Here is a 57,671-nt window from a genome sequence, read left to right on the forward strand (position 1 = left end):
GAGCGCGCCAGGGAGTGGAGTTCTTCCCGCCATTCCGGGTCATTCGTGTCAATCCGCACGTGTCGCTGTCGAGGCCATTCATCGGGCGTTTCGTGATGGTTCAGACTCCGCTCCAGGAGTTCGGGGCCGGCGTCCGAGGCGCCGCTCCCGCTGGATGCACGGCGTTCGAGACGTTCACGCACGACATCTTCAGGGCAGACAATCTCCACCAGGATGACCTCGACGCCTTCCTTGCGACCCCAGGTCTGGAGAGTCGAACGGGTCGCGCGTCGGGCGAAGCTGGCGTCGAGAATTGCCGTTCTTCCCGAATCTACGACTGGCTTCGCCCTCTCCAGAAGCCCTTCGTAGACCCGTTCCCGCGCCTCAGGTGTGTACAGGCCTTTGTTCCAGGCTGCCGAAGCTCGATCGCTTGCCTTCAACCCCGCTTCGTGTTTGCGCACGTGATCCGAGGCGATGGGAACGCCCGGCAGGCTCTCGGCCAGTTCCTCGGCCACGGCGCTCTTTCCAGTTCCGATCGTTCCGCACAGCGCCACGACGCTGCCCTTTGGACGCGACTCGAGCGCGCTCTTCGCGAGTGCAACGTGCGCGCTGACGCTCGCGTGCGCTCCTGCCCTTTGTTCAGCCGGAAGCCGGGGATCGGCTCCGGCCAGCGAAGCGACCTTGGCACGCACGGCGGCGCGGTAGCTGATGAAGTAATCGATGACGCCGTACAGACCGAAGTCGTCGCTCTGGGCTGCGTACTTGCGGGCAAAGCGATGCGCCAGCCCGGGCCTTCCACGATAGCGCAGATCCATCAGCAGAAAGGCGACGTCGGCCGCCGCATCGATTCTGCGCAGTTCGCTACTGAATTCCAGACAGTCGATGACGATCGGCCGGTCTTCCCGCTCGAACCACAGGTGTTGGAGATGCAGATCTCCGTGCCCATCGACGACACGCCCTTCGACGCGTCTTTGCTCCAGTCGCTCCCAGTGAACGGATTCGAAGCTACGCGTCAGCTGGCGACAGCTCTCGATTTCGTCGAGCAATTCCTCCGAGCTGTTTGCGGCGAGCGCGTCGAAGTTGTCGCTCACGGGTTCGACGATGTGCTTCTTCCACTCGCTCGCGCTGAAGGGGGCTGGCCGACCCAGGCCGTGCTCCGCGTGGAAACCGGCGAGGCGTTCGGCCACCAGATCGAGCATCTCGGCGCGAAACTCGCCCCCCTCGAGCAGAGACAGGGCATCCCGCCCCTGAGCCAGTCTTCGCATGACGACCACGTGTTCCAGATCGGCATCGAAGTCCGCAACGGCCGAAACTGCACCGAGCTCGAAGAGACCGGCCACTCGCTGGATCGGCGCAATCCCCAGATACACGTCGGGGGCGAGCCTGCGATTCAGGTCGACCTCGTTCCGACAGTCGGTGTTGCGAGCGTGTGTGCTTCCAAAGTCAACGAAACCGAAGCTCACCGCCTTGCGCAGCTTGTAGACTCGCTCGGGCGTCAAGAAAACATGCGAGAGGTGAGTCTGGACGTGCTCCACGCCCCGCTCGGCACTGCGATCGTGCGGGTATGCGCGCACCTGTGTCAGTGCTTCCACCAGTTCCGCTTCGTAGTCCTGCATTGCGGAACTCCTCCTCGAGAGTGGCGCTACTTCTCTGGCGGACCCGTTGTCAGCACCGGGCATTCGGCTTCGCGCACGACCCGCTCCGCGACGCTGCCGAGCAGGAAGCGCGACAATCCTCCGCGCCCGTGCGTGCCGATTGCGATCAGATCGGCGTTATTCGTCTTGGCGACATCGACGATCAAGCGCTCGGGAACGCCGGGTTCGAGGACGAAATCGGAAGTCAGTCCGGCGTCTTGAAGCTCGAGCACCATCGGTTCGAGGCGTTCCGCAACCGGTGCCAGCGAAGGCCTCGGCAGCGGGGTACCCTGTTCCTTGAACAGCGCTTCGACGTCGGGCGGAATGTAGTGCGCGTGCACCAGGATCAATCTTGCCGGACCCATCTTGGACGCAAACTGCCGGGCGAGTGCGAGTGCCCTGCTCGCGGGATCCGAGAAGTCCATGGCCACGACGATAGTCGCGAAGGTTTCTTCGGGACCGCAGTCGCGGCGGACCGTCAGGACGGGACAGTGGGCCGTGCGAACCGTTCGCTCGGCGACGCTACCCAGGAAGACGTGCTCCAAGCCTTTGGCGCCGCGACTTCCCATTACGATCAGGTCCACAGAGTGGCGCTTTGCTGCAGCGGAGATCGCGACCAGTGGGGATTCGTCGACGGCTTCCGCAGAGGATGTGATCCCGTGCTTGCTCAGTCCATCCTGCAGTTCTTCCAGTCCCTGCACACTCATCTCGTGCAGCTGATCCTGATAGGGCGCCGGAATCGGCGCCACCACTTCCAGCGGCAGTTGGTAGGCGTGGAGCAGGTGGACCTTTGCTTCCATCTTCCGAGCGATCGACGTGGCCATGGCCAGCGCCTTGTCGCTCGGTTTCGAAAAGTCCGTGGGTACCAGGATTGTCTTGATGTCGCTCAAAGACGACCTCCTTTCCCGTTCGTTTCCGGGGGAGTTCGAGCTTCCCCGGGCCATCGAACCAGAAGTGCCCCGTGCGAGGGAAAATCGCGTACAGCAGAATTATCGGAGGTGAACTGCACGCCTATTGAACTAGCAAGTGAGGTGCCAGTCCCGCGAGGCATTAGAGGCACAAGAACTCACAATCTGAGCCAATACGCCACGAATGGGGCGAAAAGCTACGATCTGGGCGAATTAGCGACCACTGCCACGAAGTCCGATTCTGTGAGGATGCCGACGAGCTTGCCGTCCTCCACGACGGGCAGGCAGCCTATCTTTCGTTCGAGCATCAGCTTGGCGGCCGCGCGTGCGTCGTGATCGGGCGACACGGTCTCGACACCCGTGCTCATGACCTCTTTGACCGGGAGGGTTTTGAGTACCTGTCGGAGTTGACGATCGCCAAAGCCCATGGCTTTGAAGAGCGCGCCTCCGAAAAGATCGCGCTGGCTGACCACACCGACGACACGCCCGGACTCGTCGATGACGGGCATGTGACGGATGCGCCCGAGGCGCATCACGTCATCGGCGAGACTCAGTTCGTCATTGCGGCCCAGGGTGGTGACCTCCGAGGACATCAGATCTCTGACTTTCACTCTCGTTCCTCCCCATCTTCTGGCCACACGAGCAGTACTGCGTCGAGTCCTGCCCGAACCACGTGGTCGACCACACGACCAGGCGAGTCACTTTGATTTCGCTCCACACCCATCACAGTAAGATGCGCGTCGATCTCGCTGGCAACGGCCTGGATCACGTCTTCCGGAATGCCAGAACGTACCACGGTCTCTACCGGAATCGTCGGGTCGATGGCGGCTGCCACGGCTCGCATACGCGGAGCGGCGTTTTCCGCGTGCAGCTCTACGTGCCTTCGGTCGGAGATGTAGCCACGCGGCGGCAGAGCGTGCAACAAAATGAGTTCGCCGCGCAGGTCGTGGGCGATCCCCACGGCTAGTTTGAGCGCCGGTGTCTCGAGGTCGGGCAGTTCCATGGCGACCAAGATGCGCTTGACCTCACCCGCGGCTGGGCTGCGGTTGACCAGCAATAGCGGACAGCCGGGTTCGCGCAACATGCGTTCGGAGACGCTGCCCAGGAGGAGCCGGCGAAACCCGCGCAGTCCAGTGGCGCCCAGCACCAGCAGATCGGCTCCGATCTGCTCCCGGAAAGCGACCATCTGAGCGACGGGGTCACCCGTGCGCACATGAGTCTTCAAATCGGGCCCCCCGAGTTCCCGAGCGCGTGCGCACAACTGTTCGACGCTGCGTGTGCGTGGCCCTCTGTAACTCGCCGCGTAGTCCAGGATGCGATCGAGGGGCTTGTAGCCGGTCAGCACGTGAACCGGGTCCTGAGCGACGTGCAAGAGGTGCAGGTCCGATCCCTCGCGATAGGCAAATGCGCGCGCCACGGCGTGCGCTGCATCAGCGCTAGCCGAAAAGTCGCTACCGAGCAGGATGCGCTTCGGGGGCCAGTCCACTCGCGTTGTCCCTTTCTTGAAAAGGATGCATGAAAGAGAACTGCAACCAGCGTGCCTTGCTGCAAACCCGCTTCGAGTGCTCTGGTGTACTGGCGTGTGGCGCGATGCCCCGGCTCACTTCTGCGTTCACCGAGGCTCCGGTCTCAGGCGTTCGGCGTCGAAGAACTCGGTGTCGAAGGATTCGGTGTCTCGTGCTCGCCCCTTCGGTACAGCGTGCGCCGGTTGATGCCGAGTGCACGCGCCGCGCGTACCTTGTTTCCGCCCGAGTGCTTGAGCACCCGCTCGATGTACAGGTCGCCGAGCTGGCGCAGTGTGAGACCCCGCTCGAGTGCTTCGTCCAGAAGCGCGACTTCGGAGTCGACGGGTTCGATTTCCTTTTCGGCCTCGGGGCTTGGGAAATCCTCGGCAACCAACTCCCGATCCGGCGAAAGTACGAGCGCGCGCTCGATCGCGTTCTCCAGTTCGCGCGCATTGCCTTCCCAGCGCATTCGCTTCAGGCGTTCCTGCGCGTCGGGTGAAAGGGTTCGTGTTTCGGATCCGGAATGCTTGCGCAGGAACGCATCTGCCAACACGGGAATGTCTTCGGGTCGTTCCCGCAGCGGTGGGATGTGGATCGGAATCACATTCAATCGGTAGAAGAGATCCTGGCGAAACTCACCCGCTTCGATCTTTGCTGCCAGATCCGAGTTCGTGGCGGTGATCAAGCGTACGTCGACCTTGATCGAGCGCGTGCCGCCGACGGGTCGAACCAGGCCGTCCTGCACCACGCGCAGGAGCTTGCCCTGCAGGCCGAAAGGCATGTCGCCGATCTCGTCCAGGAAGAGCGTGCCTCCATGGGCCTCTTCGAACAGGCCTTTCTTGGAGGTGTGCGCACCGGTGAAGGCTCCGCGCACATGACCGAAGAGTTCGCTCTCCAGTAGACCTTCCGGCATCGCGGTGCAATTGATGGGGACGAAGGGATGGCCCGTGCGTGCACCTGCGAAGTGGAGCGTGCGCGCGACCACATCCTTTCCGGTGCCGCTCTCGCCGGTGATCAACACGTTCGTGCGACTTCCCGAGACCTTGCGGATCAGTGCGAAGATCTCGCGCATCGAAGGACTGGCACCGATCAGATCGCCGAACTTCGTGCTGCGGTCGATCGCCCTGCGCAATCTGCGGTTTTCTTCCTCGAGTGCCCGGTGCTCGAAAGCGCGGTCGAGGCTGGCCACGATCGCATCGCGCTTGAACGGCTTGGTCACATAGTCGAAGGCGCCCGCGCGCATGGCGCTTACCGCCGAATCGATGCTCCCGAAAGCAGTCATCAGGATGACCGGAGTCTCCGGCCGCAACCGGCGGAGCTCGGAGGTGAGTTCGATGCCGTCCTTGCCAGGCATGCGGATGTCGGAGATCACCAGACCGTATTCCGTCTCGCGTGCGGTTTCGATGGCGGCGTCCGCCGAGCCCACCGCAGAGGCCAGGATCCCCTGTTCCTCTAGCAGAGATACGAGCATCTCTCGCATCGCAGCATCATCATCGACCACGAGAACTGAGCGCTGTGCCATAGGCCCTCCTCTATAGCAGGGACCGTGCCCGCCAGGGGCGCCGTTCTGCCCGTGGGGGCTCAGTCCGAGCTATGACATTATATCCCAATGGGCCATTATGGCGCATTTTGCTGGGAACGCAGTCGCAACCGGAACTCCGTACCCCGCCCCACCTCGCTCTGCACGCTCAATTCACCGCCGTGCTCTTCGGCGATCCCGCGGGCGACCATCAGGCCCAGGCCGCTGCCCGCTCCGGCGGCTTTGGAGGTGTAGAAGGGCTCGAAGACGCGCTCGAGTTCTGCGGGGCGGATTCCCCGCCCGGTGTCCGAAACCACGATTTCGACTTCCCGGGATCCGATGCGCTCCGCGCCCACCTGCAGCGTGCCGCCATCGGGCATCGCGTCGGCCGCGTTGAGGAACAGATTCAAGAAGAGCTGCTGCAACTTCTGGAAATCGGCTTCGATCGTGACCTCGTCCGGCAGACGGGTCTCTATCTGAATGCCCCGTTTTTGCAGTTTCTCGGCGACGAAAGAAAGGCAGTCCTGGATGGTCGAGCTGAGATCGATCTGTGTGAATTCAGTGGGTCGCGGACGCGCGATGTCGAGCAAGGTGTGGATGATCCGCGAGATGCGATCGATCTGTTCGCGAATCGTTTTCAGCCGCCAGTGGCCGCGATCGTCGCTGACTGAAGACTCCAGCATCTCCGCGTGTCCCTGGATCACGCCCATGGGCGTTCCGATCTCGTGCGCGAGTCCCGCGACCAGCGCACCGATGGAAGCCAGTCGTTCGGCCGCGCGTGCGCGTTCGGCCGTCTCGCGCAGTTCTCCACCCTGTTTGTCGTAGGAGCGTTCGAGTTCCCGGCTGGTTGCGGCCAGTTCGCGCGCCAGAAACTCCAACTGCTCCTCGCGGCGCGTGATGTAGGTTTCCATCGCGAGTTGAGAATCGAGCATCTGAAGCTTGTTCAGGGCGTTGAGGCTGAGGATCAGCTGATCGGGCTGGCCGCGGTATAGATCGGCGATCAGCGGAAGCAGAATTGACACGTACACACCGTAAGCGCCCAGATACCAGCGAGGCTCGAGGCCGACGCGCTCGTGGGCGGCACCGATCTTGCGCCGACTCTCGATGTACTGCTCATCGATACGGCCCGAGGCCAGGCTCAAGAGATACTCTCGCTGCGTAGTGAGCAGGCGGTCCCGAACTTCGGGATTCGACAGCAGGTTTCGAGTCGGCTCGAATCCGAGCAGATGTCGGTAGAAGGCCGAGACCAGCTCGTCGGCGTGTTCCTCTAACACGGGGCGCAGCTTCACCAGAGCGGACCGATCCTCGTCCGTCCACTGCAGGTAATCGAGACGCGTTTGCAGATCGTCTTCTACAGCCACTCGGTCAATTATTGACTCCGAGGAGGCTGCGTCAACCGCGGGTCGAATTCAGAGCGGTGAGGCCGCGGGGCTATTGCACGAAGCGAAGCAGGTCGAAGCTCGAAATGATCCCGAGAATTTCGCTTTCCTCGACGACCAGAACCCGGTGCAGATGCCCGTCGATCATGAGCTGGGCGATATCGCGCACGCTCGTATTGGGTTCTACCGAGATGATGTCACGGGTCATCACGTCCTCGACCGTCAGCGTCTGGAGCCAGGGCTCCTGTCCTTCGGAAACCTGCGAGATTGCGCTCACGATATCGCTCTTGGTCGCGATTCCAACCGCCCGCCCATCGGATCCGGTCACGGGCGCGCCGCTGATTTCTTCTCGTGTCAGCAACTCCTCGAAATCCTTGAGCCCAAGCTCAGGGCTGACGCAGATGATGCTCTTCTCCATGACATCGGCGGCCTTCATTTCCGATCTCCATTAGTTTGCGGGTTTACGGGAGAAGAAAGAGCAAGCTCCATGCCCGGTGGAACGTCGTTTGAGACTGTTCCTATATGCGCACCCGGGGCAGGATGTCGCTTTTTCGCTTCCCAATGGGAAGTCCTGGCGCAGTCGAAGCCACTGCTCGCCCGGCGAGCGGTCCTCAGCGGATTCCCGGCCGTCAACCGTTCGGAGTGTCAGCCGTTCCGATCGTCAACCGTCCAGAACGTCGGCGGCGACCCGCTCCTCGAGGTAGGGCGTGTCCCACCAGCTGAGCTGCAACTGCTTGGCGCGTCGGAAGAACAACTGACAGTCGTACTCGATGGTGAAAGCGACACCGCCCCAGATCTGCGCGCACGCCCGCGTCGTTTCTCGATAGGCTTCGCAGCAGAAGAGCTTGGCCATGGGAGCGAGCCGCGAGATCGAGCGACCCTGCGCGCGATTCCACGCCGCTTCGTGCACCAGCACGCGCCCTCCTTCGATGGCAGTCGAAGCGTCGGCCATGTAGTGGGCCAGCGCCTGAAAAGCGCCCAGCGGTTTGTCGAATTGCACGCGTTCCTTCGCGTAGGCCACCGTTTCGAGCAGCGTGCGGTCGGCTCCGCCGATCGCCTGGGCGGCCAGCAGGATGATGCCGTCGTGCATGATCTTGTCGAAGCTCGTCCAGCCCGAGCCCGCTGCGCCAATACGGGCGCTGGAGGGAACCCGGACCTCGTTGAAATCGACCCGGTACTGACAGTCCGAGCCCTGTGAAAGCTGGTGCGTCAGTTTCACGCCGTCCGAATTCGGGTCGACCAGGTACAGATCGACACCGGCGTCGCCACGCGCCAACACGATCATGCGATCGGCCGAACTCGCGAAGTGAACATGGCGCTTGACTCCTGAAAGTACGACGCCGTCGCCGTCGCTCTTCGCCTGCATCGCCACGCCGACCTGGCTATAGCCGCGATCCGGCTCCAGCCAGGCGAGTGTGAGGATGGCATCGCCGCTGGCGATCGTGCCCAGCCACTCTTCTCGTTGCGCGTCGCTACCGGCTTCGAGCAGGAGGCCGGCGCCGATGACGCAGCTCACGAAGTGGGGAGTGGAGGCGAGTGCACGCCCCAATTCTTCATAGACCAGCGCGGCTTCGAGCAGGGTCTGCCCACCGCCGCCGTAACTCTCGGGGATCAACAATCCGTTGAGCCCGAGTTCGCTCATCTGTTTCCAGAGCGCGTCGGGGTAGCCCTTGGGATCGTCTTCCATCTCGCGCACGACGTCGATCGAGGAGTGCTCGTTGAGCATTCCTCGAGTCATGTCGACAATCATCTGCTGCTCTTCGCTGAAGTCGATATCCATTGTGGGATCCCGCTAGAAGTTCTTCGGCAAGCCGAGGTGGCGCCGGGCGATGATGTTCTTCTGGATTTCCGAAGAACCGCCACCGACGGTTTCGTTCATGGTGGCGCGATAGGCGCCTTCGAAACGCCCGGCCAACGGTGCGTCATCCTGGCCTTCGCGCATCTGCCCGGCGGCTCCGGTGATGTCGAGTGCGTCCTTGCAGACGCGTTGTGAGAGCGTCGTGGTAAACAGCTTGTACTGCGAAGACTCCACCGACGGTGGCTTGCCGTTCACAGCCTTCGCCGCGCAGAGGAAGCGCGTGCTCAGACACCTCGCCAGTGCCGTGTCCGTTGCGATATGCGCGATCAATCGGCGCACGTTCGGATCTTCGCGCAGCGGTTTGTCGTCGCGCCGGGCGGTCTTGACCCAGTCGATCAGAACGCGCGATCGCTCGCTGATCGGAGACAGTGTGAACAAGGTGAAGCGCTCGAGGTCGAGGGCCTCGGCGATGTACTGGAAGCCGCGACCGCGCGTACCTACCAGATAGTCGTCGGGTACGAACACGTCCTTGAAAAAGACTTGATTGGTTGTGTCCTTGCCGATCGTCGGCAGGCTCTGCACCTCGAGCCCCTCGTGATCCATCGGAATCAGGAACAGGCTCAGTCCGTCGTGCTTGGCCTTGTCGGGATCGGTGCGCGCACCCACCCAGTACCAGTCCGCGAAATGCGCGGAGGTGGTCCACATCTTCTGGCCGTTCAGGTTCCAGCCGCCGTCGACCTTGTCGGCCTTCAGTTGCATGTTCGCCGCATCGGAACCGGCCTGTGGCTCGCTATAACCCACGGCGAACTCGACCTCGGCGGCCAGGATCTTCGGCAGGAATTCCTTCTTCAGTTTCTCACTGCCGTGTCGGATCAGCGTCTTGCCGATGATGCCCACGCCCTTGCCTATCTGGGGGGCGGCGTGTCGCGCCAGCGCTTCGTTCAAGATGAACTCGTACACGCCTTCGATGCCCTGTCCGCCGTATTCCTTTGGCCAGCTCATGCCCAGCCAGCCCTTCTTGGCGAGCTTCTTCATGAACGCACGGCGCTCCGGAGTGTCGGCGAGCTGAGTGAAATTCTCGCGCGTGGGGTCCATGACAACCGGATCGTGGTTGTCGACCAGCCATTGCTCGACCTCTTCGGCGAATTTCTGCTCTTCCGGGGAGAAATCGAAGTCCACGGGTGTCCTCCTGGATGGGAAGCCAATCATATACGATACGGACCGTATTGAAAACCGGGGTTGTGGTCCGAAGAATGTGCCCGATGCCCGTGAAGCCGGATCGAGGATTTCAGGCAACTCTGCGGGGCGCATTTCGGCCATCCCGCCGCTGCTCGGGGGCCTCGACGGAGCCAAGCACATTCTCCGGACCACAACTCTTAGTTTGGGGTGTAGACGTACTCGTCTTCGGGCGTGTCGTACTGGCCCAGGTGCTTGTCCACGTTCACCGGCACCTCCGCACGCGAGGGCCAGCCCGGAGCGCTCTGCTCTGCATTGTGGACGGCGAGTGCCGCTCGCAGGTCTGCCACGCGCTGCGGCTCGCGATCGGCCAGGTTGTTCTGCTCGGTCGGGTCTTCCAGTGTGTTGAACAACCAGGTCTTGCCGGGGCGTTCGTTTACCTGGAGCTTCCAGCCATCGACCAGGGCGATCTGGGAGTGGCCGGCGCGCCAGAACAGGCGCTCGTGGGGCGAGCCGCGGCGCTCGCCGGCGGCGTAGGGCACCAGGTCCACGCCGTCGATCTTGCGATCCTTCGGCAATGGCACGCCCGCGGCCGCGGCCGCGGTGGCGTAGATGTCGAAACCGTGTACCGGCGCGTCGACGCTCTTTCCCGCGGGAAGGCGACCGGGCCACTTGATGAAGTAGGGCACGTGGATGCCGCCTTCGAAGAAGGTGATCTTCCAGCCGCGGTAGGGCTTGTTGACCTCCGGAAGTCCGATGTAATGCGCGCCTCCGTTATCGGAGGTGAAGAACACAAGCGTGTCGTCTTCCAGGCCGTTCGCCTTCAGGGCATCGAGTACGCGGCCCACGCCGCGATCCAATGCGCGGATCATCGCGGCGTAGACGCGCAGTCGGTGATCTTCGATGTGTGAGAGCGCATCGTAGTCGGCGCGCGTCGCCTGAAGCGGTGAGTGCGGAGCCCAGTGCGCCAGGTACAGAAAGAAGGGACGGTCCTTGTTCGCCTCGATCGCCTTGACGGCCTCGTCGGTGTAGTAGTCCGTCAGGTAGCCGCCGGGTTTGAATGCGGGTCCTTCATTGAACGTTGCGGCGTGTTGCATGGCAGCCCATAGAAACTTGTCGATCCCATCGAAGTCCTGCTTGGAGTTGACGACGTTTGCGTCGTCTTCGGGCAGGTACAATCCGCTCGCCATCAGCAAGCTCTCGTCGAAGCCCTGGTCGGTGGCCGCCATGCCGTGCTCGCGTCCTACGTGCCACTTGCCGATGTGCAAGGTCTGGTAGTCGGCCTGCTTCAGTAGTTCGGCCAGCGTGATCTCCGAGGCCGGCATTCCCATTTCCTCAAAACCGAGTTCGGTGCCCGAGTTTTCGGGTATGTATGGTTTGCGCAGGCGACCCGGTTGGTTGCCCGAGACTATTCCGACGACGCGAATCATTCCGGGAGGAGTAGGTGTGAACTCGAAGCCAAAACGGGTTCCGTAGCGTCCGGAAAGAATGGCCGCCCGGGACGGCGCGCAGGTGCTGTGGGCGGAATAGCCGCGTGTGAAGCTCACGCCATCGCGCGCGATCGAGTCGATGTTAGGAGTTGGAACCGTTCCCTCCGCAACGCCGCCTCCGGCGAAGCTGAGATCGTTGAAGCCCAGATCGTCTGCCAGAATCACCACGATGTTAGGCGGACGCTCGCCCGATGCGCGCCCCGCGGGATCCGGCCCACTCTGCCAGGTGACCTCTTGATGCGGTCCGACCGAGGTGCGCAGCTTGACCAGGAATCCGATACCCGAGAGCGCGATCGGCTCCCGGAAGAGCCAGCCCAGGGCCGCCAGTAACAGCAGCGCGAGCGCCGCTCGCTTCGCAATCCGTCCCATTTTTCACCGACCTCCGAGCCCCACTCGGCTCCGTGATATGACACGATGATTGTCAGAATGTCATAGGCTGGGATGCGGGCACAAGTGCAGGCAGCCGCTCGAACTGTCCTGATAAACTGACAGAATCCAAGTCGGAGGATATGACCATGAGCGCTCCCGCCATCGCGACCGGACCCCATACAGAGATCGATTCGATTCCCCAGTGCGTGGCCCGTCTGCGTCGGGCTTTTGACTCCGGTCGGACGCGCCCACTGGCCTGGCGAGAGGCTCAGCTCAAAGCGCTGATCGCGCTGTGCAAGGAGCACAAGCAGGAATTCCTGGAGGCGTTGCGCGCCGATTTCGGCAAACCGCCATTCGAGGCCCTGCTGGCCGACGTATCCCAAGGTGCGATCGAGGCGCGCTCCGCACTCAAGAACCTGAAAAAGTGGACCCGGCCCCAGCGCGTGGGAACGCTGCCCTTGATAGGCAAGGCTCGAATCCTGCGCGATCCCCTGGGCGTGGTATTGATCATCTCGCCCTGGAATTACCCGGTCGGTCTGCTGTTCGCGCCGCTGGTCGGGGCGATCGCCGCGGGCAACGCAGTCGTGCTCAAGCCCTCGGAGGTCACTCCGAATGTTTCGGCGCTGCTCGCGAAGCTCGTTCCCCGGTATTTCGACGAGGAGGCGATCACGCTGGTGGAAGGCGGCGTCGCAGAGACGACTGCGGTGCTCGAGCAGCGCTTCGACCACATTCTGTACACGGGCAACGGTCGGGTCGCGCGGGTGATCCTGGAGGCCGCCGCCAAGAACCTGACTCCCGTCACGCTGGAACTCGGCGGCAAGAGTCCCTGCATCGTGGCCGAGGACGCCAACATCGAGATCGCGGCCACCCGGATCGCCTGGGGCAAGTTCATCAACTCCGGTCAGACCTGCATCGCGCCCGACTACGTGCTGGTGCACGAAAACCGCGAGCAGGAACTGGTCGATGCTCTGGGCGCGGCGATTGAACGCTTCTACGGCTCCTCTCCGCAGGATTCACCGGACTACGCGCGCATCGTCAACCACCGACACCACGAGCGCGTGGCCACTTTGATCAAGGACGGGACGCCGGCTTTCGGAGGCGAGACCGATGCCGAGGACAAGTTCATTGCGCCCACGGTGTTGCGCGGTGTCTCGAGCGATTCCCGCATCATGCGGGAGGAAATCTTCGGCCCCGTGCTCCCGGTGCTGACGGTCAAGAGTGTGGACGAGGCGATCGACTTCGTGAATGAGCGCGAAAAACCGCTTGCGCTGTACGTGTTTAGCGAGAGTTCGGCCGTCGAAGACAAGGTGCTCGCCGAAACCAGTTCAGGGGGCGCCACGGTCAACGGAACGATCGTGCACCTGATGGATCCGAGGCTGCCTTTCGGCGGCGTCGGTTCCAGCGGGACGGGTGCCTATCACGGGAAGTGGTCGTTCGAGACTTTCAGCCATCGAAAATCCGTCATGAGCCGGGGCACGCGCTTCGATCTGAGCGTCATGTACCCGCCGTACAAGGGCTTTTTTCGCCGGCTCCTGCAGCGCAGTATGTAGGCACCTCGGGCTTCGCTTCGCGGGCCGATTCGCCGCAAAGCCGCGTCTTGCACTCCGGAGCGTTTCCGGTGGCAGGGTTCCCGAGTCCGAGGTCTGCAAGTTCCTGAAATGAGTTGGGAATTCTGATCGAGGCGCGGGATTTGGCCCTCGGGCTGATTTTCCTCCCACCCCAACCGGGTTACTGCCTGTTGAAGCACACATTTTGCGCTTCCCTTTCCGCCTCCTGATGTAGTAAGGTGAGACCCACGGATCGGATTCCGCCACTGCCTAGGTGCGAATCCGGTTCTCTTGCGGCTCTTGGGAGGGATGTTTTGAGGTTTTTTCAGGGAGTAGTATCTGCGCTGGCACTCATCGCCAGCTTGGGAATCTGCGGAAACGCAGCTGCCGCGACCACGAACTACGTGTTTAGTTCGGGAACCGCGGACGTCACTGCGACGACTGGGGCGGCGACCATCGCTTCGCAGAGTCTGAATTTTAACGGCGCCTCGGCGATCTTCGACGTGACCGCCGGCGTGGGAACGCTGATCGACTTCGAGTTCACTTTGGCGCCCTCGCAGGTGCTGACGTTCGAGCCGGGAGAAACCTATGGCGGGCTCAGCGCGGTGACGATCACCAACGCGAGCTTGATTCCGTGCGACACGGGTACTTCGGCGGTCTGCACTTCCGATTTCGCGCAGTCGTTCTCGTTTCTCTCGGGACCCGACACGTACACCGTCTTCACGGGTCCGGTCGAGGTCGATTCGACCTACAATGGCGGCGTCGACTTGAACTTCGAGAACGCGACTCTCAACGGCACGGTCAATGTTCCGTTGGGCGCTTTCAATTTCACGGGGGTGTCCCTTGGCATTCTCGACAAAGCGGGGTTTCCGGGCGAAGCAAACGACCTGGTCATCAGCGCAAACATCAACTGGACCGGGACCGTGCTTCCCGAGCCCGGGAGCGCCAGCCTGATAGGGCTGGGCTTTGCAGCCTGCCTCGCTCTTCGAGGCCGGCGCGCACTTTCCGACGCACGTAACTAGAAAATAGTCGAACCGAAAGGTAGGGCGATGAAGCAGGGGGCCTTGATTTGGGCGGCAATGCTGACGTTTGTGCTGTCAGCGGCAACTAATGTGCAAGCAACCACGGATCTTCACTTTGGCCTTGTAGGTGGCGGTATCTCTGCGCCGTCGAGCAACGGCGGATGTGAGGCCGGCGCCAGCCTTTGCCTCGATACAGATCAGGTCTTCGAACTCGATCCGGGTGTTGCGCCCGCGACCGGCTACGTCGAGTACACCGGCGTCGGCGTTGGTGTCACGGGTCTGGTCGATATCGATGTGGCATCGCTCGGCTTCTCCTTGATTGCCGGCAAGAGCGCCGCCGGCGGTGCCGAAGCCATTCTGTTCACGAATCTGAACTACACCGGTTCGATTACGAGCTTCGCAACCGGCGACCCGACCGTCAGCTTTAGCTCAGCCGCCATGGGTTCGGGCGCGGGCGGAATCACGGGCAATTACACGGCCCTCGATGGCGGCGGCGGTACGGTCGATTCGGGCACGATCAACGCGACACCCGTCCTGACCAGCTTGAATTGCACGATTTCTTCCGGCTTCGGCCAGTGCCCGATGTTGTACGACGTGTTCACGATTTCGATCGCGGGCACGGACTACGATTTCCTTCACGCCATAAATCCGATCGTCGATCCTCCGCTTCCAGAGCCGAGCGCCGCACTCCTCCTGGTGCTGGTACTCGCCGGGGGCGCGATTGCACGGCGCAGCAGATAAGAGAGGCCGCAGTTGAGATTTCGGATTCCGCACCTTCTCCTGAGCCCACTTTTCGTCCTGGGTTTTTCAGCTTCGACAGCGCAAGCCGCCGGGACGTATCCCGACTTCACCGTACTCGGCGGCGGGTTGAGAACGCCGTCGACCAACGGAGCCTGCGTCTCCGGTACCAGCCTGTGCCTTACGAACGAGGTCCTCGACCTCAACGGCGAAGGTGAGGCCACCGGTGTGGTGACGGTCCCCGCCGAGGGAAATACCTTCGCATCCTTCGTCTTCGACGTGGCCAGCGTCAGCTTCACGGGTAGCTCCGGAAACGTCGCCGAGGTCTTGTTCACGAATATGAACTACAGCGGCGCCGCACCGGTTTTCGCAAGCGGTGACCCGTTGGTGAGCTTCACGGCGACGCCGGTCGGTGTGGGTGGCGCGACCGTCACCGGAAACTACTCCGTACTGGACTCGGGCGGCGGCTCCCTCGGGGGCGGTGCGTTGAATCTGCCGGCCGTTCCGGTCATGGTCGACTGTCTGATCAACTCGGGATTTGGACAGTGCAGCGCGAATCTCTTCGCGTTCACCCTCAGTCTCGATGGCGTCGATCACGACTTCATCCACGCGTTGAACGTGACCGTCGATCCGCCGTTGCCAGAACCGCGCGCGGGACTGCTCGCGCTACTGGTCATGACTGGCTTCGCACTGCGTCGCGCCCGCCGCTGAAGGCACGCCACTACCGATAATTCGGCGACCGGCGTTACACTTCCGGCGTGATCGATAACGCCTTCCGCGGCATTCTGCCTCGTTTTGCGCGCCCTCTTACGCGTCTGTACGCGAAGCTGAACCTCACGCCCAATGGCGTCAGTGTGATCGCGTTCGCCTTGGGTTGTCTCGCGGCTCTGTGCGTCGCACAGGGTTGGGCTCTGGCCGCCGTGGCGCTGTGGTGGGTCGGTCGTCTGGCAGACGGAACCGACGGGATCTACGCGCGCGAAACGGGCCAGGCCAGTTCCTTCGGAGCGTACTTCGACATCGTTCTCGACATGGCGGCCTACGGCATCATGATCGTCGGTTTCGCCTTTCTTCACCCCGAATTGCAGACGAATTGGTTGTTGATCCAGTTCCTGTACGTGCTTTGCATTGCCAGTGCGCTCGCGCTGGGCATGCAGGAAGCGGCCCTGGATCTACAACCCCGCGACGATCGCGGTCTGCGCCTGGGGGCCGGTCTGGCCGAAGGCGGAGAAACGGGAATTGCCTACACCGCTTTCTTGTTTTTCCCACAACACGTGGAGGCTCTCAGTCAGTTCTGGATCCTCGTACTTTCGATCACCGTGATCGCCCGAACCCTGCTCGCCCGACGCCAGCTCGCTTCCTAGATCAGCAGCCAGCATCCGAAAGGCGCTTGCTCGCTGGAACGCGTAGCATCCGCCGACCGTCGAGCACAGTCTGAGCTTCGTCGACCACACCGGTCGATCCATTTAGGAACGGGACCTCGAGGGCGAGTACCTGCTCATCTTCTTCGGCTACACCCACTGCCCGGACGTCTGCCCGACGGGACTTCAGGTGATGAGCACCGCGATTCGCCGCCTCGGACCACTGGCGGAGCGCATCCGGCCGGTCTTCATCAGCCTCGATCCCGCCCGGGATACTCCCGAAGTCTTGAGGCGGAGATTCAAGCGGCGACGAGAGCCTGCGATATGATCTTCATTCGAGGTGCGCCCGACGAGAGTGGGAGTTATGCCATCAGCCAAGAGGACGATCTCTACCTGGTTGGACCCGACGGGGCAGCGGTCGCGATTCTCGATGACAGAGCGGGTATGGACGGACCTGTTGCCCAGATCCAGAAACACATGAGCGCTCCAGCGGTGGATGCCGGGCAGTCGGAGGGACAGCCATGAGCGGGTCTTGCAGGACCGGGATCTTGTCGGCTTTCGTCGCGATCACACTGATTTCATCGCTGGCCTGTGTTTCTCCTCAGGCCGGGATCCTGGTTGCGAAGGCCTGGTCGCGCGAGACGGTAGGCAGCGGCGGTGCGGGTATCGTCTATCTGACGATCGAAAATCGGGGCACGCATACCGAGCGAATTGTGTCTCTGTCGACGCCGGTCGCCGCTCAGGCTTCGGTGCACGAGACGGTTCACAGCGGCGGAATGGTGGAAATGAACTCCCGTCCGGACCTGGAGATTCCACCGGGGTCGCACGTTTCGTTTGAGCCGGGTGGGTTGCACGTCATGCTCATGGGACTTCACGCTCCACTCGCACGCGGCAGTCGCTTTCCGCTCACGATCCAGTTCGAACGAGCGGGTTCGATCCAGGTTGAGGTTCAAACAGGGAGTATCGGAGCTGCGGGCCATCCCGATGCGTCCGACGCGAACGATCGCTAAACACTACTCCGTAATCGGCTGACCCAGTATCCACAGATTGATGCACGTGTAGGCGACCATCAGCACGAGCATTGGGGCCTGGCTCCACAGAGCGCTGCGCCGGTCCGGAAACGCGCGAAGCGCGAGAACGTGCGACAGGTAACCGGCGATGTCGAAGCGCGCGACTTCGGGCTCGGCGAAGGGACCGCGCTCAGCCCTTTTCAGTCGACCCTACTACGCGTCCGTGGAGCGGGGAGTAGTAGCGATAGTGTCCCGGCATATGGGATGAGACTGCGCCGATCACGGCCACCAGGGTCAATAGCCAGACGCGATAGTCCCACGCGAAGTGAGCGGCTACGACCAGTGCGATCTTGGTGATCGTGGCCAAGCCACGCATCTGCACCAGAGACAGCGGCTCGCGCAACACATCGAGGAGGACGAGTGCAGCGCCGCTGACGATCGTGGTCAGAAGCGCGGGTAGGAGCCGATCGGCCGTGACACCGTAGAGATGCCCGCCGTACAGAGACGCAAACCCGAGCAGGTGGAGGGTCCTGAGTGTGATCCGGATCAGACGTGACGAGCGAATGGCGATCTCCTGGCTTCATTTGATTATCAGCCTCAGCGATCGTCAGTGCCAACCTCGTGGATTGTCGCGGATCTCCTTGCGCTTGGCCTGTAGCGCCTGCGAGAGCTCCTCGGCCACTTCGGGATGCTTGCGCCGCAGGTCGTGGGCTTCGATGTCGACGTCTAGCCGGGAAAGATGAGGGCGATTGCGACCGACGTCATTCGTATTGAGCAGGTACTTGTAGCGATGATCTCGAACCGCTTCGGGTTCGGGGGCCCAGATCGAGAAGTAGAACAGATGGTCGTGAGGGCTGGCTGCGTTCGCGGTCATGACCTGTGTCAAGTCTCGACCGTCGATCGCCCGATCCTCGGGCATGGGAAGTCCGGCGAGTCCCAGAAGCGTGGGGAAGAGGTCGATGTTCATACCCATAGCGTCGCTCTGGATGTTCTCGGGAATCCGGCCGGGCCAGCGTACGATCATCGGTACGCGCTGGCCGCCTTCGTAGACCTGCGTCTTGCGACCGCGTAAACCTCCCGGGCTGCCCAGATAGTCAGCGCCATTATCGCTGGTGATGATTACGAGTGTGTTCTCGTCGAGGTTCAGTCGTTCGAGCGCGTCGAGTACCGCACCCGTGCTGCGGTCTAGATCCTCGACCACGTCGCCGTAAAGTCCTCCCGCCGATTCACCCGCGTGCTCCGGCGATGCGTAATGGGGTACGTGCGGGAAGTTATGAGACAGATACAGGAAGAAGGGCCGATCGGTGTTGCGTTCCAGGAAGTCGATCGCTTCATGCGTGTAGTCCTGAGTCAGATGCGTCTGATCGATTCCGCCCGCACCCAAGGGCCTTTCTTCATCGCGCTCGCCCGTGAAATTGAATCCCCGGGCATCTTCGCGCTCAATCTCGTCGTTGCGAAACAGATGCAACGGCCACATATCATTGCTCCACAACACGCCGTACCACGAGTCGAAGCCGAAGTCGGTGGGGCGATGGCCCGGACGTCCGCCCAGATGCCACTTGCCGATCATGCCCGTCGAGTACCCGGCGGCACGCAGCGCCTCCGGGATCATGATTTCATCGCGCGCCAGTTGATTTTCCTGTCCGAGGAAGCGGCGCCCGATTCCGACCGCGCTCTCGTCCGGGAAGTACACGACGCGAATATCGCGCCGTCCCGGATAGCGACCCGAAAGAAGTCCCATGCGCGACGGCGTGCAGACCGGAGAACTGGAGTAGAAGTGATTCATGCGCAGGCCTTCGGACGCGACCTGATCGATGCGAGGCGTGCGGATCAGCGCATTGCCTTGAATCGAAAGATCCCCCCAGCCCAGATCGTCAAAAAGGATCACGATGAAGTTGGGCACGGTCTTCGGATCCACCTTGGGGAGCGATTCCAGGTAGCTCAGTTTCTGCTCGTAGTGTTCCAGCGCCGGTGGCGAATAGAAGAATACGACCTGGACCAGGCGCGCGATGATCGCGACGCTACCCAGGATCAACACGAGTGCGAGCGGATAACCCAATCCCAGGGCGATGCTTCGCAGGATCTTCATGTCTTGTCTCCCCCGATCCGACGTCAGTCGGTTCCGGCTGAACTTTCGATGCCCCGGCGAACCCAGTTTTCGAGTTGCTCCTGGCGCCCGGATACTGGCTCGGGATCTTCTTCGGAATCGGATACCCGCTTCCAGAGATCATCGAGACTCAACTCGCCTTTGCGAATGCCACGACCCAGGTCGCCCTGCCAGCCTGCATAACGTGCTTCGAGGTTGCTCTGTAGTTGACCGTCTTGAAGGAGAGTATCGGCGGCCGCAAACGCGCGCGCGAGCGTGTCGATTCCGCCGATGTGAGCGTGGAAGAGATCATTCCGGTGCAGGCTTTGACGGCGTAGTTTTGCATCGAAGTTGAAACCACCCGTGCTGAACCCGCCCCCGCGCAGGACTTCGTAGAGCACTAACGTCATTTCTTCGACGCTATTCGGGAACTGATCGGTGTCCCAGCCATTCTGTGGATCACCTCGGTTCGCATCGATGCTGCCGAAGATCCCGTAGGCCAGAGCCTGAGCGATTTCGTGCTGGAAACTGTGGCCAGCCAGAGTTGCGTGGTTCGCTTCGATGTTCACCCGGATCTCGTTCTCGAGTCCGTACTTCTGCAGGAATGCGAACACATGCGCCACGTCTCGATCGTACTGGTGCTTCGTGGGTTCATGCGGTTTCGGCTCGATCAAAAGAGTGCCTTCAAAGCCGATCCGATGTTTGTGTTCGACGACCAACTGCATGAAGCGACCCAGCTGATCGGACTCGCGGACCAGGTCCGTGTTGAGCAGAGTTTCGTAACCTTCGCGCCCTCCCCAGAGCACGTAGTTTTCGCCTCCCAGACGCAAGGTCGCTTCCAGTACGTGTTTGACCTGTGCTGCAGCAAACGCGAAGACCTCGGGGTCGGGGTTGGTCGCGGCCCCCGCGGCGTAGCGTGGATGGCCAAACAAGTTCGCCGTGCCCCAGAGCAGCCGCACGCCAGTGCGTTCCATGTGTTGCGCCATGCGATCGACCATATGATCCAGGTGCGTGCAGCTCTCGCGAAACGTCCCGCCTTCGGGAGCGATATCCCGATCGTGAAAACAGAAGAACGGAACGCCCAGCTTCTCGAAGAACTCGAACGCGACATCGGTTCTGTGCTCCGCCTGGAGCAGAGCGTCACCGTCGCTGGCGAGCCAGGGCCGATCGAAAGTCCCGGCGCCAAAAACATCGCTACCCGGCCAGCCAAACCCGTGCCAGTAGCACGCCGAGATCCGCAGATGATCCACGAGCCGTTTGCCGTGCACGACTCGTTCGGCGTCGTAGTGCCGAAAGGCCAGATCGCTTCGTGAATCTGGACCCTCGTACGCGATTTTGCCGACGTCCGGAAAGAACTCCTCACTCATGTCTGACCCTCTCGTGCCTCGCTGGCCATGGGATTCTACGACAGATTGGAGATTCCCTGGAAAACCGACCGAGTTCGTGCTCAGAATCCGGCTTCGGATCCCTGGCGTAAATGCGCAAGCATGTCTCACTCCGCGCTCTGCAACGTCGCTACTTCAGCAGCGTTGGCGGTGCAGGTTTGACCAACCGCTTGCAATTGACTGAACTCTCTTCCGGGTCGAAACCGACCCGGAGGAAATCTCCGGAAATGAGCCAACCCCGAGCCGGCACGAAGTCGATGATCTTCATCCTGATCACGGTCTTCGTGGATACGCTCGGCTTCGGTGTGATCATTCCGGTGGTTCCGGATCTGATTCAGGACCTGACGGGCGAGGGGATTGGAGCGGCCGCGCGGTACGGCGGTTGGCTGATGTTCGTTTTCGCCCTCATGCAGTTCGTGTTTGCTCCAGTGCTGGGCAATCTCTCGGACCGTTTCGGTCGCCGACCGGTCCTGCTCCTATCGCTTCTGGCTCTGGGCGCGAATTACCTGCTGATGGGTTTCGCACCGACGATCGGCTGGCTGTTCGCGGGACGAATCCTGGCCGGGGGCTTCGCCGCGACCCACGCCACGGCCAATGCCTACGTGGTCGACATCAGTGAACGAGACAAGCGGGCCAAGAATTTCGGCCTGATCGGTGCGATCTGGGGCATAGGCTTCACTCTCGGCCCTGTGGTCGGGGGTCTGCTCGGAGAGTTCGGTCCACGAGTTCCATTCTTTGCTGCGGCGGGGCTCGCTCTGCTCAACACACTGTACGGCCTGTTCGTCTTGCCCGAGACGCTCGCGCCGGAGCAGCGCCGACCTTTCTCACTGGCGCGCGCCAATGTATTCGGTGCCGCGCGACAACTGCGCCGCTACGGCGGGATAACCGCGCTATTTGCATCGTTCATGCTCTACGCACTTGCCCACGACTCACTACCCGCAACCTGGTCGTATTGCGGTATCGAGAAGTTCGGCTGGACGCCCGCCGACATCGGCTATTCCCTGGGAGTGGTCGGCCTTGCCGTCATGTTCGTGCAGGCGGGACTGATCGGTCCGATCGTCGCGCGCTTCGGCGAGCGCCGCACCGCATTTTTCGGCTTCGCATCCATGGCCATCGGCTATATGGGTTTCGCCTATGCTCCTACGACTTCGATGCTCTACGTGTTCGTTATTCCGTTCGCGTTGGGGGGAGTGGCCATGCCCGCCTTGCGCAGCATCATGACCAGCAGGGTTCCAGAGGATGCGCAAGGCGAACTGGCCGGTGCGATCTCGGGCATCATGAGCATCATGGCAATACCCGCGCCGATCTTCATGACCCAGCTCTTCGACATCTTTACCGCCGAGACGGCAGTCTTCTACTTTCCCGGCGCGAGCTTTCTTGCGGCGGGCTTGTTGATGCTGGGTGCCGCGGCAATTGTGTCCGGTGTCTTGCGCGGGAGCGACGAAGCGCCCAATGGAACGAGCGAAGCACCGCACACGACCTGACCCGATCTGCGGTTTCTGGCACAATGGCTGTCAGTATTTCCCGACCGGCTAGGCCGTTCGGAAAGGAGGCCAGATTGTCACTCCCCATCAAGATCCTCGGTGCCCCGGGTTCGCCGTACAGTCGCAAGCTGCGTTCGGTGTTGCGCTACCGTCGCATTCCCCACGTCTGGATTCAGCGCGGCTCGAAGCACCAGGGCCACGTTCCAAAGACTCCGGTTTCTCTCATTCCCATCCTGGTGTTTCCGGGTTCGGACGGTTCGTACAGTGAAGCCGCAATCGATACCACGCCGTTGATTCGGCGTCTCGAAGGTGAGTACAAGGAGCGCTCGGTCATCCCGCCAGACCCCGCACTCGCGTTCATCGATGCGCTGATCGAGGACTACGCCGATGAGTGGCTCACGAAGTGCATGTTTCACTACCGCTGGGCCTTCTCGCAGGATGTGGAGTACGCCAGTCGCGTACTGCCGTACTGGCATAGATTCGATCTGAACGACGAAGAGATTCGGCCGATGGCGAAGCAGTTCGCAGACCGCCAGGTCGAGCGACTCTGGGTCGTCGGTTCGAACGAGACGACCGGCCCGGTCATCGAGCAGAGTTACAAGCGCCTGTTGAAGCTCCTGTCCGAGCGACTCGAAGAGTCGGCCTTCGTGCTCGGCGACCGCCCGTCTTCGTGCGATTTCGGACTCTTCGGCCAGTTGACCCAGTTGATCCAGGTCGACCCCACACCGCTGGCGGTCGCGCGCGCGAAATTCCACCGCGTCGTGGCCTGGCTCGATCTCGTAGAGGATCTCTCAGGCCTGGAAGCGGATGAATCGGACTGGACGTCTCGCGATGCAATCAGCGATCGGCTACGCGCGCTCCTCGGCGAGTTGGGTCGCGTCTACACCCCGTTCCTTCTGGCGAACGCCAGGGCACTCGAGACGGGCGCCGAAAAGGTCGAATGTGAGATCGACGGACGTCCCTGGATACAGAAACCCTTCCCTTATCAGGGGAAGTGTCTCGTCGAGTTGCGCAAGCACTACGCCGGACTCCAGACCAGCGACCGGGCCATCGTCGACAAGATCCTGGCAGGAACCGGCTGCGAGCCGCTGATCAGCTAGCACACTACTGTTTTGAAACTTCGATGCTCTGCGAATCCCGCGGCATCGAGATCATTGTACCGTCGACACCTAGCGTGATGTCTCCACTGAATGCTTTCGCAGTTCCCTCGAGGAAAACTGCCGACATGCCCGGGAGAATCAGCGGCGGTACGACGTGGTAGTACAGAAGGTGGCTTGCACCGGCTTCTTCTGCGGCCTCCGCCGCTTCGACCGGTGATGTGTGGTAGCCCGGGATGTCGGACAGGATCTTCTTCAGGCGCGGGCGGTCGAGTTCTGTTGCTGTTTCTTCCAGTACTCCGACGATCTTGTCGTCCAGCGCCTCGTGGATCAGTAGATCCACACCGCGGGCGTGAAAGATCAAGTTATCGGATTTCGAGGTGTCGCCACTGATCACGACCGAACGACCGCCGTAGTCGAATCGATAACCGACGGCGGGATCCACCGGAGCGTGCTCGACCTGGAATGCGCTGACGCGCAAACCGGCTTCGCTGATCAGAACGATCGATTTGCGCTGCGTGGGAAGAGGGAAGGGCACGGCTTTGAGGCCTGCACCGCTCGGAACGACCGTTTCCGCACCGTGATGAGCGATGCGATAACCCTGATCGTGTCGGTAGGCGAGATTGAAACCGTCGACTACTTCTTCCACGCCACCGGGGGCGTGCACCGGTAATGGGCTGTCCCGGCCGGAACCCGCCCAGCGCTGCATGGAGAGTTCCCCCAGGCCGTCGATGTGGTCGGAGTGGAAGTGGGTCAGGAAGAGCGCTTCTGTGAGGCCGGGCGGTACGCCCATTTGCTGCATATTGCGGCTTCCTCCGCTACCTGCATCCACCACGTATACGGACTTGCCCGCGATCACCGTGACACAGGGTCCCGAGCGTTGCGGATCGGGGAGTGGACCACCGGCGCCGCATAACAACACGTGCAGGCCGTCGTCGAGCGATCCGACGAAATCACTTGCCATGATCTGCGGTGCGGCCTGGCGCATCACCGTCATGGCGATGGGGCCACGGAAGAGCACGAGAGTGACCGCGATCATGAAGATTGCGAACACCAGGCCGATGAGTAGACGTCGGATCAAATTCGATTCCTTTCGGTTCGGGTAAGGCGTGAGGCCGTTTCGAAGGCTCTAGTGGATCCTATCTACCGGAAGCTTCCAACTCGTTGTCCCAGACCGAGATCACGTGGCCTTCGTTGGGGGCACAGCGGCCCTCGAGTGTGTCCTTGAACACTTTCTCGACGACCGACGGACCGTACCCCCGCACGACTTTCAACCAGTTGTCGGAGGCGTTGGCGAACTCGCCCCAGGCCTGGCCGATACGTTCTTGCAGACCCGCGGGACCCCAGTCTTTGGCCCGTTTCTGGATCTGGCCCGGTGCGAAGAAGAACTCCGGCTTCGGTCCGGGCAGATCCGCACCTCCGCCGGAAAGCACGTTACCGCCGCCGGCCTTTTCCCAATGTGTCGCACCCACGCTGCAACTCAGTTTGAGCTGGTCGCCAAAGTGGTGGTGCAGGGCGCTTTTGAACTCCGCATTACCGGCCATGTCGACGAAGACGCTGGGCACGTCATTGGGAACGCTCGTGATCTGGTCGTAGGTGACGACCCGGTCGTAGAATCCCAGGCTCTCGACGAAAGAGGCATTGCTTGCGGAGGTCAAGCCGATGACCGGGCCGTGGCCGCGCTTCGAAAGCAGGAAGCCCAGTGCGATTGAAGTCTTGCTCGACGCACTGGAAACCAACGCCGCGCGAGCTCCGAAATGGTCATTGTCGGCGATGTAGTCATCGACTAGAAACGAAGTCATGAACAGTCCGCGCATCAGCGCAATCTGGTCTTCCCGCGCGGGATCGTAGTTCGGGTCCAGATCCGTGCGCGAGTACTGGCGGTACACGGGTGCGGTCTCGGCCCGATGGGCCGCCGTGTCGGTGAATCCGTCTCCCGTAGCCGCCGGTTGCACGATCAGGTATTTCGACATCGGGAAGAAGCCGAAGACGCGCTGCCCGACCGCTACATCCGGGTGTTTTGACTGGATGACATCGCCAAAGCCCATGGTCGGGATGCGTCCCCAACCTTCGGGTGCCGGATAGAAATTCCAGTAGTTCAGCGAGTCGCCCGCCAGGCAGTAGGAGATGTTATTGGCCGTGAAAGCGAATCGATCGACGCGTAGAAGCGCCTGTCCCTCTTCAATCTCAGCGGGGATCTCGGCCGAGAGGAAGCGACAGTCCTTCCAGTCGCTCTTGTTGACCATGAAATCGGTGTCGGGAATGCCGGCCATTTCGGACTCCTTCTCTCCGCGCGCACCGGGTGCATTCGCGGGTGGGGGCTTTGGGCGGGTACTCCGGGCATGCTCGCCCATTTGGAGTCCGTTCGCGGATTATGGCATAATCATGCCAATAGTGTCAGGCCTCGCTCAGGAGGATTCCATGAAGGTCGAAAACGCAGCCATGACCACCCGCGAGCAGATCCGGGAGTGAGTCGCCCGATCTCGCCTGCGCCCGACGGAAGGGCGCTGCGCTCCCAGCGCAATCGCGAGGCGATTGTCGATGCGATGTTGGAGTTGATCGAGGAGGGTTCTCAGCAGCCGACCGCAGAGCAGGTGGCCGATTTCACAGGTCTGGGGATCCGAACGGTTTTTCGGCACCTGTCGGACTCAGAGAGGCTATTCGAGGCAATCAATGCGCGTGTCAGTGCAGAGGCCGCGCCTCTGCTCCAGGCGGCCCGACCCGAAGGGGATCTTCGCGAGCGAGTGAAGATGCTGGTGCGCGTGCGCAGTCGCTTCTTCGAGCGCGTCGCCGTCTACAAACGCGCCGGTGCGCTCAAGCGCTGGCGTTCGCCCTTCCTCCGCGGCCGCCACGGAGCTTTGGTGAAGGAACTGCGGATGGATCTCCTGCGCTGGTTGCCCGAACTCGAAGGCGAGTCTTCAAACCTGATCGATGCACTCGACCTCTTGACCTCTTTCGAAGCCTGGGACCGTCTTCGAACCGAGCAGGACCTGGGCCAGAAACGCGCGCTCGCCACGATCGAGCGCTCAGTACTGGCTCTGGTGGGCGAGTTTGCGCCCGCTTGAAGGCGATCTCTACAAGACCCGTCCGGCTTCTAATCGGTGATGAGTGAGACAGGCATACAGACGCGCGTCGAAAAGAACTCCGCCAGGTTTTCGATCACGCCCGGCTCGTGGTGCGCCCGCGAGATGACGAAGGCCTGAATCTCCCGCGCCTGCTCCTCGCTCACCAGGTCTGCGAAACTCGCCATGCCGTGAGCGCCGCGCGTACCCCCAAGCACGATCGCAGTCCATTGCTCGTGAACTTCGGATTTCGAAAAGCGCAGGTCGGGTAGGAGACCCATGCTGCGTGCACCTATGCCGTGACAGCGCAGGCAGTGTCGCGCGTACGCTTCTGCACCTCGGGCAACGACTTCTCGACTCACTTCGATGCGCTTGACCGTGACCCGGCCCTCGGGTTTTGCTCGAACGTCGGGCATCGTCTCATTTCCGCCCAATTTCCAGACGATCAGACGTCCTTCATTCTCGTAACTGTGGCCCTCGGCATTCAGACCCATGGCACCGCCGACTCCAGCCAGAACTGCAACGTACTGCTCTCCCCGAACAGAGTAGGTGACGGGCGCGGCCATGATGCCGATGCCGACTTCGCTCGACCAGAGCCGCGCGCCAGTCTCGGCGTCATAGGCCGAAAAGACTCCGCCCCCACCGCCCTGGAATATCAATCCACCGGCGGTCGAGAGTACGCCGCCCGGGATCAGTGATTCGTGGCGTACTTCCCACTCGAGCTTCTGTTCGACCGGATCCCAGGCCAGAAGCCGGGTTGCTCCGCAGGGATTCGGAATCTTCAGTTGGAAGTTCTGGAAGTCCGCCTGCAGTGCGGAGTAGTTCTCCGCCGTGTTCATGGCACGGTGCACGAACTGGAAGTTTGGATCGGGGTCGAAGATGTAGGGCATCTCGATTGCCGGTATATACACAAGACCGGTGTCGGGGGAGAAGCTCATCGGGTGCCAGCTGTGAGCTCCGAAAACCGCAGGCGAAATGAACTTTCTTTCTTCCTCCCAGTTGGCTTCTTCGCGTTCGACCGGACGGCCCGTCTTCGAATCGACGTGGGACGCCCAGCTGACGTGTACGAATTTCTCGGCCGACAGAAACTCGCCAGTCTCCCGATCGAGCACGTAGAAAAAGCCGTTCTTCGGTGCCTGCATCAGCACCTTGCGCTTGCGACCTTCGATTTCGAGGTCGGCCAGTACCATCTGCTGCGTCGCCGTGTAGTCGAAGTGCTCACCCGGAACTGTCTGGTAGTGCCAGGCCAGTCGGCCTGTGTCCGGATGCACGGCGAGGATCGAAGCGAGAAAGAGGTTGTCGCCACCGCCCGGGCTGCGATAACGCCTGAGATAGACGGAAGAATTTCCCGTGCCGACGTAGAGCAGGTCCAGTTCCGGGTCATAGGCCATGGAATCCCATACGGTTCCACCGAGGCCCGACTTCCAGAGTGAATCCTTCGACCACGTGCGCGCAGCCATCTCCAGTTCTGGATGCTCGTGCGGACCTTCGTAGCTTGCGGGTACCGTGTAGAAACGCCAGACGAGCTCACCCGTGCGCGCGTCGTATGCGCTAAAGTAGCCGCGAACACCGAATTCCGCACCGCCATTGCCGATGATGACCTTGCCTTTGACGACGCGTGGCGCGGCCGTAATCGTGTAGGCCTGCTCTGGATCGGTCGTGAGCGTCTCCCACATCAGGTTTCCGGAAAACGCGTCGAGTGCAATCAAGCGCCCGTCGATCGTGCCGACGAATACACGGCCTTCGTGCACTGCGACTCCGCGGTTCACCACGTCGCAGCAAGCATCTCGCCCCTTGGCCTTGGGTACCTTCGGGTCGAACCGCCAGAGCTCCTTGCCTGTAGCAGCGTCGAGTGCGAATACGACACTCCATGAGCCGGTCGCGTACATCACGCCGTCGATCACGATCGGTGTTGCTTCGAGACCGCGCTTCGTTCCAGTTGCGTAGGACCAGGCCACCCCGAGTTGATCGATGTTTCCGCGGTGGATTGCATTGAGCGGACTGTGTCGTTGTTCGTCGAGAGTTCGTCCGTGCAACGGCCAGTCGCCCGAGACATCGGTCGCCGGAACCGGTGCGTCATAGGCGGGTCCGGAGCCAGAGCGATCGCAGCCCGCAAGCAGCAAAAGGCCCAAAATCAGCGCCAGGCGGGGAATGCTCGAAAATGTGGAGAAGCGAATGATCAACTCCGAGTCAGGGGGGTCAAGAGGCCGCGCAAGTTTGACACAGATGCGAACCGGGCGGCTCCCCGTGGATTCCGCCGGGCCGCGCGCACCCGAGCGCACCTGATCGCCAAGCGTCCCGACTGACGCATCTGCCTCTTCATCGCGTTGACAGTCTTGCAGCACGTCGCGAATTTCTCTTGAAGTGATGGGTGCGTTCAATCCGTATTGCCTGAGTTCATATCTGGCCTACCGCTATGTGATTGGCGAGGCTGAAGCCTGGAAACCGGGCCTGGCTCCGTCACTTCCACAGGTCGATTTCGACGAACAGATTCCGGTTGTGGATGCAGACCAGGTCGAGCGAGCTCTGGCGGAACTGGTCACGCCGGACTCCGAGACGGGCATCCTGCTCAGCGGCGGTATCGACTCGGCCATCCTCGCGTCGTATCTGCCTGCCGGAACGCGCGCCTATACGATCCGCTTCATGGCCGAAGGCGCGATCGACGAGAGCCAGATGGCACAGGTCTACGCCGAGCGTCTCGGATTGAACCTGCAGGTCGTGCAGGTCGGTTGGGAGGACTATCAGCGCGACTGCGATGCGTTGATGCGAAACAAGTCCGCACCTCTGCACGCCATCGAACCGGCTCTATTTGTCGCTGCATCGCAGGCGAAGCGCGATGGTCTTTCGCGTCTGGTCGTGGGAAATGGCGCGGACAGCACCTTCGGAGGTCTCGACAAGCTTCTGGCGCGGGACTGGTCATTCGACGCGTTTGTCGCGCGCTATACCTTCATCGACCCCGCGGCCGTGCTGGAAGAACCCGTGGATCTGCGCAGGGTCTTCGAGCCATTCCGCGAGGCCGATGGCATCGACGCTCAGGCCTTCTTGAAGAGCGTGCACGGCCTGGGAATCATTCAGGCCTTTGACAACGCGGTGGGTCTGGCGGGAATCTCGCTCGTCGAACCCTACGAAAACCTGCGCTTCGAAGGTGAACTCGATCTGGTGCGCATCCGCAATGGGGAATCGAAGTACGTGCTGCGTGCGCTCTTCGAACGCCGTTTCCACGGGCTGGAAATCCCCGAAAAGATCGCGTTCGCGCGACCGATGGATCGCTGGCTGGAGGACTGGTCCGGTCCGAAGCGCGATGAGTTCCTCCGCTTTGATATCGACGCCTTCAGCGGGGACCAGCGCTGGCTGCTCTGGTGCCTGGAACGCTTCCTGGATCGCTGCGAAGCGCAGGACTGAAGTGCTCGTCTCGGTCGCGAAGTCCAGCACCTCCTATCCGAAGCAGGCGGTCTTTGATCCCGATACCGCATACCCGGAGTACCCCGGAAGCGCAATCTCCGAGCAGCCCAACGGCGTCTACCGAGCGGTTCGGGACGCCCTTGCATTGCTAGGCTATGACGGTGCCCACTTCGGCCAACGCGACTGGAATCCTCTGGGTCAGCTGATCACACCCGGCCAGACGGTATTCATCAAACCCAATATGGTCGACGACCGTCACCGCTTCGACCAGGACCTGTTCTCTGTCGTGACCCATCCCTCGGTGCTGCGCGCCGTGGCTGACTATGTCGCGATCGCTTTGAAAGGTCGCGGCAAGATCGTGATCGGTGACAATCCGCACGTGGACGCCGACTTCGACAAGCTCCGAGAACACTGCTCACTCGATGCACTTGCCCGGAATCTCCGCGACACCCACGGACTAGAAGTCGAGGTGGTGGACCTGCGTTTCTGGCATATGCCCGATTTGCGTTACTACGGCTTCAAAGAGGGCCGCCGTGCACTCAGCGGAGACCCAAAAGGTGAAACCGAGATCGACTTAGGCCGGTCCTCTTTGCTCGAAGGTGTACCCGTGTGGTTGCTGCGCGGTACCTACCAGAACCGACTCGAGACGATCAGGCATCACTTCTTTGGACGGCATCGCTATGTGTTTTCGAACTCGATCCTCGACGCAGATGTGTTCATCTCGATCCCGAAATTGAAAGCACACGCAAAGGTCGGCGCAACGCTGAACATCAAGGGTCTGATCGGAACGATCGCCAACAAGAACTGTCTGGTGCATTGGCGAATTGGCTATCCGCTCCTCGGCGGTGACGAGTATCCGCCGCCTTCGCGCAAGATCGACTATCTGAAGCTGTACCTACAGCACCTGCTGAGCGATCTTCTGCCGTCTCGATTGTATTTCCGTCTGCGCAACTTCTTGAACGCCACGGCCCTGGGCCGCTGGTACAACCGAACGATCTCCGTCGAAGCGCAAGACCGGCGGATGTTGCGCGGAGCCTGGGAGTCCAACGACACCATCTGGCGGATGACCGTGGACGTCTACAATGCATTCGTAAACGACGTCGCTCGCGTCCGGGCGAAACGGGGCAAGCAGACCCGTTTCTTTTCCGTGGTCGATGGCATCGTCGGTGGAGATACGGACGGCCCACACTTTCCGCATCCCGTGGACAGTCATGTGATCGTCGCGGGTGAAGATCTACTCGCCGTCGATCTGGTGGCCGCGCGCCTGATGGACTACCGGGTATCGGCCATACCCTATCTGAACTACCTGTCGCAGCAGGAAGGCCTGAAGCTCGAAGACATCAGCATTGCTTCGGATGAGTTCGACATCGAAGTGCTGCGCGATCCGAAACGAGAAGTCCTGGGCTTCCGGCCACCGTATCGCTGGCCTTCGCTCTCTGCGCAAGCCAAGGAACCCGGACCTTCCTTCCTACCCTGAGTCCTTCTCGAAACGCTCTAGGGCATCGACCAGGCTAGAAGCGGCGTGTCTGGCCGCCGTGCCGTCGCGGAATGCGACTGCGCGATTGCACCAGGCCGGGCGCGTGGGAAAACTCGGAGCGTCCTGGACGTTGCGTGTCACGAGTCCCGCGAGGGCGGCCGGTTCCGTGCACAGATCGGCCAGGAGATCGGCGCCCACCGGTCGCAACCACAGGTCGAGTTCTGCGGGATCAGCTACGAGTCCCACAGTCGGGCGCCCTAGAAGTATCGACTCCGTAAACGCTCCACTTCGTGCGTCTGCGAGAACCACGTCGGCCAGGGCGAAGAGCATTTCCAGGTCGCCGGTTCCTTCCGCGAGACGGGCACCAGAGGCGCGAATCCGCTGCATGCGCTCCGGTTCCATGCGGATCGTGCAGTGGTGTGGCTTGATCACGACGTCGAAGTCTCGCTGGAGTTCGCTGACCGAATCCAGGAAGCGATCGAGCGAAGAGTTGTGCTCCCACGTCGGAAAGTAGACGAGTACGGGTCGCTTCCCGTCGATTCCCAGTTCCCGCTGCAGGGGATCGGTCTCGACGCGTCCCGCGAAGCTATCGTCGTAGCGGGCAAACCCGGCCAGAAGCAAGCGCTCGGGATCTTTCCACTGCGCAAAGTGTTCGGTGTACATCAGTCCGTGTGCGAGGATCAGATCGAAGGGGGTGACGGAAATCTCGTTCAATCCCCAGGCCATGGGAAAGACCACTGCTCCGTACATCAGGCGCACGTGTAGGCCGCGATGCCGCGCGAGGATTTCGCCGTTCTGTGTCGTAACTGCGTGGGCTTCGGGGTCGGCGCGGGTATCGAACGGAATACCGCGTTCGCGATAAGCCTGAGCCGTTCGATCGAAGTCAAACCAGCCATCCGCTGCAGTGTTCTCGTTTCCGGGTACGCAGACCAGCCTCGCCTCCACGCCCATACGACACAGTTCTCGCCACAATGGCGTGTAGTGCGGCGCTTCCATGGCGTCGATGTGGTAGAGGTCGATCTTCATCGGGTCACCCGGAACCGTCTCCGGAATCCGCGCGTAGCGCCGCGTCCACGGCCGAGGCCACTTTCAGTTCGCGCACACTGCCGCGTACGAGTTCGCGCATCCGGTCCACATCCACGTGGAAATCGACTTCCTGCCATTTCGAGGCAGCGTCGAAAGTCCAGGGGCGCACCAGTACGCCTCGCTCGTACAAGCAATTGAAGACCTCGAGCCAATAGCGATCGATCGAAGACGAGTGACGCGCCAGAAGCTCCAGGTGATCGACGAAGATCGAGCGGGCCCGTTCACCGCGAACCAGGCAGAGGCCGGGTGACTCCGCATCGATCTCATCGGCCTCGATCTCCTTGCTGACGCGACGAATCGCACCTTCGTCGAAACTCACCTTCATATCATCGAAGTCGTAGTCGCCCTTTTCGCTGGTCGCGAGCCAGATGCCCTCGCGGGTATCCGCGCAGAAGTCGCTGAAAACGCCCGGTGTGAACAGATTGTCGCCATTGGTGATCAGGAAATCCGAGGTCATCTCGTGGCGAGCCAGCCATAACGACATCAAGTTGTTTGAGATGGCATAGAACGGGTTGAAGACCGTTCTGACGCGCAATCCGTCTACGTCGTAGGTCTTGATCTTCGCTTCGATCTGCTCCGCGAGGTGTCCGATCACTAGCACGACTTCGTCAACGATTCGAGAATCGCGCAGGCTGGCGAGCTGCTCTTCGATCAGAGTCAGCCCGTTGCCCATGTCGAGCAGCGGCTTGGGTGTGTTGCGGGTCAGCGGCATGAGCCGTTCGCCCTTTCCCGCTGCAAGGATGATGATCTTCATGATCCGCTCCGTGTTGAATAGGAACTCAGTGAATCTCGGGGAGACCCTTCAATACTGCGGCCCGGCGCACGGCCGCGACCAGGCCCGAAGGATCGATGGATTCCATTCGACGGGCGAAGGCCGCCCCTGCGCGCTTGCCGATTGCCTTGCGCAGTTCCGGATCGTCGTGCAGGCGGGCCATCCAGTCGACGGCCTCGGGGATGGAAGGTTCCGCCCAGACGGCGTCGGGCCCGGTGAACTCCGGCAGGTAGGCGGCCTGGGTGGTCGAATGCACCGGAACCAGTGTGTGCCCGACCAGGCAGGAGTTGTCGTCGTCCATGAAGTCCAGATTTCCCGACCAGCCCGTGGCGATGACTGGCTTGCCTAAAGCCATAGCCTCGAGCAGGGACAGTCCCAGACCTTCGGCCCGGTGCAATGAGACCATGACGTCTGCAGTTTCATACAGAGACATCACCTCCGAGTAGCTCAGTACCCGATCGAGAATCAAGATGTCAGGCCTCGCTGCAGCGCGGCTTTCCAGTTCGCGGACATGCACGTCAAAACTCGGGCAGCTGTGTGAGTTGTTCACCTTGACGACGAGTCGGGCATTGTCACCCGGTGCGAAGGTCCGTTCGAAGGCCTCGATCGCGGCGAAAGGATTCTTGCGATTGATGTCACTGGCCATTTCAAAGCTCGTGACGAAAACCGTCGCTTCTTCCGGAAGCCCCCAGCCGGCACGGTCGGGCGGCCCGACGGCATCCACGAAGAGTGGCTGAGGGAAATAGCGTACAGCGACGTTGGAGAGAGAAGCGAGAAACGAACCTTCGATGAAGCGACTCGCTGCGAGCACCACGTCCATCGATTCGAGCATCGCCTGCCAGCCCGGGGGAATGCGGGTGAGTTCCCAGAAGGGCAGACACACATTTACGCGATCCTGGCAGCGGATCGCTTGCGGCGGATTTGGAAGGACCAGGGAGAGATCACTCGGGTTCAGGATGAAGAGGTTCACCGGCCAAGGGGTCTGTTCCTCGAGTGAGCGGGCCGAAAACGGTACGTGGTCGGCGCGACCCCCACCGACCTTGATGTCGACCGGACAGACGCGATGTCCCGATTCTCTCAGCAGGCGCACAATCTGGCGCGCACTTACGCCGAGTCCGAGGTTTCCACTCAGAAATCCGAAGACATTGAATCCCAGTTCCGATGGTCCTGCGGAACTCTTGCCCACGATCCTGCAGCGCGAGCGTTCGATACCCAAACCGAATCTGCGAAGCACTTGCACGATCTCGGAATCACCGGTACTCGACCAGCGATTGTCCGGCAACGCTCCACCGTTCTGAGCTTCGAGCTGAGACCACAACTCGCGCACCGAAGCCACTCCGGGTTCGCATTCGATCACGAAGCGGATGCAGTCGGCTGCTTCGGCCAATTGACCTTCACCCAGTAGAGTGTTGGCCAGTTCGAGCACCTCCGATGCCTCTGCGTTTCCAAGCTTGCTGTGCAACCAGCCGACATCGCGATCCTCCGAGCGCCGGAAGGTATGCCGTCCGATGCACGTGTAGCTCCCGTCGGCGTGGATCGCACAGCTTTCTGAATTGTGCGTGATTCGAAAGCCAGCCTCTCTGCAGCGTCGTGAGAAGTCGATGTCTTCTTCCTCGTAGAAGGCTCGCTGCTCGTCCCAATGCACAGCATCGGCCACACGTCGCTGCATGACCCACGCGCCGCCACCCGTCATATAGGAGTGCTCGTCGGACTCCCATGGAGCAAGCATGCAATGGCCGCGCGGTCCTCCAAAGGTCGCGTGATCCCAGTAACGCGAGCCATCGGGAACGCGCAGCTGAGAGGTCAGGATGTCAAAGTCCGGGCCGTGCGAACAAAGACCCTCGTACCAGCCCGGCTCCAGGAGTATGTCGTCGTCCATGATGACCAGTACCGGATGCTTTGCCTCGGAAACCGCACGATTGCGCATCTCTCCCAGGCGTCCTGCCGCGGCGGCCTCGCCGGCTTCGATCTTCCGCGCTCCTTCGGGAACTGTTCCAGCGCCGGACACCAGGATCTCGGCGTTCGGAATGTTCTGAGCTCGAATGCTCTCCACGACTGCGTCCAGCATCTCCGGCCGCTGTCCGGCACTGATGATGCAGAAGCTGATGGCATCGAGTGAGCCGATCTCCGTAGTCGCCGATGCAGTCCATGAGAATTCGCGTCGCTGCTCCTCCTGAAGAGCGCGGAAATTCTGTGGATCGGGTCCGATCACCGGGAGTGTCGCCGGGTCTCCAATACCCAGCATTTCACACAACTCTCGGGTGCGCGCCTCGTGTCCCGAACGGGCGCAGGCCACGGCGAGACACGCCGCGATTTCTCCGGAGTCCGGCCGTCGCTTGAAGGCCGCTTCGAGGAAGGCCGCGGCCAGTTCTGGATTGCAGAACGGGGAACGCAGCAGGCGTGTACCGAAATCGTGGCAGGCGTCGGCTTCATCATCGGGGCTGATTCCGGAGCTCAGAACCGGGTAGAGCTGCGCGAGCGTCAACTCGTTTCCTGCACGCTGCAGCGCCTGTTGAAATACCGTCTGGCTGGCCTTGAACACGCGTTCCGGCATCTGCCCGGTCATGCTATTGGGGTGTTCTCGGTAGTAGTACAGGATCTCCGGTACGTATACGGCGGGCGCCCTTTCGACTAGACGCAGCCACATGTCCCAGTCTTCGGCACCTTCGAGTTCTGGGGCGTAGCTACCGACTTGTTCCTGGATTTCGCGCCGGTACATGAAAGAGGCCGTCCCCGGATTCATGCACAGGAAACCTCGATAGCTCAGGTCCTGATCGCGTGTGAAGCGGGTGATCTGCGCCTGTTCGTCAATCCATGCGAAGGCCGAGCTTGCGAAGCCTGCTTCGGGAAAGGCGTCGAGTGCGCCGACCAGAGCTTCGAGGAACATCGGAGCGCAGTAGTTGTCCGACGAGATCCAGGTCAACAGCTCGCCCCTGGCTTCGTCAAAGCCCGCATTCAAGGCGCGCGGCAGTCGCTTGTTCTCCTGGTAGAGAACTCGCAATCGGGGATGCTGGACGGAATCAAGCAACGCAGCGGTGCCGTCGGTCGAACCATCGTCGACGACGATCACCTCGTAGTCCTGGTAGGTCTGGTTCAGGATACTCTCGAGGGAAAGCGGAAGCATGGACGCCCGATTGAAGGTCGGTAGCACGACGCTGACGCGCGGTTTCGAAGTGTCAGTCAGAGACACGGATTCCGCTCCAGCACACGAAGAGGCCATCGGCCTCCCGGTGGTCTTCGTAGGCGATGAGTTCGGATCTTCCCTGAATTCCCAGTGCAGCCAGTCGACACATCAGATCTTCCGGGTAGAACCACTGTTCCCAGGATTCGATCTGCAACTGCCCCTGCTTCTGGCGATTCTTATCGATGATCACCAGGCAGCCTCCCGGTCGGAGAACGCGAACCATCTCGCGCAGTGCCTCGTCCGGTCGCACGGAGTGCTCCAGAGCTTCGACGCAGAGCACGGCGTCGAAGCTCTCATCCTCAAAAGGCAGGTCGAGCATTCCGTGCTGTACGGTCTCGATGCCTTCTGGCACGTGACGCAACATCTCGGCCGATACGTCGAGAGCGGTGATCTGCGCGGCGGGGAAGTGTCGGGCCAGCAACGTTGCGTAGCGTCCCTTGCCACATCCGGCGTCGAGAATTCGCGCCGGAGAAACAGCTTGCAGTCGATTGACGACCGCCCGTGCGCGTCCGTCGTTCTCGCTGATTGTCGCCGCGTAGTCAGACACGGTCGCGTCGAAGTGGGCCGCAATTGCCGCCTGCTCGGTTTCAATTGCGTACTTGCAGGCCCAGGAGATCTCTTCACTCGGAAAGTAGCTCGCACCTGGACCGTAGGATCCAAAGAAGCCACCGCTGGGATTCTGGAGGTTTCTCAGAAAGTCGAGTGCCGCGCTAGCGCGCTCTTGCTCGCCCAACTGCAACCAGACCCAGGCAAGTTGAGCCAGGCCGGTGGAACATACCCAGGGAACACCCGCGTATCCGGGAACAGCGCCATTCGTTTGCTGGAAGTGCGCCACGGCCTGCATCCCCTCGGCGGCCACTTCTTCGCAACCCAGTTCGATCAGGGCCTGCTGTACGTAGGCATAGAAGTGGGTCAGGCACTCCGGTCTTTCGAAGTTCGTCAGCGGGATGGAACGCAGATAGAAATCGCGCGAGCGTTCGGCAAACTGCGTGTAACTCTTTTCGTCGAGGTGTTCTCCCGCGCGTCGCAAAGGATCGAGTGTGTACAGGTGGATGGCTTCGCTCACTTCTCCTCGAGTTCCGAGCGACCACGCACCGCCCGCCTCGGGTACCGGAAGCCGGCCGTTGAAGGAGTCCGCAGCTTCGAGCATCCAATTGCAGGCCCGGCGCAATGGCATCTCGAGTTCGGGCGCGGAGTCCACCAGCTCTATCCAGCCGCGAATCACCTGGCCGGTGTCGAAGGCGAAGCCAGACGCACTTCCGGCCCCTGCGAACGACCCGTCGGATCTCTGTTCACCGACCAGCCAGCGTCCGTACTGAAGAGCCAGTCCGCGTTCACCTAGCGACAGCAGAGTAGGTATGAAGTAGCCGGTCACCTCGGGGTAGCAGAGTCGCTGGTGTGAGGTGATCACGATTCCCTCACCCGGAAGCGTGTTGTTGCGAATCCATTTCGCAGCCTCGGAGGTTAAACTCATGCGGGCCTCGCCGCTGCGAGCAACGCTTCACAGATTCTTTCGGAAGCGTGGCCGTCACCATATGCGTCGCTCGGGTGAGCCATCTTGGCGTGCGCATCCGGATCGTCCAGAAGGTGTTTCGCCTCTGCGACGATGCGTTTGGGATCGCTACCTACCAGGATGGCATTTCCGCCTTCCAGGCCTTCGTTGCGTTCGGTCGTTTCGCGCATGACCAGCGCAGGTTTGCCCAGGCTGGCCGCCTCTTCCTGGATTCCGCCCGAGTCCGTCAGGACCATATGCGAGCGATCGAGCACCTGGGCGAAGCAGCCGTAGTCGAGGGGTTCGACAAGCGTGATGCCATCGATGCCGCCGAGTCGCGAGTGTACGAGTTCCGAAACCTGCGGATTGGGGTGGACCGGTAGAAGAATCGTCGTTGTTTGGCCTCGTTCGTGCGCGAGTGTGCGCAGGGCGTCACAGATCCGCTCGAGTGGCGCGCCAAAGCTCTCGCGTCGGTGTACCGTCACAAGGGTGATCTTGCGATCCGACAGGGGGTCGAGGATGCGCGCGGCCGAGTCGTGGGGCAGATCGATCGCCATGCGCAACGCGTCGAGACCGGTGTTCCCGGTGACGACGACGCGATCCCTGGGTATGCCCTCGGCCAGCAGGTTCTGCGCGGAAGACTCCGTGGGTGCCAGGCAAAGACGCGCGAACACGTCGACGATGCGTCGGTTCAGTTCTTCGGGGAAGGGCGCATCCAGGTCGCCGGTGCGCAGGCCGGCCTCTACGTGCGCGACGGGCACGTGAGCGTGAAAAGCACACAGGGCCGCCGCAAAGGTCGTAGTGGTGTCTCCCTGGACCACGACCCAATCCGGGCGCACTTCGTTCACCACACCCGACACCGCTTCGACGGTGCGCGCGAAGAGCCCGTTCAGGTCCTGATTCTCTCGCATCAGATCCAGATCGAAATCGGCCTTCAGACCGAAGACCGCCAGTGCCTGGTCGAGCATCTGGCGATGCTGCGAGGTGACGCAGATGCGCACATCGAAGTCCTGTGCTCGGGCGCGAAGAGCAGAGATCAGTGGCGCCATCTTGATCGCTTCTGGGCGCGTCCCGAATACGACCAGTACCCGGCGCCGGCCCGTTGCGTTCGCTGCCTTCATCACCTACACGAATCGGCAACATCGGCTTGCACTTGAACGTAGAAGCAGGCAAAAGCAGTTCCTGCGACCGACCGAGCAATCGCGGCGACACAAGCGCTATATTCCCGCAGACGCCCGCCGTTCGCGACGCCTGACGACTGGGTACTGAGACATGGATGGGTACGGAGACAAGACTTGCTCCTGATCGGGATGACCGGAATGCTGGCCGGCGCTCTACACGTTGTGTTTGGCGCTGACCACCTTGCGTCACTGGCCCCGTTTTCGATCGAGGCGCGCCGGGGGGCGTGGGCCATCGGCTTGCGCTGGGGTGTGGGACATGCGCTCGGCCTGCTCGCGGTTGGCCTCGGGTTCTACGCATTGGCGGATCTGCTCGACCTCGAGGTCATGCATCAGGGCGGCGATTACGTGGTGGGACTGGTCCTGGTCGGGGTCGGTCTGTGGAGCCTGAACCATCTGCGAACCGGCGGGGCGGCGCTGGCCAGTCCGCGCGAAACTCCCGCGCACGTACACACCGGTGCGGCCCTGCTAGTGGGTGGATTGCACGGGATCGCCGGGACAGCGAGCGTATTCGGGGTATTGCCCGCGCTCGGCATGGACTCCTGGGTCGATGCCGTCTTCTACCTGGGAGGATTCGCCACCGGCACGATTGGCGCAATGACCGGGATGGCCGCACTCCTGGGGGTGGTGACGCTGGGCGTATCGAGCCGAACGGAGCGCGCCTACACGCTGATCCTGGGAGGTGCCGGTTTGATCGCGCTCTTCATGGGCGTCGTGTGGATGCTCCTGGCCTGGCAGGGTGTCGAACTCCACGGCGGCGCTTCCTGAGCCGAGTGTTTCAGCGCTGGATGTCGCGCCTACACCTATAGATAGGGCACCACCTTCTCGGCGAATAACTCCAGGCTCTTCCAGCCCACGGCGGGCGGCGCGCCTCCGCCGAGCGGGAAGTGGCTGAACCACGCGCTCTGCCCGTGTTCTTCGACCCAGGCCAGGCATTGCTCCGGTGTCCATACGCGGAATTTGCCCTCGGCGCGCAACTCTTCGATGTTCGTAGCGTGGGAGTGCTGATAGGAACGCTGCCCCGGAACCTGCCAGCTGGCGTAGGAAAGTGCCTCGCGTAGCCAGTGCGGACCGATCTGCTTCCAGCCCTCGTCGGGATCCTCCGCCACGTACAGACTGAACGGTTCGCGCGGGTCTACGACGACCGGTGACTCGACTCCGAGCCTCTTACACTCATCTATGTATACCTGATTGAGTTCGGCGTCCGAAATAGGCGGTCCGAAGGGCAATCCGAAACGCGCTGCACGGCGCGCACCGGCCGGTGTTGACCCACCGACGATGATCCTCGGGTGCGGCTGAGTGAAGGGCTTTGGTGTGACTTGGATCGTCTCACCGTTGTACTCGAAAGGCTCGCCGCTCCAGGCCTTGAGGAGTGTCTCGATTACCTGGTCGAGCAACTTTCCGCGGCGACGGAATTCCTTGTTCGTGGCCGTGTACTCGATCGGCCGGTAGCCCATCCCCAGGACGAACGAGGCGCGTCCGGCGGAGATCAGGTCGAGGACGGATACGTCTTCTGCCAGTCGGATCGGATCGTAGAGGGGCGCCAGGAGTGCCGAGACCATCAACGCGATCCGGCGAGTCCGGCCGGCGATTGCGGCGGCCATCACCAGCGGCGAAGGCATGAAACCGCCTTCCGTGCAGTGGTGTTCCGACAGCACGACCATGCCGAAGCCCTTCTCCTCGGCGAACTCGGCCATCTCGAGAGCGGCCTCGTAGATCTCGCGATGCCCGGGTTCTCCGCCCGGGGGCGCAGACAGCACGAAACGCAGCATTGAAAAGGCCATGGGACTCCCATTCTGGATCTGAAGTTCGATCCGACGTGACAACCCGAGGTTGCCCAATTCCGGCTAGACCGAACAACTCCCATGGTATAGGCTTCGCGAACTTTATGTCATAAAGTTGATTTCGGAGGGTTCCATGGTCGACATCGAAAAGCTCGTCAGCCCCGACGGGAGTCTGGTCAGCCGCCGGCTCTGGTTCGACGAGGAGGTCTATCGCCTCGAACAGGAGCGCGTGTTCGGCCGCTGCTGGTTGTTCCTCGGGCACGAGAGCCAGATCCGCGATCCGGGCGAGTACTTCACCACCACGATCGGTGAGGCCCCCGTCATCATCGTGCGCGGGAAGGATGGGAAGATCCACGGTCATCTCAACTCCTGCACTCACCGAGGACTGCGCGTATGTCGATCCGATTCCGGCAAGGCTGCGAATTTCGTCTGTCCGTACCACGGCTGGATCTTCGCGAACGATGGACGGCTGGTCGGGATGCCCGAACAACGCGAGGCGTATTCGGATCTCGACATGTCGAAGTGGGGTTTGATTCCGGTCGCTCGGGTCGAGAGCTACAAGGGTTTGATCTTCGGAAACCTGGACGCCAACGCGATCTCGCTGCGCGACTATCTAGGTGACCTGGCCTTCTATCTGGACGCGCAGGTCGACCGTCGAGAAGGCGGAACCGAACTGGTGGGCGGGGTACATCGCTGGCGTGTGAAGGCGAACTGGAAGATGCCGGCCGAGAACATGGTTGGCGATGTCTACCACGCCGCCTGGAGTCACCAGTCGATCGTGCGCCTGCAGAGCATGAGCCCCTTGAATAGCGATCCCGACGGCGTCATCAGCGGCTATGGGGACATCCAACAGCACGGGGTGAACTTCGCTTGCGCAAACGGACACGGGGGAACGACTCGCTTCTACCCGGTCGATGCACATCCGGAACAGCGGATGCCGGGGGAGGCACCCGAGATTCGGCCGCCGGAGGTCAATGAGTATTTCCGTCGCGTACAGCCGGAAGCGGATGAACGTCTCGGACCGGTCAAGAGCCGCATCAAGGGTGCGACGCTCACGGTGTTTCCGACACTGTCGATCCTGGGAAGCGTCTTCACGATTCGTGTGGCGCATCCCCGCGGACCGCAGGAAAGCGAGATCTGGTCCTGGGTTCTCGTGGATCGCGATGCGCCGCAGGAGGTGAAGGACTACATCCGCGGCTACTACACCTTCACGTTCGGTCCCGGAGGGACCTTCGAGTCCGACGATGGAGAGAACTGGGAGCAGGTCACCGAAGGTGCGCGCATCGCCGCGGCGGCCGATCATCCCTTTCACTTCGGGATGTCGCAGGGCAAGGAGTACGCGCACGCGGAGCTTCCCGGTCAGTGCGGTCCGATTCTCTCCGAGCATACGCAACGGGCCATGTACCGCCAGTGGCACGATCTTATGGTGAAGCCATGAGTGCTCAAGTGACTCACCACGAGATCGAACAGTTTCTGTTCGAGGAGGCCTATCTGCTCGATGAACGGCGCTTCGACGACTGGCTTGCGTTGCTTAGCGACGACGTGCGCTACTGGATGCCAACGCGGCGTGTGGTTGCAAAGTCGCGCCCGGACACACAGACCACGGTTCGGGAAGAACTGGCCGGTGAAGCGGAACTGGGCTGGTTCGAGGATACGAAGCTCAGTCTTCTGGCGCGTGTTCTGCGCTTGAAAGGGGGGATCACATGGTCGGAGGATCCGCCCTCGCGCACGCGGCGCATCGTGTCCAATGTGCATGTACGAGCGGCAGACCAGCCGGATGAATACCACGTACGCAGCTATTTCCTCTTGCACCGGACGCGGCATCTGCGCGAGCGCGAGTCATTCATCGGCAGTCGCAACGATCTATTGCGCAATACCAAGGACGGCATCCGCATCGCCGCACGGGAAATCATTCTGGATGAAGCTGTACTCGACTCACCGAACCTGAGCGTGTTCTTCTGAGCATGGCGGCCTCGGTCGGCAGATCCCGAGCGCACGAGCGGCGCAAGACCCGCCCCCGCCCCCGCCCCCGCCCCCGCGGCTCGCTTTCGCGCGAGGAGATCGTGAAGGCGGGTCTGCGCATCGCGCGAAGAAACGAGTTGCGGGGGCTCACGATGCAACGCATCGGCGACGAACTGGGCGTGACCGGCATGGCGCTGTACAGCCACTTCAGCAACAAGCAGGAACTGATCGATGGAATCCTCGATCAGTTTACCCGCGAAACCGCGGTCACGAGTCACGGTACCGGCAAGCGTCACTGGCGGCTCTGGCTGTGTCGAACCGCGGATGCGATGTATCGCGCGCTTGCCGAAACTCCCAGTGTTCTGCCCTTCGTCGCGACGCATACTGGATGGCGTTTCGGTCCGGCGGCCAGTGCCGTGCTCGACGAGAGTCTGCACGTGCTTCGCGACGCCGGCTTCTCGCGGCGCGAGTCCTTCGAGGTCTATATGACCGCGCTCGCACTCACGATCGGCTGGGCGACACTCGACTCCACCGACGACAACGCTCCCGACTACGCGTCGGCGAGTCTGTTCAATTCTCGGCTGCGTCAGTACCTGGATTCGATCGAGCCCAAATCCTGACCCCGAGTTTTCCGGCCGGACTTCTACAGGATGTCGTCCCCGCCGGAGTGATGCTGGCGCTTGGGCAGATCGGCGAATTCGCCGCTGCGCTTTTGAGCGTTCGCCGCCATCGCCTCGCCCATCTCGTCGGGCATCAGCATGCTCGCGTTCCAGATTCCGATGTAGTCCAGGCCGTCGGCGGTCGAATGGTCTCGGGCGTAGTTGATCATGCGCTTGCAGCCATAGATGGCTAACGGGGCTTTGCTCGCAATTTCCTGGGCGATCTTCATGACCTCTTCGAGCATGGTCTGCGAGTCTGGGAAGACTCGATTCACGAGTCCGACGGCCTGAGCTTCGCTCGCAGGCATGCGCCGACCGGTGTACGCCATTTCGCGCACGATGCCTTCGGGGATCAGCTTGACCAGACGTGGGAAAGTGCCGACGTCCGCGGTCATGCCGATGTTGATCTCGAAAATCGTCAGGAATGCGTCTTCTGTCGCGTAGCGCATATCGCATGCGGTCGCGAGATCCACACCGCCGCCGATGGCGCCACCCTGGATTGCGACTAACACGGGAATCCGGCAATTCTCCAGGCAGGAAAAACTGTCCTGCATGCGCTGTACGGTCTGGTAGAAGCGAGCCGGGCGCTGGCGTCGCGCGCGCGTCTGCTCTTCGGGACTCGACTTCTCCGAACTCCCTCCACCGGAAAAGGCCGAAACGTCCAGACCCGAGGAGAAGTGCGGTCCGGTCGACGAGATCACGATCGCGCGAGCACGCGCGTTGTCATCGATGTCGCGGATGATCGCCGGAAGCTCATCCCAGAACTCGGGGATCATGCTGTTGCGTTTTTCCGGTCGGCTCAAAATGATGTGCGCGACTCCATCCTCGATCGAAACGTCGAAACAGCGGTATCCCATGGTCTTTCCTCCTGTGGCCGCGGCCGGCGCGGCGGGACAGATATTATGAAGGCTCGCGCCTCGCGCCGCACAACGGGTCGAAGTCACGGTGCGGGCTTTGAAATTCTGGCCTGGAGCTTCGAGCGATCCGACCCATCAGCCCGTTTCGAGCAGCGCCAGAGATGCCGTCATCACGACTTCCTGGGCGCGTTCCTTGCCGAGTCCCTGGTCCTCGCGCAGCTTGTCCCAGGTTTCGAACGAGGTCAGTAGTTCGAGCGCCTGCTGATGCGCTGCGGGCAGGTCGGAAATCTCGGGAATCGCCGAGCGGAGCTGTTTCCGGAGCAACGTGAGCATCTTCTCGTGATGCTCCTGCAGGAGAGCAGAACGCCAGCGCGAAGCCTGTTCCGACCGCTTGAAAGGAGCGATCTTCTCGAACAAGACGCCGCGCCGCTTGACCAGTTCTCGCAGGCGCTCATCGCGACCGCCCGTAGTTTTCCATCCGAACGCCTCTGGCTTAACCAGCTCCGTTACCCGCGCATGGGTTTCCGAGTACAGGCTTTCCATGTCTTCGAAATGACGAAAAATGGTACGCAGTCCCACGTCGGCGCGCGTGGCGACCTGCTCGCCGGTGGGTTGTAACTCGCCCTCTCGAATCAGGTCCAGCAAAGCGTCTATGATCTTGGCCCGGCTCCGGGCGCTGCGCTGCAGACGGCCGTCCGCGCTCTCTTCTTCTTCTCCGACCGGGGGGCGAGTTTGCCGTTCCTTCTTCATCTCGACGGAAGTCTGACATGAAGGCATGATGTGTGCCATATCTCTTGGACCCCGGATTTCCGGGGAGGAGTCGCCGGATGAAGCGCTGGTCAGGGATTCTGGGCATCGGATTCGTGTTGATCGTCCTGGCTGGCTTTGCCTTCCTGCCGGGCCTCGTGGAGAACGCTGCGAACAAGCGGACTCCCCACGCGGCCTGGTCGATTTCCGATCCCGCCCGCAAGCTTCACGAAGGGTTGGCGGTCGCGGATCTGCACACCGATACGCTCGGTTGGAAGCGCGATCTCTTGAAACGGGCAACGCGAGGACATTCCGATATCCCACGCATACTCGAGGGCAATGTCGCGCTTCAGGTATTCGGAGTATTCACGAAGTCGCCGCGCGGCCAGAACTACGAAGAGAACTCCGCCGACAGTGACAACGTTACCGCGCTGGTCATCGCCCAACGTTGGCCGATCCGGACCTACACGAGTCTGCTCGAACGGGCGCTGTATCAGGCCGAGAAACTGCGCGATGTCGAGCGTCGCGCTCCTGAGTCCCTGCGTGTCGTGCGCACCGCCGCCGATCTGGATGCAGTCCTGAAGTCGCGAGCCGACGGCCGGCCGATTCTCGCCGGCCTGCTCGCCAGCGAAGGCGGGCACCCGCTCGAAGGCGACCTGAACAACCTCCAGAAGCTGTACGACGCTGGCTTTCGCATGTTGGGCTTGCACCACTTCTTCGACAATGCGCTCGGAGGTTCGCTGCACGGCAAGAGCGACTCCGGTCTGACCGAGTTCGGCCGTAGCGTGGTTCGCGAACTGGAGGCCAGGAAGATCATCATCGATGTGGCGCACTCTTCGCCAGCTTCGGTCGACGACGTCCTCGAGATGGCGACCCGACCGATCGTCGTCTCACATACCGGGATGCGGGGCGCCTGTGATTCTCCACGAAACCTCGACGATGCCCGGCTGAAGCGCATCGCCGATCGGGGCGGCTTGATCGGGATCGGTTTCTGGGAAGGTGCGGTCTGCGATCATTCCCCAAAGGGCGTGGTCCGTTCGATTCGCCACGCGGTCAACGTTCTGGGCGTCGATCATGTGGCGTTGGGATCGGACTACGACGGGGCGACGACCGTGCTCTTCGACATCTCGGAGATCGCGGTGCTGACTCATGAGATGCTCGAGAGCGGTTTCTCGAGCGCCGAGATTCGCAAGATCATGGGCGGAAATACTCTGCGCTTTCTAGGCGAGAATCTGCCGCAGTAGCGGGCACTGTCCTCGGAGGCAGTCTTCTGAGGCAACCTGATGGTACGATACGGGTCCACCAGGAGGATCCGACATGCCCTCTCTGCACAAGCTTTCCGATCAGCTCTGGAGTGGTGAGCTCTCGACTCGTCAGCCAGAGCACCATCCCATGGCCACCTACAATACGACCGAAGAAGTCGCCGACGGCGTCGCCTTCTACAAGGACTTCGTCAACGTGACGGGCGTCCGCACCGACGTGGGACTGCTGTTGATCGACACCGGCAGTTTTCACCCGGTCCAGAATCAGCGCAGTCACTCGGGCATCCGCGCGCACATCTCGGAACCCCTGCACACGGCGGTCTATACGCACGGCCACGTCGATCACGCGTACGGACTTCCGCCGTTTCTCGCCGAAGATCCGGACCGGGTACGTCCGCAGATCATCGGCCACGAGAACGTTGCCCCGCGCATGGATCGCTACGAAGAGACCGCTGGTTACAACACCGTGATCAATACGCGTCAGTTCGGTGTTCCGATCCAGTGGCCGTGCGACGGAATGCGTCCGAACGTGAGTTTCCGCGAGAGCCTGGACCTGAGCCTGGGCAACACGGAAGTGCGATTGTTTCACACGCGTGGCGAGACCGACGATCACACCTGGGCCTGGCTGCCGCAGCAGCGCGTGCTCTGCACGGGAGATCTCTTCATCTGGGCGGCGCCCAACGCGGGCAATCCGCAGAAGGTGCAGCGCTACGCAAAGGACTGGGCACTGGGTCTGCGCAAGATGGCGGCCTTCGAACCCGAAATACTGCTGCCCGGACACGGCCTGCCGATCTTCGGCGCAACTCGCGTCCGCGAAGCCCTGACGAACACCGCCGCCTATCTCGAATCGCTGTACGGACAGACGCTCGAACTGCTCAACCAGGGGGCGCGCATCTACGACATCATCGAAACGGTGAAGCCACCGGCGGAGCTAGCGGAGCTTCCTTACCTGCTTCCGGTGTACGACGAGCCGGAGTTCATCGTGCGCAATATCTGCCGTCACCTGGGAGGCTGGTATTCCGGTGTTCCCAGTGATCTTCTTCCGGCACCGCGTGCAGCTCAGGCGCGCGAGATCGCCGAGCTCGCAGGCGGGCTCGACAAACTGCTCGCGCGCGCTCAGGCCTGTCTGAAGTCGGGCGATCTACCCCTGGCGTCTCACCTGATCGACTGGGCCGCCGATGCGGATCCGGAAAGCACCGAGGTGCACCGCCTGCGCGCGGAGATCTACACCCAACAGAGTCTCGGTGCCGATTCGACGATGGCCCGCGGCGTCTACACGGGAGCGGCGCGCGAGAGCCAGAAGCTGAGCGGCGAGGCTTGATGTGACGAAACTCTCCCAGCTCAGTCGATCGATCGCGGGTAAAGTCGCGCTGGTCACGGGGGCCGCGAGCGGCATGGGTCGGGCGACCTGCCATCTCTTCGCCGACGAAGGGGCGCGGGTCGTGGTCACCGACGTGAACACAGACGGTGCAGACGCGGTCGCTGCGGAAATCACCGGGGCCGGGGGAGAAGCGCTGAGTTATGGGCTTGATGTCTCCAACCTCGACAATGTGCGCGAAGTCGTGACCGCCGCCGTCGATCGCTTTGGCGGAATGGACATCCTGATCAACAACGCCGGAATCAGCCGGTTTTCTCCAATCCTGGGAGATGACTACGACAAGGCCTGGGCCGAAACGCTCGCGGTCAATCTGACCGGCGAAATGCAGATGATCCGCGCTTGTCTGCCCCACCTGCAACGCGGGGGAGCGGGACGCATCGTGAACATCGCGTCGACCGAAGGTCTGGGCGCGACCGCGTTGGGCAGTCCGTACACGGCTTCCAAACACGGGGTGGTCGGACTGACTCGAAGCCTGGCCGTGGAACTCGGAGACCAGGGCGTGACCGTGAACTGCATCTGCCCGGGACCGATCAATACGGGCATGACCCAGGTGATTCCCGACGACGCCAAGCGAAAGTTCGCCCGGCGTCGCGTGCCCCTACGCCGTTATGGCGATCCCGAAGAAGTGGCGCACGCGACCCTGAGCCTGGTGTTGCCGGCGTCCTCGTTCATCAACGGAGCGATTCTTCCGGTCGACGGTGGGTTGGTGGTGCAGAACACCTAGGGAATCTCTGCACAGGGAGGATTCGAGCGAGAAGCGGGAGTCGCCGCCTGAGCAAGAAGCGTGATCCGATCGCAGATCCGTAGATCTGCAGAGGTTCGCGCGACGCAGCGCAGGCGGATGCATCGCGCTTCGCAGCCGCAGCCTCCCTGTGCAGAGGTTCCCTAGAGGGCAGCCCGGGGTCAACCACTGGCTCAATCGTACGCGAAAACTGGGCTACCTCACGACCTTGAAGCCGGCAGCCGTTGCGTCCCAGGTCTGCGGGGTCACACCTCGTTCGCGTAGCTTGTACTTCTGGATTCGGCCACTTGGCGTGTACGGCAGTTTGTCGACGAACTCGATGTAGCGCGGAACGAAGAAGTAGGGCGCGTTCTCGTTGACGAAGCGCGCGAGTTCTTCTGCCGTCAGGCTGGCACCTTCGCGCAGCACGACTGCGATCTTGAGTTCGGCTTCGGCTTCGAGTTCGGCCGAGGTTACGCCGTGGGCTGCGACTTCGGCGACGGCCTCATGTGCGCCCACCATGGCCTCGACGGCAAATGAGGAGATATTGCGTCCCTTGAAGCGGATGAAGTCCGCCTTGCGGTCCACGAAGAAGTAGTCGTCGTCTTCGTCCTGTCGCGCGAGATCTCCGCTGTGGTACCAGAGGTTGCGGAAGGCCGCGAGCGTGGCTTCGGGATTGTTGTAGTAGCCGTTGAAGATCGAGAAGGGTTCCACGGGTCGGATGCACACTTCCCCGACTTCTCCGGTCGCGACTTCGCGGTCTTCGTCGTCGAGTAGTTTGACCTCGATCCCGGGGAGCGGCGCACCCAGGCAGTTCGGCTTCCACTTGCGGTCGGGCGTCCGTGACATCAAACCCATGACTTCGCTCTGCCCGTAACCCTGAGAGATGCTCTCGATGCCGAAGCGCTTCTTGAAAGGCTCTTCGAGATCCCCGGGCATGGGGATCATCGAGGCGACCCGCACCGGGTTGTCGGCATCGTCGGGTCGTTCGGGAGCCTGCCACAGGAAGATGTGCATGGCTCCCAGGGTGAACACCGTCGTGGCGCCGTAGAAACGGGTTCGTTCCCAGAAGTCGGATGCAGAGAAACCCGGGTCGGTGGCGCAGGGAAGTCCGGTTACCAGAGCGCGATAGATGTTCGCGACCCAGGCGCCCGAGTTGTACAGCGGTAGCACGTTGTAGATCACGTCTCCGGCGCGAGCGTCTGCGGTGAGGGCACCGCTGATGGCCGCGTTGATCCACACGTTGTGACTCTGCATCACACCCTTGGAGCGGCCCGTGGTGCCCGATGTCCAGAGGACCGCGGCGGTGTCGCCGTAGTACAGCTCCGAGTCGTCGGGCTCGCTGTCGCCACATGTGAGGAGTTCTCCGAAATCCGACGTGGCACACGTGAGTTTGGCCTCGGGTTCGCCCAGTACGACCACGTGCTCGAAGGGCAGGTCTTCTCCCAGCGCGGCCAGGCGGGAGAGCAGCGCTCCGTCGGCGACCAGTACGCGGGAGCGACTGTCCTGCAGGCTCTCCAGTAGCCAGGTCCCCTTGTAGTCGGTGCTCGTCGGGATCCAGACGGCGCCCAGCTTGTTCAGGCCAAGCGTCGCGAACACGTACTCGGGGCAGGAATTGAGCAGGAACGCGACCGAGTCTCCGCGAGACACTCCCAGCTTTGCAAAGCCCGCAGCGCAGGAGTTGGCCAGAGTGTTTGCGCGCCCATAACTGTAGTGCTCGGTGTCGGCAATCAGGAAATCCAGATCGGGAATCGCCTCGGCCTGGCGGCGCAGGCATCTTCCCAGGAGTCGCTCCGACGAGTTTTCGAATTCCAACCAGTTCATGACGCATCCTCCATCGAAACACGGCGTCCCGCGGTCCAGCCGCCGTCGACGACCAGGGATGAACCCGTGACGAACGAGGCTTCGTCCGAAGCCAGGAACAGGGCTGCAGCGGCGACTTCTTCGGGCCGGCCACCCCTGCGCATGGCGTGAAAATCGCGCATCTGATTTCCGATTTTCTGAAGCTGCGGGACGTCTCGCAGGACCGCGGTCAGGGGAGTCTCGATCAGGCCCGGACACAGGCAGTTCACGCGAATGCCCTGGGTCCCGTAGTCGATCGCCATGGTCTTGGTCATCAGGACGACGCCACCTTTCGAAGCGTTATAAGGCAGGGAGCCACTCAGACCTTCGATGCCTTCGACACTGGCCAGGTGCACGATGCTGCCGGATTTCTGTTCGAGCATTTGTGGGATTACGTGCTTGGATACCAGGAAAGAACCCTTGAGATTGATGTCGACGACGCGGTCCCATTCCGATGTTTCGAGTGCGTGACACGGCGCGCCACCCCCCACGCCGGCTGCGTTGACCAGGATGTCGATGCGTCCGCAGTGCTCGATCGCATCCTTGCAGGCACGGGCTACGGCGGGTTCGTCGCGCACGTCGATACCCTCGCGGAACAGCACCTTCGGTGCCGCGGATTCGACCTGTTTCCAGGCGGCCCCGTCGATCGGTTTCTGCAGATCGAGCCCGACGATCGATGCGCCTTCGGCCGCGAAGCGCTGCGCACAGGCCAGGCCGATTCCCGAGGCCGCGCCCGAGATCAGAGCAGTCTTTCCTTCCAAGCGTCCCATACAGAGTTCTCCTCTCAGGAAAAAGGTGGGTGACAGGTAGCGATCCCGATCGTGTGATCCGGCCAGAACCCGGTGCCTTCGGCACTCCCGGGATACGGAGATCCGGCTTCCTTCCATTTCCACATGCATGTGATTCTACTAACTTCGCGGCGTGGGGGAGAAATCGACCAATGAGGGGGTCGGTCGGCGGCGAGGGTTCGCCCAGCGACCGACGGTGCTGATCTATCCGGCTTCGCTGCCCGAAGACGCCCTGATTGCGGAGGCGATCGAGCGCTGGGAGATCTCCGGAAGCGCTCGTTTCGAAACCGTGGCGTCTCTGGGCGCCCTGGCGGAGCGGGTGGAGGGGCCGAGCTGCGGCGCGGTTCTGTTCCAGCTGAGCACCCGCGGGCCCGCCGGACTCGACGTGTTACGCGGTTTGCGCTCGCGCGGTCGCGACCTGCCTTTCTTCTTGCTGGTTCGATCCGGAGATCGAAAGAGTGCCAAGCGGGGGCGCGAACTTGGGCACAGTGTGGTTGCCGAGCACAAGCACGTGACCGCTGAGGCTTTTGACGAACATCTGGGTGCGCTACTGGGAACGCCCCTCGAAATGCCTCCGGATGTCCGAGCCGATTTCCAGAGCGGCGAACAGAGCGACGCGAAACCCGAACCTGTCCCGGCTGCGGGCCAGCCAAGCAGCGCGCGACTCGCACCGGCCATGTTGTGGAAGACGGATGCGCGCGGCCGTTTCACGCATTTCACCCGCCGCTTTTCTCTTTTCACCGGGAGAACCGAACAGGAAGACTTCGGCTCTGGCTGGTTCGAGATCATTCACGACGATGATCTTCCGAATTGGCTCGAGACCTACGCCAGGGCGCTGGACGAGCAGGCCGCTTTCCAGGTGGACGTGCGCATGCGCACCGCCGCGCGAGCAGACGTCTGGGTACGCCATGGCGGGACGCCGTGCGCAAATGCCCAGGGCGAATTTGAAGGCTTCGTGGGCTCGTCGTTTGAAGTCGACGACCTGGTGCGCTCCCGAGAAGAAGCCCGCGCGGAAATCGAGCGACTGCGCTCGCTCAACGGCGAACTCGATGAGCTGACCCACGCGACCGCACACGATCTACAGGAACCGCTGCGCAATCTCGAGTACGTGCTCAAGCAGCTCGATGAAGTGAATCTGGATGCGATGCGCCAGCAGGCCCTCGCCGTGGCGGAGCACGGGCAGGATCTGGTGCGCGATCTACTGGATTACTCCAGTGCTGGTCGCAGCGCCTTGACGCTGGAGCGGGGCGATGCACTCGCGTCCGTCGAGTGGGCGCTGTCGAATCTGCGCAGCGTACTCGAAGAGGCCGAAGCCCAGGTCGACGTGGACCTTCTGCCGATCGTGGACGCCGATCGCATCCAGCTCGGTCGCGTGTTCCAGAACCTGATCGCGAATGCGGTTCGCTTCCGCGCTCAGGAGCCGCTGAAAGTCGAGGTCGGTGGTGAAATCAGGGAAGACGAGCCGGTCTTCTGGGTGCGCGACAACGGGATAGGAATTGCGCCGGAACACCACGAGAACATCTTTGGGATGTTCCGTCGCCTGCACGGCAGCGAGCGTCCGGGGACCGGCGCCGGACTCGCGATCTGTCGCCGGATCGTGGAGCGCCACGGCGGTCGGATCTGGGTCGAATCGGAGCCCGATCGGGGGGCCGTGTTCTGGTTTACGCTGCGGACTCCTTGCCCGGGCTCTTATCCATGTGACCAGTAATGAGCGAATCTTCGGGCATTGGCTCGGAAGTCGAGACCTGACTCGCGGCCGCCTGTCCCATTAGCTTGGCGGTCTCGTCGCTCCCACCGCCACTACCCGGGAGCTCGGTCCGGTTCAGCTGTTCGCTCTTGGCGTTCTGCGCACCCCCGGTGGCGGATGCGTTTGCGCTCGCGTTCAGCAGATCGGCGCTATCGGTTCCGAGTTCCAGGTCCTGGACCTCGCGAGTCTCATTGGCTTCGCCCGATATAGCGGCCTTCGCGGCATCCGATTCAGACGATCCGGGTAGGACCATCTGCTGAGGCTCGAGTGTGGTGGAACTCTTCTGGGCTTCGATCTCCGGGTTCGCGTCGCTCAAGGCCTGCACGGCTTCGGTGAACTCCGCCTCACCGTCACCGATGATCCTGAGGGCCAATTCTTCCTGGTCTGAATTGGAGCCACTGCCCGGCAGCGGTAGCGCTTCGGTCTCCGGACTTCCCTTCACTCCAGGACTCTCAGCGGCGGCTTGCCGTTCATTGCTATTTTGCAGCAACTCGCTCACACGCGGCAGCGAGCGCTGGTGAAGTCCATCGCGCAGTGCGGAATCAGAGCTGGTCAGACCTTCGCCTCCCATCTGGACGGGCGAGGGACCAAAGCGAACGGCCAGGGTCTTTCCCGGTTCTACAAACTCACGCGCATTCATCTCGGCGGTGCGCGCCGCCTGTCGGGCTTCCCGCTGGGCTTCAGTTCGATCCTCGAGTCGCGCTCGAGCCTTTTCTCCGGACTCGGCCCGCGCCTGTTCTAGGATTCGTGCCTCGCGACGGGCATCGGCTTCCTCCATCGCTGCCGAAGAAATCTGAACATCTTCTTTTCTAGCGTGCCCCGAATCCACTGCTTTCGCATCTGCGCCGCCCTGTGCGTCGGACTTCTGCGTGTTGCTGGGTCGGATTGCTCGACTCTGTACGCCACTGATTTCCATCTAATCTTCTCCAGGAACTCTCTGGAGAACTCTTCGACGCGACAGCAGCGACTCTTTAGGGAAATGACGGAAACCTGAGGAAATGCGGGAATCTAGTGTGCAGGATAGGTCATTCACTTCGTTATGCGGCCATCCTGCTTACGACTTGCCTCGAAAAGAGGTTGTCGGGGGACGCTTCAGGTCGAATCCTGGCCGGATTGGGCTGGACAGAGGCCTTCCGCGAATTTGAAAAACGTCGGTTCGAGGAGCACTCGGAAGCGAAGTCGTTCGTCCCCATCGCGGGATTCCAGATGGAGCAAGCCCTCCCGGTACAGTCGATCAAGCAGAACGTTCACCGCTCAGGTGAGCGATGATATAGCTCGAACCCGGGTGGCGCAGTTTCCGCATCTGTTCGATGACCGCATCTCGATCGTAGTCCACACGTTGATGCTTCACAGCATAATCATTTCGGGTGCAATCGAGAACCACATAGCTCGCTCGCAGGTCGGGAGCGGACGGGTTGCTCACGCTTCCCAGATTCACCAGGTGGAACGGATCGATTCTCACGTCAAGCGGCACGTGGTGGTGACCGCCGAACACCAGATCCGCCTCGCAGCCGTCAACGATCGCGAGAAGTTCGTCGTCGGAGCTGCCCGCGAGAACACCGCGCCCATCGTCGCTTCCCGGTGACGCGTGGATGCCTAGCGCGCGAGTTCCGTCCGGAAGTTCTTTCCGGATTTCCAGCGGGAGTTGCTCGAGCCACGCGATCCAATCCGTTGCGCTCAGGCGACCCTGGGTCCACGCGAAGCTCCCCGCGCATTCCACGAGGGCTGGAAGTTTCGCCGCGTCTCGCGAGGCCTCTTCAATCGAAGGTGGAGGCCGATCTTCTCCTGAGAACACGTAGCGGTCGGTGTTTCCGCGGATGATTCGCGTGGTGGGCAGATCGGCGAGTCTCTCCAGAACACGTTCTGGGGCCGGACCCAACGCGACGAGATCTCCGAGAACCCAGTACTCGTCGACACCTCCAGAGTGCTCGATGTGATTCAGCACCGCCTCGAGTGCCACATCGTTGCCGTGAATATCGGAGAAGAGTGCGATACGCATCGTCTACCTCGTGTCACCTGATGGATCGATCTTCGAAACTCAACTGCGATAGCCGCGCTTTTCGTATTCGAAGTCGCGCAATTCGCGGTTGGCCGGGTCCTGCAGATAGAAGTTGTTGTGGTAGGAGCGGATCTCCAGGATCTTGTCGGCTCCGTCGAAGAGGTACCACTCGGCGCCTCGCAGGAGCTCAGGCGTTCCGGTCTGCTTCGGAGTCCATTGCATCGTCCATTCGATGACCGCTTCCGGTTCTTGCACGATGCAGTGGTCCAGCGTCCAGTGCGCCTGAGTCCGGGGGCCAATCTTGCTCCAGTAGCTGGCTAGAGCTTGCGCACCCGCAACCTGGCCGTGATCCACGAAGTAGTGGACTACATCGTCGGCGAAGGTAGACATCATGAGTTCGACATCGGCCGTGTTACAGCCCTGGTAGTAGGTCTTGATGATGTCCATGTACCGGTGACCCGTCTGTCTGATTTTCATCTCTACATCTCCCGGCGTGTACTCTCGATGCCAAGCATCGCGCTACCGCATCTCCGACGCATTGTCGTTCAACTGGGCTTGGTTGCCGACGCCAGCATGCAGCGGCCCCTGTGGATGTGGGGCGAGCCGTCCAGATACGTCTGTTCGAACTCGATTCCAAGCCGTTCCATGGGCTCCCAGACTCTGCGGTACAGGTCTGCCCGAGCGATCATAGTAGATCCCAGGTAGCTTCGAACACGCTCTCCCACTCGGGAATGACGCACAGGGCCAGGGAGTACATCAGTCTGTCGGGCTCGCTCCAGCATTCCTTGCGACGGATCAACACCGATCACCCGTCCTTCTGGTCCCACTCCCGCAACCATGTTTTGAAGATCCTGTCCGGACGCAAGCCGGTAGGAGCACCGTCGATCCTGCAGAGAGTCGCAGTGCCTCGGTTGCTTGAAGCCGATAGGGGCGATAGAGCGATTCCAGCGACGCGTCGTAGAACCGGGAAAAAATGTCGTACCAGCGCATGGGAATCCTCGAGTTGAACTGCAGCTCCAAAGCGGCCTGATCCATCCGGGTCCAAGCCCCGGAGCCGGCTACGTCTCAGAATCCGTCGGTCCCGACAGAGATGCGACCAGGCGGATGAACGACATCACGAGGACGAAGAGCGGGGAAGCAAGGCAGGCTACGTAGACCGTGGCGCTGTTGCCGAGCACTCCGAGCGTGCTTGCGATCAGGGGCGGATAGGCGAGCCAGACAAAACTCCATCCGACGTAGTAGACCGCGTCACGCTGATATCTCCCGGAGGCGGCGAGACGGACCAGGCGTCGAGCAGCCGTGAGATTGATTACAAGCCAGGATGCGGCGAAGACTCCGCTGGCGATCCGCCAGGGGAAAGGGAGCCCGGCTTCGACGAGAAACAACGGGAACAGGCAGAGTCCGGCAATCAGCACTCCCAGTTCTCCGAGGTTCCGAACCCGATGCCAGTTGATCGCCGAAGAATCCGAGGAACGGTCCACACCGAAGACTCCGACGACCCCACTGAATCCAGCGACAGCGATCGAGATTTCCGAAAGAGTCAGGAGAAAATTCTCGTATGCCACTTTACCCGCCGACCAACGCTCTGACGAAGGACGGCGGGGATCCGTCGCCTGGATCGTCGAACTGAAAAGGGATGTTAGCAGAGAGCATAGCGCTCACTTGATTTCCGGGTTCGAAGGTCCGCCTCGCAAAAATGTCGTTCTGCGAGCTTCCGTATTGACCTCTAACCCCGTATGAGTCCATCGATCCCATCCTCTACATCCTGCCGAAACGCACCATCTGTCGTGTACAGATACCCGACACCACCGCGTTCTTTCCATGCGTCCAGGTTGGCTTGCTTGTTGTCGATCAACAATGCATCTGAAGGACCACAGCCGAGGCTCATCCTCTCGAGAGCCCGGGTACAGAGTTCTCCTTTGTCGATCGTCTTCTCTTGTCCCGACACGACGATCGCTTCGACTACTACTTCGAAGGCGCAACCTGGCACGATTACCTCGGTGAATAGTGTGGGATTGACCGTTACGATGGCCTGCGGAAGATGACGAGCGCGAAAGAACGCGTAGGTGAAGGGGAAGAACTCGAACAGATCAACCCGCTTCAGATGCGCGAGGATCTCCACTTCGGTAAGTGGCATGCGTTGGGCCAACTCGGCAACGAAGCCGCGCGTGTCGAGGTCGCCCAGATTCCAAGCGGCGCCGATCCCGTCGTCGAACGAATGGTAGACGGCCATCCAATCGGGGCTCACACGCCAAAGTGAAAGCTCGTCGCAGAGCGTGTCACCGAAGTCCCAGAGCAGGCATTGAATTGGCATCGGCGTAGTCCCCGCGAACCGAGTTGCAGCTTCGGAATTCAACAGGCTTCAGTTAGTTCAACTCTCGAGTCGGGTGATGGCTTCAGGATGGCAGGGAATCGAATCCTCAATGGAGTACCAGGTCGATTTGCAGGATGTCCAGACGTGCCCCGTGATGTTCACATCGAGATTCCCCGCAAACCCCCCGAGCCTGACCCGAATATCGTCGGGGTCTTGGGATGATCGAGCATAGAGAGGGGATCCACACGTGGAACAAAACGCCTTGAACTTCCCCGGCTGATGTTCAAACTCGGAAATCTCGTCTTTCGGTCCTTCGAACGTCCATTGAGATCTGTGGACCCTGGCATTTGCTGAAAACGCAGTCCCATTTCCGCGCCGACACTGATTGCAATGACAATAACGCACGTCCCCAAAGGTTCCGGTCACGCTGAACTGGAAGGTTCCACACAAGCAAGTACCGGTTGACATCGTTTC

55 protein-coding genes are annotated in these 57,671 nt (G+C 61.6%); 21 read left to right on the forward strand and 34 right to left on the reverse strand.

Annotation, left to right across the window (positions count from 1 at the left end):
- From GY725_08595 to GY725_08640, 10 genes are all read right to left on the reverse strand, one after another.
- A partial coding sequence (locus tag GY725_08595; protein ID MCP4004239.1) for an AAA family ATPase occupies positions 1-1,595 on the reverse strand: 1,595 nt, incomplete at its 3' end.
- Positions 1,596-1,621: 26 nt separating this feature from the next.
- Positions 1,622-2,503, reverse strand: a complete 882-nt coding sequence (locus tag GY725_08600; protein ID MCP4004240.1) for a universal stress protein — start codon at positions 2,501-2,503, stop codon at positions 1,622-1,624.
- Positions 2,504-2,718: 215 nt separating this feature from the next.
- Positions 2,719-3,132, reverse strand: coding sequence for a CBS domain-containing protein (locus tag GY725_08605; protein MCP4004241.1), 414 nt, complete (start codon positions 3,130-3,132; stop codon positions 2,719-2,721).
- Complete coding sequence (locus tag GY725_08610; GenBank protein MCP4004242.1) at positions 3,129-4,007, reverse strand: universal stress protein; 879 nt, start codon at positions 4,005-4,007, stop codon at positions 3,129-3,131. Before GY725_08610 ends, GY725_08605 begins: the two co-directional genes overlap by 4 nt.
- Positions 4,008-4,150: 143 nt before the next feature.
- On the reverse strand, positions 4,151-5,548 hold the full coding sequence (locus GY725_08615) for a sigma-54-dependent Fis family transcriptional regulator (GenBank protein ID MCP4004243.1): 1,398 nt from the start codon (positions 5,546-5,548) through the stop codon (positions 4,151-4,153).
- A gap of 95 nt (positions 5,549-5,643) precedes the next feature.
- A complete protein-coding gene (locus GY725_08620; GenBank protein ID MCP4004244.1) occupies positions 5,644-6,906 on the reverse strand; it encodes a hypothetical protein in 1,263 nt (420 codons plus the stop codon).
- Between the two features lie 70 nt (positions 6,907-6,976).
- Positions 6,977-7,360, reverse strand: coding sequence for a CBS domain-containing protein (locus GY725_08625; protein MCP4004245.1), 384 nt, complete (start codon positions 7,358-7,360; stop codon positions 6,977-6,979).
- A gap of 225 nt (positions 7,361-7,585) precedes the next feature.
- Positions 7,586-8,704 (reverse strand): acyl-CoA/acyl-ACP dehydrogenase, encoded by a 1,119-nt coding sequence (locus GY725_08630; protein ID MCP4004246.1) that lies wholly within the window; start codon positions 8,702-8,704, stop codon positions 7,586-7,588.
- A 12-nt stretch (positions 8,705-8,716) separates the two neighbouring features.
- Positions 8,717-9,901, reverse strand: coding sequence for an acyl-CoA dehydrogenase (locus GY725_08635; protein MCP4004247.1), 1,185 nt, complete (start codon positions 9,899-9,901; stop codon positions 8,717-8,719).
- 197 nt (positions 9,902-10,098) lie between these two features.
- Positions 10,099-11,757: a sulfatase-like hydrolase/transferase gene (locus GY725_08640; protein MCP4004248.1), complete on the reverse strand. Its 1,659-nt coding sequence runs from the start codon at positions 11,755-11,757 to the stop codon at positions 10,099-10,101.
- Positions 11,758-11,903: 146 nt separating this feature from the next.
- On the opposite strand from GY725_08640, the gene GY725_08645 reads away from it, so the two are divergent.
- From GY725_08645 to GY725_08665, 5 genes are all read left to right on the forward strand, one after another.
- Positions 11,904-13,307, forward strand: coding sequence for an aldehyde dehydrogenase family protein (locus GY725_08645; protein MCP4004249.1), 1,404 nt, complete (start codon positions 11,904-11,906; stop codon positions 13,305-13,307).
- A 311-nt stretch (positions 13,308-13,618) separates the two neighbouring features.
- Positions 13,619-14,326: a hypothetical protein gene (locus GY725_08650; protein ID MCP4004250.1), complete on the forward strand. Its 708-nt coding sequence runs from the start codon at positions 13,619-13,621 to the stop codon at positions 14,324-14,326.
- A gap of 90 nt (positions 14,327-14,416) precedes the next feature.
- A complete protein-coding gene (locus GY725_08655; protein MCP4004251.1) occupies positions 14,417-15,067 on the forward strand; it encodes a PEP-CTERM sorting domain-containing protein in 651 nt (216 codons plus the stop codon).
- 12 nt (positions 15,068-15,079) lie between these two features.
- Positions 15,080-15,775, forward strand: a complete 696-nt coding sequence (locus tag GY725_08660; protein ID MCP4004252.1) for a hypothetical protein — start codon at positions 15,080-15,082, stop codon at positions 15,773-15,775.
- Between the two features lie 47 nt (positions 15,776-15,822).
- Complete coding sequence (locus tag GY725_08665) at positions 15,823-16,425, forward strand: CDP-alcohol phosphatidyltransferase family protein (protein ID MCP4004253.1); 603 nt, start codon at positions 15,823-15,825, stop codon at positions 16,423-16,425.
- A 1-nt stretch (position 16,426) separates the two neighbouring features.
- Here GY725_08665 and GY725_08670 read toward each other — a convergent pair whose 3' ends face one another.
- Positions 16,427-16,582 carry a hypothetical protein gene (locus tag GY725_08670; protein ID MCP4004254.1) on the reverse strand — a complete coding sequence of 52 codons (156 nt, stop codon included), beginning with the start codon at positions 16,580-16,582 and terminating at the stop codon, positions 16,427-16,429.
- Between GY725_08670 and GY725_08675 the strand changes: the two genes are divergently transcribed.
- From GY725_08675 to GY725_08685, 3 genes are read left to right on the forward strand one after another with little or no spacing between them, the layout of a single operon-like run.
- Positions 16,556-16,750: an SCO family protein gene (locus GY725_08675; GenBank protein MCP4004255.1), complete on the forward strand. Its 195-nt coding sequence runs from the start codon at positions 16,556-16,558 to the stop codon at positions 16,748-16,750. The two genes, GY725_08670 and GY725_08675, sit on opposite strands and share 27 nt — an antisense overlap.
- Entirely contained in the window at positions 16,747-16,947 is a 201-nt protein-coding gene (locus tag GY725_08680; protein MCP4004256.1) for a hypothetical protein, read from the forward strand. Before GY725_08675 ends, GY725_08680 begins: the two co-directional genes overlap by 4 nt.
- Entirely contained in the window at positions 16,944-17,432 is a 489-nt protein-coding gene (locus tag GY725_08685) for a copper chaperone PCu(A)C (protein MCP4004257.1), read from the forward strand. Before GY725_08680 ends, GY725_08685 begins: the two co-directional genes overlap by 4 nt.
- Before the next feature lie 190 nt (positions 17,433-17,622).
- On the opposite strand, the gene GY725_08690 is transcribed toward GY725_08685, so the two are convergent.
- The 3 genes from GY725_08690 to xylA form a co-directional block, all read right to left on the reverse strand.
- Positions 17,623-17,799, reverse strand: a complete 177-nt coding sequence (locus GY725_08690) for a hypothetical protein (GenBank protein ID MCP4004258.1) — start codon at positions 17,797-17,799, stop codon at positions 17,623-17,625.
- Between the two features lie 240 nt (positions 17,800-18,039).
- Positions 18,040-19,521 (reverse strand): sulfatase, encoded by a 1,482-nt coding sequence (locus tag GY725_08695; protein MCP4004259.1) that lies wholly within the window; start codon positions 19,519-19,521, stop codon positions 18,040-18,042.
- 23 nt (positions 19,522-19,544) lie between these two features.
- Positions 19,545-20,885 carry a xylose isomerase gene (xylA, locus tag GY725_08700; GenBank protein ID MCP4004260.1) on the reverse strand — a complete coding sequence of 447 codons (1,341 nt, stop codon included), beginning with the start codon at positions 20,883-20,885 and terminating at the stop codon, positions 19,545-19,547.
- 245 nt (positions 20,886-21,130) lie between these two features.
- Between xylA and GY725_08705 the strand changes: the two genes are divergently transcribed.
- Both GY725_08705 and GY725_08710 read left to right on the forward strand, forming a co-directional pair.
- The gene (locus GY725_08705; GenBank protein ID MCP4004261.1) at positions 21,131-22,387 is read left to right on the forward strand and encodes a TCR/Tet family MFS transporter; all 1,257 of its coding nucleotides are present in this window, start codon (positions 21,131-21,133) and stop codon (positions 22,385-22,387) included.
- 23 nt (positions 22,388-22,410) lie between these two features.
- The gene (locus GY725_08710; protein ID MCP4004262.1) at positions 22,411-23,487 is read left to right on the forward strand and encodes a glutathione S-transferase family protein; all 1,077 of its coding nucleotides are present in this window, start codon (positions 22,411-22,413) and stop codon (positions 23,485-23,487) included.
- A 4-nt stretch (positions 23,488-23,491) separates the two neighbouring features.
- On the opposite strand, the gene GY725_08715 is transcribed toward GY725_08710, so the two are convergent.
- Positions 23,492-24,565, reverse strand: coding sequence for an MBL fold metallo-hydrolase (locus GY725_08715; GenBank protein MCP4004263.1), 1,074 nt, complete (start codon positions 24,563-24,565; stop codon positions 23,492-23,494).
- Between the two features lie 58 nt (positions 24,566-24,623).
- Complete coding sequence (locus GY725_08720) at positions 24,624-25,748, reverse strand: DUF2855 family protein (protein ID MCP4004264.1); 1,125 nt, start codon at positions 25,746-25,748, stop codon at positions 24,624-24,626.
- Positions 25,749-25,952: 204 nt separating this feature from the next.
- On the opposite strand from GY725_08720, the gene GY725_08725 reads away from it, so the two are divergent.
- A complete protein-coding gene (locus GY725_08725) occupies positions 25,953-26,549 on the forward strand; it encodes a TetR/AcrR family transcriptional regulator (protein ID MCP4004265.1) in 597 nt (198 codons plus the stop codon).
- A gap of 29 nt (positions 26,550-26,578) precedes the next feature.
- Here GY725_08725 and GY725_08730 read toward each other — a convergent pair whose 3' ends face one another.
- Complete coding sequence (locus GY725_08730) at positions 26,579-28,699, reverse strand: PQQ-dependent dehydrogenase, methanol/ethanol family (protein ID MCP4004266.1); 2,121 nt, start codon at positions 28,697-28,699, stop codon at positions 26,579-26,581.
- Positions 28,700-28,913: 214 nt separating this feature from the next.
- Between GY725_08730 and GY725_08735 the strand changes: the two genes are divergently transcribed.
- The gene (locus tag GY725_08735) at positions 28,914-29,948 is read left to right on the forward strand and encodes an asparagine synthase (GenBank protein MCP4004267.1); all 1,035 of its coding nucleotides are present in this window, start codon (positions 28,914-28,916) and stop codon (positions 29,946-29,948) included.
- A 1-nt stretch (position 29,949) separates the two neighbouring features.
- Positions 29,950-31,425 carry a DUF362 domain-containing protein gene (locus GY725_08740; protein ID MCP4004268.1) on the forward strand — a complete coding sequence of 492 codons (1,476 nt, stop codon included), beginning with the start codon at positions 29,950-29,952 and terminating at the stop codon, positions 31,423-31,425.
- Here GY725_08740 and GY725_08745 read toward each other — a convergent pair.
- The 5 genes from GY725_08745 to wecB are packed head-to-tail and all read right to left on the reverse strand — an operon-like array spanning position 31,417 to position 39,080.
- Positions 31,417-32,451: a hypothetical protein gene (locus GY725_08745; GenBank protein ID MCP4004269.1), complete on the reverse strand. Its 1,035-nt coding sequence runs from the start codon at positions 32,449-32,451 to the stop codon at positions 31,417-31,419. The genes GY725_08740 and GY725_08745 overlap by 9 nt on opposite strands.
- Positions 32,452-32,455: 4 nt before the next feature.
- Positions 32,456-33,265 (reverse strand): NTP transferase domain-containing protein, encoded by an 810-nt coding sequence (locus GY725_08750; GenBank protein MCP4004270.1) that lies wholly within the window; start codon positions 33,263-33,265, stop codon positions 32,456-32,458.
- Positions 33,266-33,290: 25 nt separating this feature from the next.
- The gene (locus tag GY725_08755) at positions 33,291-36,473 is read right to left on the reverse strand and encodes a glycosyltransferase (GenBank protein MCP4004271.1); all 3,183 of its coding nucleotides are present in this window, start codon (positions 36,471-36,473) and stop codon (positions 33,291-33,293) included.
- On the reverse strand, positions 36,460-37,941 hold the full coding sequence (locus GY725_08760; protein ID MCP4004272.1) for a methyltransferase domain-containing protein: 1,482 nt from the start codon (positions 37,939-37,941) through the stop codon (positions 36,460-36,462). The genes GY725_08755 and GY725_08760 overlap by 14 nt, the downstream gene beginning before the upstream one ends.
- A complete protein-coding gene (gene wecB, locus GY725_08765) occupies positions 37,938-39,080 on the reverse strand; it encodes a UDP-N-acetylglucosamine 2-epimerase (non-hydrolyzing) (protein MCP4004273.1) in 1,143 nt (380 codons plus the stop codon). Before wecB ends, GY725_08760 begins: the two co-directional genes overlap by 4 nt.
- Before the next feature lie 174 nt (positions 39,081-39,254).
- Here wecB and GY725_08770 point away from each other — a divergent pair, with 174 nt between their 5' ends.
- Positions 39,255-39,905, forward strand: coding sequence for a hypothetical protein (locus GY725_08770; protein MCP4004274.1), 651 nt, complete (start codon positions 39,255-39,257; stop codon positions 39,903-39,905).
- Positions 39,906-39,940: 35 nt separating this feature from the next.
- On the opposite strand, the gene GY725_08775 is transcribed toward GY725_08770, so the two are convergent.
- Positions 39,941-40,921 carry an LLM class flavin-dependent oxidoreductase gene (locus GY725_08775; protein ID MCP4004275.1) on the reverse strand — a complete coding sequence of 327 codons (981 nt, stop codon included), beginning with the start codon at positions 40,919-40,921 and terminating at the stop codon, positions 39,941-39,943.
- A 133-nt stretch (positions 40,922-41,054) separates the two neighbouring features.
- Between GY725_08775 and GY725_08780 the strand changes: the two genes are divergently transcribed.
- The 3 genes from GY725_08780 (at position 41,055) to GY725_08790 (ending at position 43,503) form a co-directional block, all read left to right on the forward strand.
- Positions 41,055-42,359 carry an aromatic ring-hydroxylating dioxygenase subunit alpha gene (locus GY725_08780; protein MCP4004276.1) on the forward strand — a complete coding sequence of 435 codons (1,305 nt, stop codon included), beginning with the start codon at positions 41,055-41,057 and terminating at the stop codon, positions 42,357-42,359.
- Positions 42,356-42,883: a 3-phenylpropionate/cinnamic acid dioxygenase subunit beta gene (locus GY725_08785; GenBank protein ID MCP4004277.1), complete on the forward strand. Its 528-nt coding sequence runs from the start codon at positions 42,356-42,358 to the stop codon at positions 42,881-42,883. Before GY725_08780 ends, GY725_08785 begins: the two co-directional genes overlap by 4 nt.
- 101 nt (positions 42,884-42,984) lie before the next feature.
- The gene (locus tag GY725_08790; protein MCP4004278.1) at positions 42,985-43,503 is read left to right on the forward strand and encodes a TetR/AcrR family transcriptional regulator; all 519 of its coding nucleotides are present in this window, start codon (positions 42,985-42,987) and stop codon (positions 43,501-43,503) included.
- A 23-nt stretch (positions 43,504-43,526) separates the two neighbouring features.
- Here GY725_08790 and GY725_08795 read toward each other — a convergent pair whose 3' ends face one another.
- Both GY725_08795 and GY725_08800 read right to left on the reverse strand, forming a co-directional pair.
- Positions 43,527-44,399 carry a crotonase/enoyl-CoA hydratase family protein gene (locus GY725_08795; GenBank protein ID MCP4004279.1) on the reverse strand — a complete coding sequence of 291 codons (873 nt, stop codon included), beginning with the start codon at positions 44,397-44,399 and terminating at the stop codon, positions 43,527-43,529.
- A 135-nt stretch (positions 44,400-44,534) separates the two neighbouring features.
- Complete coding sequence (locus GY725_08800; protein ID MCP4004280.1) at positions 44,535-45,149, reverse strand: TetR/AcrR family transcriptional regulator; 615 nt, start codon at positions 45,147-45,149, stop codon at positions 44,535-44,537.
- A 77-nt stretch (positions 45,150-45,226) separates the two neighbouring features.
- On the opposite strand from GY725_08800, the gene GY725_08805 reads away from it, so the two are divergent.
- The 3 genes from GY725_08805 (at position 45,227) to GY725_08815 (ending at position 48,510) form a co-directional block, all read left to right on the forward strand.
- Positions 45,227-46,390, forward strand: a complete 1,164-nt coding sequence (locus GY725_08805; GenBank protein MCP4004281.1) for an amidohydrolase family protein — start codon at positions 45,227-45,229, stop codon at positions 46,388-46,390.
- Positions 46,391-46,463: 73 nt separating this feature from the next.
- Positions 46,464-47,729, forward strand: coding sequence for an MBL fold metallo-hydrolase (locus tag GY725_08810; protein MCP4004282.1), 1,266 nt, complete (start codon positions 46,464-46,466; stop codon positions 47,727-47,729).
- Position 47,730: 1 nt separating this feature from the next.
- On the forward strand, positions 47,731-48,510 hold the full coding sequence (locus tag GY725_08815) for an SDR family oxidoreductase (GenBank protein ID MCP4004283.1): 780 nt from the start codon (positions 47,731-47,733) through the stop codon (positions 48,508-48,510).
- Between the two features lie 213 nt (positions 48,511-48,723).
- On the opposite strand, the gene GY725_08820 is transcribed toward GY725_08815, so the two are convergent.
- On the reverse strand, positions 48,724-50,331 hold the full coding sequence (locus tag GY725_08820; GenBank protein MCP4004284.1) for an AMP-binding protein: 1,608 nt from the start codon (positions 50,329-50,331) through the stop codon (positions 48,724-48,726).
- Positions 50,328-51,119, reverse strand: a complete 792-nt coding sequence (locus GY725_08825; GenBank protein MCP4004285.1) for an SDR family oxidoreductase — start codon at positions 51,117-51,119, stop codon at positions 50,328-50,330. The genes GY725_08820 and GY725_08825 overlap by 4 nt, the downstream gene beginning before the upstream one ends.
- Before the next feature lie 214 nt (positions 51,120-51,333).
- Between GY725_08825 and GY725_08830 the strand changes: the two genes are divergently transcribed.
- Positions 51,334-52,845 (forward strand): PAS domain-containing protein, encoded by a 1,512-nt coding sequence (locus tag GY725_08830; GenBank protein MCP4004286.1) that lies wholly within the window; start codon positions 51,334-51,336, stop codon positions 52,843-52,845.
- Here the strand turns inward: GY725_08830 and GY725_08835 are convergent.
- From GY725_08835 to GY725_08865, 7 genes are all read right to left on the reverse strand, one after another.
- A complete protein-coding gene (locus GY725_08835) occupies positions 52,799-53,800 on the reverse strand; it encodes a hypothetical protein (GenBank protein ID MCP4004287.1) in 1,002 nt (333 codons plus the stop codon). The two genes, GY725_08830 and GY725_08835, sit on opposite strands and share 47 nt — an antisense overlap.
- A gap of 318 nt (positions 53,801-54,118) precedes the next feature.
- Positions 54,119-54,883, reverse strand: a complete 765-nt coding sequence (locus GY725_08840) for a metallophosphoesterase family protein (protein ID MCP4004288.1) — start codon at positions 54,881-54,883, stop codon at positions 54,119-54,121.
- A 39-nt stretch (positions 54,884-54,922) separates the two neighbouring features.
- Positions 54,923-55,360, reverse strand: a complete 438-nt coding sequence (locus GY725_08845; protein MCP4004289.1) for a nuclear transport factor 2 family protein — start codon at positions 55,358-55,360, stop codon at positions 54,923-54,925.
- Positions 55,361-55,428: 68 nt separating this feature from the next.
- Positions 55,429-55,572, reverse strand: a complete 144-nt coding sequence (locus GY725_08850; GenBank protein ID MCP4004290.1) for a hypothetical protein — start codon at positions 55,570-55,572, stop codon at positions 55,429-55,431.
- Positions 55,573-55,941: 369 nt separating this feature from the next.
- A complete protein-coding gene (locus GY725_08855) occupies positions 55,942-56,448 on the reverse strand; it encodes a hypothetical protein (GenBank protein ID MCP4004291.1) in 507 nt (168 codons plus the stop codon).
- 161 nt (positions 56,449-56,609) lie between these two features.
- Positions 56,610-57,197, reverse strand: a complete 588-nt coding sequence (locus GY725_08860; protein ID MCP4004292.1) for a hypothetical protein — start codon at positions 57,195-57,197, stop codon at positions 56,610-56,612.
- Between the two features lie 57 nt (positions 57,198-57,254).
- Complete coding sequence (locus GY725_08865) at positions 57,255-57,665, reverse strand: GFA family protein (GenBank protein ID MCP4004293.1); 411 nt, start codon at positions 57,663-57,665, stop codon at positions 57,255-57,257.
- Positions 57,666-57,671: the final 6 nt, after the last annotated feature.

The sequence above is a fragment of the bacterium genome (genome assembly GCA_024226335.1).
Taxonomy (GTDB): domain Bacteria; phylum Myxococcota_A; class UBA9160; order SZUA-336; family SZUA-336; genus JAAELY01.

Bases quoted from the DNA above. Each gene is read 5' to 3' on its own strand.
- GY725_08615 (MCP4004243.1), bottom strand. From the start codon at position 5,548: ATGGCACAGCGCTCAGTTCTCGTGGTCGATGATGATGCTGCGATGCGA.
- GY725_08625 (MCP4004245.1), bottom strand. From the start codon at position 7,360: ATGAAGGCCGCCGATGTCATGGAGAAGAGCATCATCTGCGTCAGCCCT.
- GY725_08630 (MCP4004246.1), bottom strand. From the start codon at position 8,704: ATGGATATCGACTTCAGCGAAGAGCAGCAGATGATTGTCGACATGACT.
- GY725_08640 (MCP4004248.1), bottom strand. From the start codon at position 11,757: ATGGGACGGATTGCGAAGCGAGCGGCGCTCGCGCTGCTGTTACTGGCG.
- GY725_08645 (MCP4004249.1), top strand. From the start codon at position 11,904: ATGAGCGCTCCCGCCATCGCGACCGGACCCCATACAGAGATCGATTCG.
- GY725_08680 (MCP4004256.1), top strand. From the start codon at position 16,747: ATGATCTTCATTCGAGGTGCGCCCGACGAGAGTGGGAGTTATGCCATC.
- GY725_08685 (MCP4004257.1), top strand. From the start codon at position 16,944: ATGAGCGGGTCTTGCAGGACCGGGATCTTGTCGGCTTTCGTCGCGATC.
- GY725_08695 (MCP4004259.1), bottom strand. From the start codon at position 19,521: ATGAAGATCCTGCGAAGCATCGCCCTGGGATTGGGTTATCCGCTCGCA.
- xylA (MCP4004260.1), bottom strand. From the start codon at position 20,885: ATGAGTGAGGAGTTCTTTCCGGACGTCGGCAAAATCGCGTACGAGGGT.
- GY725_08705 (MCP4004261.1), top strand. From the start codon at position 21,131: ATGAGCCAACCCCGAGCCGGCACGAAGTCGATGATCTTCATCCTGATC.
- GY725_08710 (MCP4004262.1), top strand. From the start codon at position 22,411: ATGGCTGTCAGTATTTCCCGACCGGCTAGGCCGTTCGGAAAGGAGGCC.
- GY725_08735 (MCP4004267.1), top strand. From the start codon at position 28,914: ATGGGTGCGTTCAATCCGTATTGCCTGAGTTCATATCTGGCCTACCGC.
- GY725_08745 (MCP4004269.1), bottom strand. From the start codon at position 32,451: ATGAAGATCGACCTCTACCACATCGACGCCATGGAAGCGCCGCACTAC.
- GY725_08750 (MCP4004270.1), bottom strand. From the start codon at position 33,265: ATGAAGATCATCATCCTTGCAGCGGGAAAGGGCGAACGGCTCATGCCG.
- GY725_08760 (MCP4004272.1), bottom strand. From the start codon at position 37,941: ATGAGTTTAACCTCCGAGGCTGCGAAATGGATTCGCAACAACACGCTT.
- wecB (MCP4004273.1), bottom strand. From the start codon at position 39,080: ATGAAGGCAGCGAACGCAACGGGCCGGCGCCGGGTACTGGTCGTATTC.
- GY725_08775 (MCP4004275.1), bottom strand. From the start codon at position 40,921: ATGGCCTTTTCAATGCTGCGTTTCGTGCTGTCTGCGCCCCCGGGCGGA.
- GY725_08780 (MCP4004276.1), top strand. From the start codon at position 41,055: ATGGTCGACATCGAAAAGCTCGTCAGCCCCGACGGGAGTCTGGTCAGC.
- GY725_08785 (MCP4004277.1), top strand. From the start codon at position 42,356: ATGAGTGCTCAAGTGACTCACCACGAGATCGAACAGTTTCTGTTCGAG.
- GY725_08795 (MCP4004279.1), bottom strand. From the start codon at position 44,399: ATGGGATACCGCTGTTTCGACGTTTCGATCGAGGATGGAGTCGCGCAC.
- GY725_08800 (MCP4004280.1), bottom strand. From the start codon at position 45,149: ATGAAGAAGGAACGGCAAACTCGCCCCCCGGTCGGAGAAGAAGAAGAG.
- GY725_08805 (MCP4004281.1), top strand. From the start codon at position 45,227: ATGAAGCGCTGGTCAGGGATTCTGGGCATCGGATTCGTGTTGATCGTC.
- GY725_08810 (MCP4004282.1), top strand. From the start codon at position 46,464: ATGCCCTCTCTGCACAAGCTTTCCGATCAGCTCTGGAGTGGTGAGCTC.
- GY725_08820 (MCP4004284.1), bottom strand. From the start codon at position 50,331: ATGAACTGGTTGGAATTCGAAAACTCGTCGGAGCGACTCCTGGGAAGA.
- GY725_08825 (MCP4004285.1), bottom strand. From the start codon at position 51,119: ATGGGACGCTTGGAAGGAAAGACTGCTCTGATCTCGGGCGCGGCCTCG.
- GY725_08835 (MCP4004287.1), bottom strand. From the start codon at position 53,800: ATGGAAATCAGTGGCGTACAGAGTCGAGCAATCCGACCCAGCAACACG.
- GY725_08840 (MCP4004288.1), bottom strand. From the start codon at position 54,883: ATGCGTATCGCACTCTTCTCCGATATTCACGGCAACGATGTGGCACTC.
- GY725_08845 (MCP4004289.1), bottom strand. From the start codon at position 55,360: ATGAAAATCAGACAGACGGGTCACCGGTACATGGACATCATCAAGACC.
- GY725_08850 (MCP4004290.1), bottom strand. From the start codon at position 55,572: ATGATCGCTCGGGCAGACCTGTACCGCAGAGTCTGGGAGCCCATGGAA.
- GY725_08860 (MCP4004292.1), bottom strand. From the start codon at position 57,197: ATGCCAATTCAATGCCTGCTCTGGGACTTCGGTGACACGCTCTGCGAC.
- GY725_08865 (MCP4004293.1), bottom strand. From the start codon at position 57,665: ATGTCAACCGGTACTTGCTTGTGTGGAACCTTCCAGTTCAGCGTGACC.